The sequence below is a fragment of the Paenibacillus sp. Dod16 genome (genome assembly GCF_049893405.1).
GTDB lineage: Bacteria > Bacillota > Bacilli > Paenibacillales > Paenibacillaceae > Paenibacillus_AQ.
Window position 1 is genome coordinate 1 of sequence record NZ_JBNDYG010000006.1, and the last position, 57,671, is coordinate 57,671.

At 51.4% G+C, this 57,671-nt stretch carries 51 protein-coding genes, 3 pseudogenes and 1 riboswitch (1 of these 55 running past the window's edge); of the genes and pseudogenes, 43 read left to right on the forward strand and 11 right to left on the reverse strand.

Going from position 1 to position 57,671, the window contains the following annotated elements; genetic code table 11:
- The first annotated feature begins 668 nt into the window (after positions 1–668).
- Positions 669–1,515: pseudogene (locus tag ACPV3A_RS07090) on the forward strand (SDR family oxidoreductase).
- Positions 1,516–1,590: 75 nt separating this feature from the next.
- Here ACPV3A_RS07090 and asd read toward each other — a convergent pair.
- Positions 1,591–2,394 (reverse strand): archaetidylserine decarboxylase, encoded by an 804-nt coding sequence (gene asd / locus ACPV3A_RS07095; RefSeq protein WP_071222436.1) that lies wholly within the window; start codon positions 2,392–2,394, stop codon positions 1,591–1,593.
- Positions 2,395–2,558: 164 nt separating this feature from the next.
- A riboswitch (TPP riboswitch) is annotated at positions 2,559–2,671 on the forward strand.
- Positions 2,672–2,761: 90 nt separating this feature from the next.
- On the opposite strand from asd, the gene ACPV3A_RS07100 reads away from it, so the two are divergent.
- The 9 genes from ACPV3A_RS07100 (at position 2,762) to ACPV3A_RS07140 (ending at position 10,025) form a co-directional block, all read left to right on the forward strand.
- Positions 2,762–3,391 carry an ECF transporter S component gene (locus tag ACPV3A_RS07100; protein ID WP_071222437.1) on the forward strand — a complete coding sequence of 210 codons (630 nt, stop codon included), beginning with the start codon at positions 2,762–2,764 and terminating at the stop codon, positions 3,389–3,391.
- Positions 3,384–5,060 carry an ABC transporter ATP-binding protein gene (locus ACPV3A_RS07105; RefSeq protein WP_426198572.1) on the forward strand — a complete coding sequence of 559 codons (1,677 nt, stop codon included), beginning with the start codon at positions 3,384–3,386 and terminating at the stop codon, positions 5,058–5,060. Before ACPV3A_RS07100 ends, ACPV3A_RS07105 begins: the two co-directional genes overlap by 8 nt.
- The gene (locus ACPV3A_RS07110) at positions 5,057–5,863 is read left to right on the forward strand and encodes an energy-coupling factor transporter transmembrane component T family protein (protein ID WP_216530785.1); all 807 of its coding nucleotides are present in this window, start codon (positions 5,057–5,059) and stop codon (positions 5,861–5,863) included. The genes ACPV3A_RS07105 and ACPV3A_RS07110 overlap by 4 nt, the downstream gene beginning before the upstream one ends.
- A 192-nt stretch (positions 5,864–6,055) precedes the next feature.
- Positions 6,056–6,625 carry a TetR/AcrR family transcriptional regulator gene (locus tag ACPV3A_RS07115; RefSeq protein WP_194544511.1) on the forward strand — a complete coding sequence of 190 codons (570 nt, stop codon included), beginning with the start codon at positions 6,056–6,058 and terminating at the stop codon, positions 6,623–6,625.
- A 4-nt stretch (positions 6,626–6,629) separates the two neighbouring features.
- Complete coding sequence (locus tag ACPV3A_RS07120; protein ID WP_194544510.1) at positions 6,630–6,989, forward strand: DMT family transporter; 360 nt, start codon at positions 6,630–6,632, stop codon at positions 6,987–6,989.
- Positions 6,990–7,126: 137 nt separating this feature from the next.
- On the forward strand, positions 7,127–7,723 hold the full coding sequence (locus ACPV3A_RS07125) for a LysE family translocator (RefSeq protein WP_426198575.1): 597 nt from the start codon (positions 7,127–7,129) through the stop codon (positions 7,721–7,723).
- A 6-nt stretch (positions 7,724–7,729) separates the two neighbouring features.
- Positions 7,730–8,509 carry an AraC family transcriptional regulator gene (locus tag ACPV3A_RS07130; RefSeq protein ID WP_194544508.1) on the forward strand — a complete coding sequence of 260 codons (780 nt, stop codon included), beginning with the start codon at positions 7,730–7,732 and terminating at the stop codon, positions 8,507–8,509.
- 486 nt (positions 8,510–8,995) lie between these two features.
- Entirely contained in the window at positions 8,996–9,187 is a 192-nt protein-coding gene (locus ACPV3A_RS07135; RefSeq protein ID WP_426198578.1) for a hypothetical protein, read from the forward strand.
- 106 nt (positions 9,188–9,293) lie between these two features.
- Positions 9,294–10,025: a hypothetical protein gene (locus tag ACPV3A_RS07140; protein WP_194544507.1), complete on the forward strand. Its 732-nt coding sequence runs from the start codon at positions 9,294–9,296 to the stop codon at positions 10,023–10,025.
- A gap of 185 nt (positions 10,026–10,210) precedes the next feature.
- Here the strand turns inward: ACPV3A_RS07140 and ACPV3A_RS07145 are convergent, their stop codons facing one another.
- Positions 10,211–10,636 (reverse strand): ImmA/IrrE family metallo-endopeptidase, encoded by a 426-nt coding sequence (locus tag ACPV3A_RS07145; RefSeq protein ID WP_426198580.1) that lies wholly within the window; start codon positions 10,634–10,636, stop codon positions 10,211–10,213.
- A gap of 71 nt (positions 10,637–10,707) precedes the next feature.
- Positions 10,708–11,127 carry a transcriptional regulator gene (locus ACPV3A_RS07150; RefSeq protein WP_071222446.1) on the reverse strand — a complete coding sequence of 140 codons (420 nt, stop codon included), beginning with the start codon at positions 11,125–11,127 and terminating at the stop codon, positions 10,708–10,710.
- 298 nt (positions 11,128–11,425) lie between these two features.
- Between ACPV3A_RS07150 and ACPV3A_RS07155 the strand changes: the two genes are divergently transcribed.
- The 19 genes from ACPV3A_RS07155 to ACPV3A_RS07245 all read left to right on the forward strand — a co-directional run bounded on the left by ACPV3A_RS07155 (position 11,426) and on the right by ACPV3A_RS07245 (position 27,017).
- Entirely contained in the window at positions 11,426–11,902 is a 477-nt protein-coding gene (locus ACPV3A_RS07155) for an ArpU family phage packaging/lysis transcriptional regulator (RefSeq protein ID WP_426198582.1), read from the forward strand.
- A gap of 463 nt (positions 11,903–12,365) precedes the next feature.
- The gene (locus ACPV3A_RS07160; protein WP_426198584.1) at positions 12,366–13,205 is read left to right on the forward strand and encodes a hypothetical protein; all 840 of its coding nucleotides are present in this window, start codon (positions 12,366–12,368) and stop codon (positions 13,203–13,205) included.
- 10 nt (positions 13,206–13,215) lie between these two features.
- Positions 13,216–13,425: a hypothetical protein gene (locus ACPV3A_RS07165; RefSeq protein ID WP_426198586.1), complete on the forward strand. Its 210-nt coding sequence runs from the start codon at positions 13,216–13,218 to the stop codon at positions 13,423–13,425.
- Positions 13,426–13,427: 2 nt separating this feature from the next.
- Complete coding sequence (locus ACPV3A_RS07170; RefSeq protein ID WP_426198588.1) at positions 13,428–14,894, forward strand: phage tail sheath family protein; 1,467 nt, start codon at positions 13,428–13,430, stop codon at positions 14,892–14,894.
- A gap of 100 nt (positions 14,895–14,994) precedes the next feature.
- Positions 14,995–15,402 carry a phage tail tube protein gene (locus tag ACPV3A_RS07175; protein WP_006212545.1) on the forward strand — a complete coding sequence of 136 codons (408 nt, stop codon included), beginning with the start codon at positions 14,995–14,997 and terminating at the stop codon, positions 15,400–15,402.
- Positions 15,403–15,539: 137 nt separating this feature from the next.
- Complete coding sequence (locus ACPV3A_RS07180) at positions 15,540–15,974, forward strand: phage tail assembly chaperone (RefSeq protein WP_071222452.1); 435 nt, start codon at positions 15,540–15,542, stop codon at positions 15,972–15,974.
- Between the two features lie 23 nt (positions 15,975–15,997).
- Complete coding sequence (locus ACPV3A_RS07185; RefSeq protein WP_015737373.1) at positions 15,998–16,132, forward strand: hypothetical protein; 135 nt, start codon at positions 15,998–16,000, stop codon at positions 16,130–16,132.
- A gap of 17 nt (positions 16,133–16,149) precedes the next feature.
- On the forward strand, positions 16,150–17,928 hold the full coding sequence (locus ACPV3A_RS07190) for a hypothetical protein (RefSeq protein WP_426198591.1): 1,779 nt from the start codon (positions 16,150–16,152) through the stop codon (positions 17,926–17,928).
- A 66-nt stretch (positions 17,929–17,994) separates the two neighbouring features.
- Positions 17,995–18,639, forward strand: coding sequence for a LysM peptidoglycan-binding domain-containing protein (locus ACPV3A_RS07195; protein ID WP_426198593.1), 645 nt, complete (start codon positions 17,995–17,997; stop codon positions 18,637–18,639).
- Positions 18,636–19,613 carry an XkdQ/YqbQ family protein gene (locus ACPV3A_RS07200; RefSeq protein WP_426198595.1) on the forward strand — a complete coding sequence of 326 codons (978 nt, stop codon included), beginning with the start codon at positions 18,636–18,638 and terminating at the stop codon, positions 19,611–19,613. The genes ACPV3A_RS07195 and ACPV3A_RS07200 overlap by 4 nt, the downstream gene beginning before the upstream one ends.
- Positions 19,606–19,995, forward strand: a complete 390-nt coding sequence (locus ACPV3A_RS07205; RefSeq protein WP_426198597.1) for a hypothetical protein — start codon at positions 19,606–19,608, stop codon at positions 19,993–19,995. Before ACPV3A_RS07200 ends, ACPV3A_RS07205 begins: the two co-directional genes overlap by 8 nt.
- Positions 19,988–20,446, forward strand: coding sequence for a DUF2634 domain-containing protein (locus tag ACPV3A_RS07210; RefSeq protein WP_213643286.1), 459 nt, complete (start codon positions 19,988–19,990; stop codon positions 20,444–20,446). The genes ACPV3A_RS07205 and ACPV3A_RS07210 overlap by 8 nt, the downstream gene beginning before the upstream one ends.
- The gene (locus ACPV3A_RS07215) at positions 20,446–21,600 is read left to right on the forward strand and encodes a baseplate J/gp47 family protein (RefSeq protein ID WP_426198599.1); all 1,155 of its coding nucleotides are present in this window, start codon (positions 20,446–20,448) and stop codon (positions 21,598–21,600) included. Before ACPV3A_RS07210 ends, ACPV3A_RS07215 begins: the two co-directional genes overlap by 1 nt.
- Positions 21,601–21,607: 7 nt before the next feature.
- Complete coding sequence (locus ACPV3A_RS07220; protein WP_426198717.1) at positions 21,608–22,159, forward strand: YmfQ family protein; 552 nt, start codon at positions 21,608–21,610, stop codon at positions 22,157–22,159.
- Positions 22,160–24,754: a hypothetical protein gene (locus ACPV3A_RS07225; protein WP_426198601.1), complete on the forward strand. Its 2,595-nt coding sequence runs from the start codon at positions 22,160–22,162 to the stop codon at positions 24,752–24,754.
- Between the two features lie 12 nt (positions 24,755–24,766).
- Complete coding sequence (locus ACPV3A_RS07230; protein WP_426198603.1) at positions 24,767–25,348, forward strand: hypothetical protein; 582 nt, start codon at positions 24,767–24,769, stop codon at positions 25,346–25,348.
- 19 nt (positions 25,349–25,367) lie between these two features.
- Complete coding sequence (locus tag ACPV3A_RS07235) at positions 25,368–25,505, forward strand: XkdX family protein (protein ID WP_082834244.1); 138 nt, start codon at positions 25,368–25,370, stop codon at positions 25,503–25,505.
- A 287-nt stretch (positions 25,506–25,792) separates the two neighbouring features.
- Positions 25,793–26,245: a phage holin family protein gene (locus ACPV3A_RS07240; RefSeq protein WP_098748788.1), complete on the forward strand. Its 453-nt coding sequence runs from the start codon at positions 25,793–25,795 to the stop codon at positions 26,243–26,245.
- A complete protein-coding gene (locus ACPV3A_RS07245) occupies positions 26,232–27,017 on the forward strand; it encodes a glucosaminidase domain-containing protein (protein ID WP_426198605.1) in 786 nt (261 codons plus the stop codon). The genes ACPV3A_RS07240 and ACPV3A_RS07245 overlap by 14 nt, the downstream gene beginning before the upstream one ends.
- A 336-nt stretch (positions 27,018–27,353) precedes the next feature.
- Here ACPV3A_RS07245 and ACPV3A_RS07250 read toward each other — a convergent pair whose 3' ends face one another.
- Together ACPV3A_RS07250 and ACPV3A_RS07255 are read right to left on the reverse strand one after the other, a co-directional pair.
- On the reverse strand, positions 27,354–32,366 hold the full coding sequence (locus ACPV3A_RS07250) for a DUF7594 domain-containing protein (protein ID WP_426198607.1): 5,013 nt from the start codon (positions 32,364–32,366) through the stop codon (positions 27,354–27,356).
- 96 nt (positions 32,367–32,462) lie between these two features.
- The gene (locus ACPV3A_RS07255) at positions 32,463–33,782 is read right to left on the reverse strand and encodes a polysaccharide lyase family 7 protein (protein ID WP_426198609.1); all 1,320 of its coding nucleotides are present in this window, start codon (positions 33,780–33,782) and stop codon (positions 32,463–32,465) included.
- 426 nt (positions 33,783–34,208) lie between these two features.
- Here ACPV3A_RS07255 and ACPV3A_RS07260 point away from each other — a divergent pair, with 426 nt between their 5' ends.
- From ACPV3A_RS07260 to ACPV3A_RS07270, 3 genes are all read left to right on the forward strand, one after another.
- Positions 34,209–35,624, forward strand: a complete 1,416-nt coding sequence (locus tag ACPV3A_RS07260; protein ID WP_426198611.1) for a deoxyguanosinetriphosphate triphosphohydrolase family protein — start codon at positions 34,209–34,211, stop codon at positions 35,622–35,624.
- A gap of 110 nt (positions 35,625–35,734) precedes the next feature.
- Positions 35,735–36,862: an MsnO8 family LLM class oxidoreductase gene (locus ACPV3A_RS07265; protein ID WP_426198613.1), complete on the forward strand. Its 1,128-nt coding sequence runs from the start codon at positions 35,735–35,737 to the stop codon at positions 36,860–36,862.
- Between the two features lie 19 nt (positions 36,863–36,881).
- Positions 36,882–37,862: a methyltransferase domain-containing protein gene (locus ACPV3A_RS07270; protein WP_426198615.1), complete on the forward strand. Its 981-nt coding sequence runs from the start codon at positions 36,882–36,884 to the stop codon at positions 37,860–37,862.
- Positions 37,863–37,875: 13 nt separating this feature from the next.
- On the opposite strand, the gene ACPV3A_RS07275 is transcribed toward ACPV3A_RS07270, so the two are convergent.
- Together ACPV3A_RS07275 and ACPV3A_RS07280 are read right to left on the reverse strand one after the other, a co-directional pair.
- Positions 37,876–38,187, reverse strand: a complete 312-nt coding sequence (locus ACPV3A_RS07275) for an MGMT family protein (protein WP_220683944.1) — start codon at positions 38,185–38,187, stop codon at positions 37,876–37,878.
- Between the two features lie 176 nt (positions 38,188–38,363).
- Positions 38,364–39,317, reverse strand: a complete 954-nt coding sequence (locus ACPV3A_RS07280; RefSeq protein WP_339219725.1) for a D-2-hydroxyacid dehydrogenase — start codon at positions 39,315–39,317, stop codon at positions 38,364–38,366.
- Positions 39,318–39,619: 302 nt separating this feature from the next.
- Here ACPV3A_RS07280 and thpR point away from each other — a divergent pair, with 302 nt between their 5' ends.
- The 3 genes and pseudogenes from thpR to ACPV3A_RS07295 all read left to right on the forward strand — a co-directional run bounded on the left by thpR (position 39,620) and on the right by ACPV3A_RS07295 (position 41,838).
- Positions 39,620–40,201 carry an RNA 2',3'-cyclic phosphodiesterase gene (gene thpR, locus ACPV3A_RS07285; protein WP_194544473.1) on the forward strand — a complete coding sequence of 194 codons (582 nt, stop codon included), beginning with the start codon at positions 39,620–39,622 and terminating at the stop codon, positions 40,199–40,201.
- A gap of 97 nt (positions 40,202–40,298) precedes the next feature.
- Positions 40,299–41,112, forward strand: a pseudogene (locus ACPV3A_RS07290) (cell wall hydrolase).
- 42 nt (positions 41,113–41,154) lie between these two features.
- Positions 41,155–41,838 (forward strand): metal-dependent hydrolase, encoded by a 684-nt coding sequence (locus tag ACPV3A_RS07295; RefSeq protein ID WP_426198618.1) that lies wholly within the window; start codon positions 41,155–41,157, stop codon positions 41,836–41,838.
- 98 nt (positions 41,839–41,936) lie between these two features.
- On the opposite strand, the gene ACPV3A_RS07300 is transcribed toward ACPV3A_RS07295, so the two are convergent.
- Positions 41,937–43,112 carry an MGDG synthase family glycosyltransferase gene (locus tag ACPV3A_RS07300; RefSeq protein ID WP_426198620.1) on the reverse strand — a complete coding sequence of 392 codons (1,176 nt, stop codon included), beginning with the start codon at positions 43,110–43,112 and terminating at the stop codon, positions 41,937–41,939.
- Positions 43,113–43,443: 331 nt separating this feature from the next.
- Between ACPV3A_RS07300 and ACPV3A_RS07305 the strand changes: the two genes are divergently transcribed.
- From ACPV3A_RS07305 to ACPV3A_RS07320, 4 genes are all read left to right on the forward strand, one after another.
- The gene (locus tag ACPV3A_RS07305) at positions 43,444–44,025 is read left to right on the forward strand and encodes a TetR/AcrR family transcriptional regulator (RefSeq protein WP_071222484.1); all 582 of its coding nucleotides are present in this window, start codon (positions 43,444–43,446) and stop codon (positions 44,023–44,025) included.
- 199 nt (positions 44,026–44,224) lie between these two features.
- Positions 44,225–46,492 carry a YhgE/Pip family protein gene (locus ACPV3A_RS07310; protein WP_426198622.1) on the forward strand — a complete coding sequence of 756 codons (2,268 nt, stop codon included), beginning with the start codon at positions 44,225–44,227 and terminating at the stop codon, positions 46,490–46,492.
- Between the two features lie 848 nt (positions 46,493–47,340).
- Entirely contained in the window at positions 47,341–51,936 is a 4,596-nt protein-coding gene (gltB, locus tag ACPV3A_RS07315) for a glutamate synthase large subunit (RefSeq protein WP_426198624.1), read from the forward strand.
- 322 nt (positions 51,937–52,258) lie between these two features.
- The gene (locus ACPV3A_RS07320) at positions 52,259–52,405 is read left to right on the forward strand and encodes a hypothetical protein (RefSeq protein ID WP_426198626.1); all 147 of its coding nucleotides are present in this window, start codon (positions 52,259–52,261) and stop codon (positions 52,403–52,405) included.
- A 90-nt stretch (positions 52,406–52,495) separates the two neighbouring features.
- Here the strand turns inward: ACPV3A_RS07320 and ACPV3A_RS07325 are convergent, their stop codons facing one another.
- Complete coding sequence (locus ACPV3A_RS07325; protein WP_426198628.1) at positions 52,496–52,864, reverse strand: helix-turn-helix domain-containing protein; 369 nt, start codon at positions 52,862–52,864, stop codon at positions 52,496–52,498.
- Between the two features lie 259 nt (positions 52,865–53,123).
- Here ACPV3A_RS07325 and ACPV3A_RS07330 point away from each other — a divergent pair, with 259 nt between their 5' ends.
- Both ACPV3A_RS07330 and ACPV3A_RS07335 read left to right on the forward strand, forming a co-directional pair.
- A complete protein-coding gene (locus ACPV3A_RS07330; RefSeq protein ID WP_426198630.1) occupies positions 53,124–53,486 on the forward strand; it encodes a hypothetical protein in 363 nt (120 codons plus the stop codon).
- A gap of 407 nt (positions 53,487–53,893) precedes the next feature.
- Complete coding sequence (locus ACPV3A_RS07335; RefSeq protein ID WP_194544466.1) at positions 53,894–54,820, forward strand: LCP family protein; 927 nt, start codon at positions 53,894–53,896, stop codon at positions 54,818–54,820.
- A 111-nt stretch (positions 54,821–54,931) separates the two neighbouring features.
- On the opposite strand, the pseudogene ACPV3A_RS07340 reads toward ACPV3A_RS07335, so the two are convergent.
- Positions 54,932–55,123 (reverse strand): annotated as a pseudogene (locus ACPV3A_RS07340) (helix-turn-helix domain-containing protein); the annotation flags it as partial.
- A 583-nt stretch (positions 55,124–55,706) separates the two neighbouring features.
- Here ACPV3A_RS07340 and ACPV3A_RS07345 point away from each other — a divergent pair.
- Both ACPV3A_RS07345 and ACPV3A_RS07350 read left to right on the forward strand, forming a co-directional pair.
- Positions 55,707–56,624: an ABC transporter ATP-binding protein gene (locus ACPV3A_RS07345; RefSeq protein WP_426198632.1), complete on the forward strand. Its 918-nt coding sequence runs from the start codon at positions 55,707–55,709 to the stop codon at positions 56,622–56,624.
- Entirely contained in the window at positions 56,617–57,390 is a 774-nt protein-coding gene (locus ACPV3A_RS07350; protein WP_426198634.1) for an ABC transporter permease, read from the forward strand. Before ACPV3A_RS07345 ends, ACPV3A_RS07350 begins: the two co-directional genes overlap by 8 nt.
- A gap of 133 nt (positions 57,391–57,523) precedes the next feature.
- Here the strand turns inward: ACPV3A_RS07350 and ACPV3A_RS07355 are convergent, their stop codons facing one another.
- Positions 57,524–57,671, reverse strand: the 3' end of a protein-coding gene (locus ACPV3A_RS07355) for a bactofilin family protein (protein ID WP_071222492.1). 272 nt of this gene lie beyond the right edge of the window; only the last 148 of its 420 coding nucleotides appear in the window; the start codon falls outside the window, past its right edge — the gene reads right to left on this strand; the stop codon is at positions 57,524–57,526.

Sequence of the window (57,671 nt, forward strand, 5' to 3'; positions counted from 1 at the left end):
TTGTTGTAAATAACAAAAAGAAAAGGATAGAGATTCAGATTTTTTCTGAAACCTCTATCCATTTTTATTTAGCTAATAAAATGTTTAAAGAAAAGGATAGAGATTCAGATTTTTTCTGAAACCTCTATCCATTTTTATTTAGCTAATAAAATGTTTAACATTATATACAATCACTTATTATTGTTAGCTTTAATGAACTTCCCCCAACTTTCAATAAAATAAATGGCTCCCTTTTTTTGATATGTTTTGGGGTCCCCGCAAAGTATTTGGAATAAGCATCGGAGCATAGGCTCCACTTTGTGGGGCATTTTGTTTTTGGGGTCCCCGCAAAGTATTTGGAATAAGCAATCGGAGCATAGGCTCCACTTTGTGGGGCATTTTGTATTGGGGTCCCCGCAAAGTATTTGGAATAAGCATCGGAGCATAGGCTCCACTTTGTGTGGTTCTATTTTATGGATGCACATGGGAATAGGGAGTCTGTCTGATTACGTTGTAAAAGGGTGCATATACGGATAGGGACTCTGTTGGCATTGCGAAAATTTGTTATATTAGGGATATGTATAAAGCGCTAAACGCAGGGTTTTAAGAGACCGGACAGGCAGTTCGGATAACGGAAGGGTGACGGGTGTGACGGAGAGAGCGGCATTGGCGGAGCAAGCGGTGATCCGGTGGTAACGGCGGGAGCAGGAAAGGTTGCGCTGATCACGGGCGCGTCGAGCGGGTTCGGACTGCTCATCAGCTTGGAGTTGGCAAAAGCGGGCTATGACGTGGCAGCGGGTCTGCGCAGGCCGGAGGCGGCTGCAGAGCTGATGACCCGAGCCGAACAAGCAGACGTTGTCGAGCGCATTCACGTATTCCAGCTGGATATATGCTTGGAGGAACAAGTCAAGGCTGCTGCTTGGGAGTTAGAGCAGAAGTTCGGCCGATTGGACGTGCTGGTGAACAACGCCGGCGAAGCGGTAGGCGGCATGGTGGAGGAAGTACCGCTCAGCGTCTGGCGCAAGCAGTTGGAGACGAATTTATTCGGGACCGTATCGGTAACGCAGCATATGCTCCCGCTGCTGCGCAAGACCGGACGATCCAAAATCATTCTCATGAGCAGCATTAGCGGCGTGGTCGGCTTTTGGTCCCTATGCGGCATCCAAATTTGCGCTGGAGGGGTTTGGTGAGAGCCTGTCCATGGAGTTGATGCCCTTTGGCATCGATGTCGTACTGATCCAGCCCGGTGCCTATGGCACGCCGATCTGGAATAAAAGTTTTGGGGAGCTTACGGTAAAGGAAGGATCACCCTACAGCGGTCTGCTGAAGGGCGTGCTGGACTATTCCGAGCGGACAGCCAGGGGAAGCGGGGATCCGCAGGAGGTAGCCAGGCTTGTGGCAAACATTGCGTCCATGTCCAAACCGAGGTTCCGCTATACGCTGCCCCGAGGTACGCGGCTGACCGCATGGATCAAGGGCGTGCTGCCGGATCGGCTGTTTCAGCGGATCGTTTATCGGATGCTGGACAGGCGTTAATCATTCATGCAGCGAATGATTCATGGCCTTAACTTGTCATGCGATGCTTGGTGAAGCTTGGTAAGGTGAATGGCGTTACCCTTTTCTGGTTGGGGACGGGTGTAGCAAACCAAGCAGCTCTCCCATCTTCACCTTGGAGCCGGGTTCCAGGTCACCGCGCGGAGTAAACGTGCCGTTCTCTGTCAGAAGCACGACGGTAGAGCCGAATTCAAAGTACGCGAGTTCATCGCCGATCTCGTATTTCTTCACGTTCTCGTCAGCATAACGGATGCTGCTCACGTTCATGGCTCCGACCTTCACGACGGCAACTTCGCCGAACTCATGCGCAATATAGGTAATGAGGCGCTCATTACGGCTGAGCACGTGCCGGATATGGGTCATCGCAAAATCGTTCACGGGGTAAACGCGTCCCTTTAGATGCTCGCTTTCCGCCTGAACACCGGTTACCGGGGAATGAATGCGATGATAGTCGGTTGGGCTTAAATACAATACAAATGCATAACCGTTGATGTAGTTTTCCATTCTCGGTGATTTGGCGAGCAGCTCGCTCAGGGTATAATCCTGTCCCTTGACGCTCAGAATGGTGCCGGCATTAACGGCGCACATCGCCGAAATCGTGGCATCGACGGGGCTTACCATGGCATCGGCGGTGTCGTCTATGGCGCGCAGGCCTATTTTTAACCGGCGGGAAAAGAATTCGTTCAGTGAGCGGTATTCGTGGATTTCTTTCTCCGCTTCATGCGCCGGGATTTGATAAATTCGTATGAATGCAGGTATTAGATGACGGCTCAGCCGGCTGTGGGAACAATGCCCCATGATTCGGGACAGCCACTTGCGGGAGGACAGCTCAGTCATCAGACGCAGCAATTGTTTAGCCATGTCATTCTCCTTTGTGCATAGGTGTCAGCAATAAACGTTGGTGGAAAAGCCAATCACTCTGATATTGACATAGAATGAGCTGGAAATCAATAAATAGCCATTTTTGAAAAAAGGTTCTTGCTAATTGGAGAACGAATGTGTATTTTAAGATTAACATGAAACCGAATAGGGAATACGGGGGCTTGAGTGAATCAGGCTGAGATTGCAGCTGCTATCCGCTGTTGACCGTTAATCTGAACTGGGTAATGCCAGCGTAGAGAATATCCGACCCTGCCTACATAGGGCCTATTTTTCCGTCTGCGCGTTTTCCAGACGGTTTTTTGTTGTGTTTATACAAAAATAGAGGTGGAGAGGGGAATGTGTGGTTATGGGAACATCTATGCAAGAGAAGTTGGGGGTTCAGCCCCGAAAAGGGCTGCGGTTAAGCGATATTTTGGTGACGGTGTTGGTATCGCTGGTGCTTGGCGTCATTTATCACTTCTGGGGTTCGGTTTACAATCTGTTAAAACCGCTGTTCTTTGAAGCGGATGAGTTGTTATACGGAATGTGGTTCGCTGCAGCCACGCTTGCTTACTTGCTAATCCGTAAGCCGGGAGTGGCCATCATTGCGGAAGTGGCGGCTGCCCACGTGGAAGTGCTGTTTGGCAGCGGCTGGGGATTGACTCTGCTGCTGTATGGCCTCATTCAAGGACTTGGGGCAGAATTGGTATTCGCGGCGTTCCGTTATCGGAGCACCTCGGCGTGGACGCTGGCGATTGCCGGAGCAGGCGCAGCCATCGGATCGATGATCATGGACTTCTATTACAGCTATACCGATGACCTGCAGACGTGGATGTTCCTGGCCAAATACGGTATGCGGGTACTCAGCGGTGCCGTCATTGCAGGCCTGCTCATGCTCTTGCTGGCCAAAGCCTTGGACCGCACGGGCGTCACATCCCTGCTGCGTCCTGCGTCGAAGAAGGATTACGAAGCACTGGATGATCCGCGCCATGTCTAATGCCACGGTTAGCCTGGTTCCGGCTCAGTCCGCTGAGATGGTTTCGGAACCGGCCGTGTATGTGGAGGGATTGCGTCTGAAGTATCCGGGCGAGGAGCGACTGATGTTCAAAGACCTCTCCTTCTCGGCTGTCCGCGGGGAGAAGGTGCTGCTGCTCGGTCCGAGCGGCTGCGGCAAATCCACGCTGCTGCAGGTGCTTAGCGGGATGATTCCCCGCGCAACGGAGGTGCCGATGAAATGCGAGTCGCAGCTGGTTCCGCGCTCTTGGGGGTATGTATTCCAAGATCCGGATACCCAGTTCTGCATGCCGTACGTGGATGAAGAGCTGGCTTTCGTACTGGAAAATCTAAGTGTCCCCCGCCATGAGATGAAGGAGCGGATGCAAGCGGCGCTCCGCGAGGTGGGGCTTGATCTTGAGGAGCTTCATATGCCGATCGGGCATTTGTCCCAAGGCATGAAGCAAAGGTTAGCGCTGGCTTCGGCTCTGCTGCTGGAGCCGGAGGTGCTGTTCCTTGACGAGCCATCTGCCTTGCTCGACCCGGAAGGAAGGGAGCAAATCTGGTCGGCGGTGAAGGCCGTATCGGAAGGGCGAACACTGATCATCGTGGAGCACCGGATCGAAGAAATGGCCAGATACGTGGATCGTGTCGTGCTGTTCAGCCCGGATGGCGTGATTCTGGGCGAAGGTCCTCCGGCAGCGATATTCGCAGAATTCGAGCGGGAACTCCAAGCCTATGGAATCTGGTATCCCGGCGTATGGGAAGATTATGCGCAGACCCGGGCGGGCAGAGAGTTGTTTGCTCCGGTCGATGCGCTTGGCGATGAGCGGGGTAATCTCCTGCATGAGGCTGCTCCGCCGTATGCTCAACGTGGGGAGTCTGTCATTCAACTGGCGAATTTCAGGGGAATGAGATGGGATAAACCGGTCATCACTCTCCCTTCGGCCGAGGTGTTTCCGGGACAATTCATTGCGGTGGTAGGGCCGAACGGAGCAGGCAAAAGCTCGCTGCTGCTCAGTTTGATGGGGCTGCTTCGCGCCGAAGGGACCTATATGCTCTGCGGGGAAGAGGTCATTCAGGGCAAACGCAGGAAGGTGCGGAAGAAGAGAGAGCAGCAGCTGCGCCAAATCGGATTCGTGTTTCAGAATCCGGAGCTTCAATTCCTGACGGAGCGCATCGGCGATGAGGTGGTTTACTCGCTGCTGGTGGATCATGTGCCGCCGGAGGAAGCGAAGGCGCAGGCCGAGCGCTGTCTTGAACGTTTTGGATTGAATGGCTTGGAGGCCAGGCATCCGTACCAGCTGTCGACAGGCCAAAAGCGCCGCTTGAGCGTGGCTACGGCCATGGCAAGACAGCCGTCCGTCCTGCTTCTGGATGAGCCGACCTTCGGACAGGATGCGCGGAATACATTCGCGATTCTGGAGATGTGCGAGAAGCTGCGTCGTGCGGGAACCGCCATTCTCATGGTGACGCATGAAATGGAGATCGCGCAGCGGGTCGCCACACATATATGGGAAATACGGGAGGGACAGCTGACCTCGAGCATGCCCTCCCCGCGCTGGTCTGGCGGGATTGCATCCGGGCAGACGGCTAATGGAGTAAACGGCTCTGCAGGCCCTCAAGGTACCTTAGCCGCGGCCGATCATCGCCTCACGGGGGTGAACGCATGAACATATGGAATCCCGTGCGGATCACTTGGCTGCACCGGGCGAATCCGGTGGTGAAGCTGGGTCTGATCTGTGCGCTGTTTTTCATGACGGTGTTAACCCATGATCTTGATTTTGTTTTGTATCAGGCGTTCATCTTTATGGTCTGTCTCGTGGTGCTCAGCGGGGTGAAGCCGTGGAAAATGCTGTTGTTCTTCATTCCGTTTCTGCTTGCCTTCATATCGTCCGCCTCTTCCATGATGCTGTTCGGTAAGGGAGAGACGATCTGGTGGGAGTGGGGGTTGTTCCGGGTATCGGAAGAAAGCTTCTACCGGGGGCTGCATTTGGGCTTTAAGGGAATTGCCTTTGCCTCGGAGGGGCTGCTGCTCGTGACCACAACGTCCTCGGTGGATTTATTCTACAGCCTGATGCAGAAGCTGCGGCTGGCGCCCAAGTATGCTTACAGCTTCATGGCTTCAATCCGGCTGCTGCCAATGGTATGGGAGGAATATGTGATTCGCCGCCAAGCCTTGAAGGTACGAGGAGTCCGCCCGATTCGCGGGATTCGCGGCATGGTGAACCGCGCAGGATTGTATATAGTGCCGCTGCTGGCACAGAGCATCCGCCGGGCCCATCGGGTGGCCGCCGCGATGGAGGCCAAGCAATTCGACGGCGATCAGGCGAAGTCCCGAACGTATTATTACCCGTCGCGTTATTCACGCTATGATCTTCTGGTTATCGGATTGCTTGCAGTTGCGGCCGCTTTCGCTTATGCCGCATCCGGATATTTTCCATGGTTCGGCATTGGCGACGTGCGGTTTGATTAAAGGGTTGGTGAAAGCAAAAAGAGTCTGCTTACGTTACGTAAGCGGGCTTTTTTTGTTATGAGATTTAAAGTTAAGCTAACTTCTTCCCCGTTATATTTAAAAAATCATGTCTGGATTTCATGCTGATCGAGGCGTTATAATACTGATGGTACCAGAATAGTATTTATGGTACCAGAAGGGGAGTTAGTTCACTTGCGCGAGCGAATATTGAATGAAACGATCCGCTTAATTCAGCGGCAAGGATTTACGTTTACGGTCAGTGATCTGGCCCGCGTCCTTGCCATTAGTAAACGGACGATCTATGAGCACTTCTCATCCAAGGAAGAGATTGTTGAACATATCATTGACGGGATGATCCGGCACATCCAGCAGCGCGAACGTGAAATTGCGGCGGATGCGGGGCTTACCGTTCTGGAGAAGATACACCAGATTCTAATCTGTCTGCCCCAGGAGATGGAGCAGATGGATTTGGGGATGCTGCCGGATCTGAAGCGCACGCATTATGCGCAATGGGAGAAGCTGGACACCTTTTTCCGAGAGGAATGGGGCATTGTCACCGAGCTGATGGAGCGGGGCATGGCCGAGGGAAGCATCAAACGGATTCATATGCCGCTGTTCATCGATCTGTATCTCGGATCGCTCCATCAGATTTACGATTCGAGGGCGACGGTGAAGCATCAATTGCCGCTGGGGGAGCTGCTGCAGTCCGTTATGGACATCTTGCTGTTCGGGATTGCTGCAGAGAAACGGGAGGAGTCTTGAGATTATGCATTGGTTCTATTTAAGTTTGGCTATTCTGTTTGAAGTGGCGGGGACGCTGAACATGAAGCTGTCGGAGGGGTTCAGCAAACCGCTGCCCAGCGTGCTGCTGGTGGTATTCTATATTTGCAGCTTGAGCTTCCTGACGCTGAGCTTGAAGCAGATTGAAATATCCGTGGCTTACGCGATCTGGTCGGGGCTTGGCATTATGATCATTACCGTAATCGGTTATATGTTCTTTGCGGAGCAGATTAATGGTCTGAAAATGTTCTCGATCCTGCTGATCATCGCAGGGGTCGTTCTGCTGAATCTATCCGGCAGCGCGCATGCGCAGGAACAACCGAAGACGCACCAGTCCGGTCACTAAGGGCGATAGAAGAAACCGGAATCTGCGGGAAGAGCCGTATTCGTGCGGCTCTAGTTCCGCCGCAATAATGTACTATGCCCCGCTTCGCCTCCAGCTCTATAATGACAAAGGAAATTCCTTTGTTAGGAGCTATCATCATGAACCTGTCTTCTTTTTTTATTTACTGCTTTATCGTGGCTTTCTCGCCGGGGCCATCCAACATCGTCATTTTGTCTTCGGTTCAGCATTCCGGCATGAAGAAGACCTTGCGCTACATTGCCGGAGCCTCTATCGCTTTTTTCTTATTAATTGCTGCTTCCGTGGTATTGGGCCAGCTGCTCTCTACAGGCATGCCAATCGTACTGCCAATTTTGCGGATCGTAGGCTGCCTGTTCATGCTGTATCTCACGTATCAGGTGTATACCATGGACGTATCCAAGTCCGGCACGAATCAAACGGCGTCCTTCACGTCCGGCTTTCTGATGCAGTTTCTCAATCCGAAGGTGGTATTGTTTACGTTGACGGTCATTCCGAGCTACGTCATGCCGTATTATACGGCAGGTCCTGTCATCTCGGCGTTTGTTGTCGCGGTATCGTTAATCGGGCTGTCCGCGTATATGACCTGGGCCGTGTGCGGTAGCCTTTTTCAAGGAATTATGCAAAAATATCGGAGAACGACCAACACGATCCTGGCTTTGTTTCTGCTGTACTCGGCAATCGTCGTATCCGGCATACCGGAGCTCATAAAGGGGTGATGGAAGATGGAGCAGTTTATCTATAAAAAAGCGGTGGGCATTACGGCGCTGTCCGCGAGCCTGACGGATTTCAAATATAAAAAGCATTATCACGAGGAGTATGCCCTCGGCGTCACGCTGCGCGGCATTCAGAAGTACTCGCTGGACGGCAGTCAGCAGGCTTCTTACCAAAGCGGGGTTATGCTGTTCCATCCGGAGCAGAATCATGATGGCTGGTCCCAGGAACGAACGGGCATCGATTATGTGATGATCTATATTCATCCGGAGTTATTTCTGGAATTGATTCAGAAAAAGGATATCGTCCGGTTCCAATCCCCGATTGTATATCACGCCGGGCTGCGGAAGAGCATTCTGGATGTGACGAGGTCGATCTTCACGGGTCAGCCGGAGGCAAGAAGCAGCGAGCTGCTGCTGGGTCTGGCAGGGCATTTTAACGAGAGTATTCTGAACCCGGATAGCCGGAAGGACAGCGTGTTTACACGGAAGGCCAAAGAAATGATGCAGGATCATCTGGATCATGTTCTCCGTCTCGACGAATTAAGCGGGGAGTTCGGGATGTCGAAGTATCAATTCATTCGTTACTTCAAAGCAAATACGGGGCTGTCGCCTTATCAGTATTATCTGAACTGCAAAGTGGAGCGAGCCAAGCATCTGATCGAGGACAGCCGGGATGTATACCAGGCCGTTACCCAGTGCGGCTTCACGGATCTCGCCCACTTGAACCGGCATTTCAAGAATGTGTACGGCACGACAGCGTTTGATTATATGTCCCATCTGGATAAGTGAGGCGGCAGGTGCCGATCATTCGCGCGATTTTTCAAGCCAGGCTTGGCATTTGTGAATAAACTCCGTTATAATGTGTATAGAATGTAAAAGGGACCGTGCGCGAACACGATCCCGGCGTACAACGTACCGCTATAAGAGCGGTCGGCTATAGGAAATCTGATCAGAAATAGACCGTGATCCTGACCAAGGGCGGTCTATTTCTTTTAAGATTATAGAATTTATAAGTTTTCAGCGAAGCTGAACTCATTCGATAATCGCAAGAAAAACGTCCTCTAAACGCGGTCTGTCTTCTGTGAATGTACGTCGATAGACGTTTTTTCTTATGGAACGAAAGTATTAACACCACCACGAAATCATTAGCGTCAATGTTTGGTATACTTCCATGGCATCACCTCCCATCCGGGGAGATTAGCCGACCGCCCTTATTAGCCGATATATTGTACTTCCCAAATTATAGCATACAAGCCCTGTGTTCAGGGGCTTTTTATGGTTGGATCGAGAGAGGTTTTGAAGCTTCTGTTAGCTGTGATCATGGTTCCACCGCGACATTATTGCGGTTTTACGCGTGCCGAACCGTCATTCGGTCTTATCGAAGGGAAAGGTAAACCGTTGGTCATTCGGCTCTCTGGTGTGAATAGGCAGGATGTACTGTATCGCCACCGTTCGTTGAAACTGTGAGCAGGGAGCCGGGACCGGATTTTGAGATAGGGCCAAGGGATGTTAATCTGTATGTGGAATCATTAGAAACTACTTAGGCTTTAGCCGGATGGAAGGAATCATTCGAATGGAATATATCTATGAATCAGCCCAGCGCAGCTACGAGGATTTCGCCAGCGGCCGGGTTCTGTATAATGCGCAGGGAACGACTTCGTTCCCTGTCAGACTAGCCAGCGAGATTGCGCAGCGGTGCTTTCAACTATTGGAGAAAAAAGGGGTACAGGGGCCGTATACCTTGTTCGACCCCTGCTGCGGCGGGGCGTATCTGTTGACGGTGGTTGGGCTGCTGCACGGGCAGCGCATTCATCGCGTGATCGGCTCTGACATTAACGCAGAGGTGCTCGGAATAGCCGCGAAAAACCTGTCGCTGCTCCGCGAAGAGGGGCTGGAACTACGCACCGAACAGTTGAAAGAACTATTGGCGTTGTATCAGAAGCCGTCTCACCAGGATGCGCTGCAAAGCGCTGGCCGATTGAGGGAGCTGTTAAGGTCCTCGCGTGTGGAAGAGACGGCTTGTTTTCAAGCTGATATAACCCAACCGGAGGAAAGCTTGGCCTCCTGCAAGGGAACCCATATCGTCATGACCGATCTCCCTTATGGTGACCTGGTTAGCTGGGGCGGCGGAAGCGATGAGCCGGTGAAGGATTTCTTTAACGGCATTCATTCCATCCTGGATCCTGGCCGCTCCGTGGTTGCGGTCATATCCGACAAAGGGCAAAAATTAAAGCATGACCGGTTTCAAAGGATTCAGCATATAAAGGTGGGCAAACGACAGGTAGCCATCTTTGAACCGCTTTGAACGGAGTAAAACAACGGAATATAGAAGGAACCTGCTGCCGTCCTTAGCTGCTAACCTCTTATCCAAGGGAGGCGTCGGCTTCCATAGCAACCCGCTTTTGACGTCATGTCAAGAGCGGTTTTTTTTTGCTAAGGAGGGAGTTAGCCATCTGGAATCCTCCACTCAAATAAGGAACGTATGTTCGATTATGATCTAAAAAAATATAGCATTTCTTGTGGAATGCCAGCTCGTAGATAGAACTCGTGTAAGGACTCGCCCGGTCCGGGAGCCAAACCCGCCGTCAATAGGGCAATGGCAAAACGGTTCGCTTGCCGCTCCAGTTTGCCCGGACTGAAATAGGAATGCTCCTCCAGAAAAAAGCGGTTGATACCCTTATGGAGCCGGTCATGCCCGAGCTCATGCGCGCATACGAAGCGCTGCCATGGCGACGGCAGCTGATTGTGGATGACGATGAATCTCCGCCTCAGCTTACGGAAATACAGCCCTTTGGTCGTTTGGCCTAAATCGGCGAATCGAATATGTATGCCCAAGGAAGTCGCAATTTCAAAAGGGCAGTTGGTATGATGTTTTTTGATCAGCTGACGGATTAAGGGTTGTAAATGATCATCCATGCCGGTTCACCTGCAATATTGGGATTGGTTGAATCGTTGTAATCGGTATGTATCTCCTTATCCATGTAGATTTATTTCTTGCGTTTGTTCATTTGCTTGGCTTCCCAGAACAGTCCGGTCAGAACGTCCTTGATGCGCTGTTTGTCCTCCTCGTTCAGCGGGACGCCGTCAAACATGAGCTCACCGTCATCCTCAAGCATTTTCTTGAAATCCCGTTTATCCCTGGAGGTTGCCCAAGCGGGTGCCGAGATATTCTCGTGCTTGGCAGCATCCTGCTGCAGATAACCTGCTTTATTCATCAGCTCTTCATAGGGAACTTCCAGTGCCTCTGCCATTTTGCGAAGTGTTTGCGGCTTGGGGATGCCCCTCAGCCCATTCTCGATCCGGGAGATTTGCGAACCGCTGATATCGGCGGCTTGGGCCAGCTGATTGATGCTCCAGCCTTTGTTCTCCCTCATCTCTTTCAAGTATGATCCAAATATGTGATCCACGTTCCGGCCACTCCTCACCATAGTCCATCTGAAACATCTACTTATAGTATAAACACATCCCTCACCTTTGCCAACAGGTAAAATAAAAGAGAGTATTATTGCCAAAAGGCAAGAATATGAAAGGTACGCTCCAAATTCTCGTGAATAGTTCACCCTTTTGAAGGTTTACGCGGGTCTCCAAATAGTGGTATATTAATGAAAAATACGAACAAAATACGAACACTTGAGGTGAGACTAACTTCTGCCAAATGGCAAAGCAAACCTCGACAATGACAATCAAAAAGGGAGTGTTTTTCGAATGAATCCATTTTTACCGGAATTGGATCGCAGAAAGACCCAAAGTGCTGTTGAAGCGATATTCGAGAAATATCGTATCTATAAAACCATTACATTCGAAGTCAGGGAGGCGAGCTTCACTGCATCCTACACGGAACGATTTCATGGACCGACCAACGTCACCTCGGACCAAACGGCATCGGTTGCCATATATAATGTAGATATGCCTGCGGCCAGGAAGCAGTATTGCGAGATCATCGAGTCAATCGTGGAACGGCTTGGCGAGAGGGAACAGACTTTGATTCGGGAACGTTATATGAAGCAAGACGACGTATTCGATTATAAGGTGTACAACCATATCCTCGAACCGCCGGTCAGCAAGGATACGTATACCAAGATACGCACCCGGGCCTTCTATAAACTGGCGCTGGCTTTAGCAGACAGGGGGCTGCTGAAGCTGCAAGAGTTGGAGAAGGCCGCAAAGAGTAAAATGAACTGATAATGCCGAGATGGATAATTAAACCGAGCCTAAACCGGAGGCCCTCAATGAGGCCCTCCGGTTTTTTCTATTTCAAGATGAAGATACCGCACCATGAGGCAGAACCTAAAATGAAATGGGGAAAACAGCAATAAATACGAACATAAGTTCGTACTATTTTCCGCCGACATTCCACTTTAAGTTCCGCATTATCCGTCCCATAAGACGTCAGCGCATCCGATTTAGGGGTGTAAGATTGTATTATCGGAAATGAAGTTAAACAGAGCATACCGAACACACACAGTGTAGATGTGAGCCGGCCTTATGAAGGACCGGTTTTTTGCTGCGGCCTTAGGCTTCGATTGCTTCATTTTCGATTCTCTATATATGAAGGAAAGGAGGGGGCCGTGTTGCGCAAGCATGTGAGCGCCGCAAGAAGCTGGCTATCCCATAACCGACCGGAAGCCACCCGGCCATCTGCGGAATGAGAGGGGCGGTCAAGCAGGCCATCCTAGATATCGTTCCCGAGCTTGAAGGCCGAATATATGACGTACATCCGCCGGATGGGGTTAGCGAGCCTTTTTATGGCGTCATGACGCTGGGAGAGGACGTTTGGAAATCTTCATGGGCAGGATACCGGCAGGTGGTGCGGTTGAAGCTGTATGCGGATCGTTCCGAATTGCTTCCGTTGGATCGCTGGGTGGAACTTCTAATCCCGGGACTACATCGCAAGCGGGTGATCGGAGCCGATGGGAATGCATTCAAGCTTCATTATTTGGGTGTGCCGGAAGCCGACAAGTTCGATTCTGTTTCAGGCAAAATGATCCGGATCATGCGATTCGGCGTCTATGTGCCCCAGGCATCCGGGACCGGTTCCACCGGACAACCCGACGAGTGGCTGCATACATTGACAGCCTGGACAGGAGAAGTACTGGGCGATCCATGGCGCATCTATCATACGGCATGGCCGGCGGGACGGGATGATCACGCCGTATTATGGCGGATGACGGGCTGCGAGACCAAGATGGCGGGAGCTTCGATGTTCGAGATTCGCAAAACCTTTACCGGGCATATTGCCGCTCTTGATTCCGCGGACGAGCAGCTTACGGCTGCAAGGCTGGTGGAGGAGCTTGGTACCCAGGTCCAGCTGATGCTGGATTCACAGAATCGCCGCTATTTATCCGTTGCGGAGATTTCCTCCGATATGCAGGCCGATCCCATTCTGGACGGGCAGTTGAAGCTGACTCTGGCGCAGCGGAAGATGCGTTCACCGGAGGAAGCTGCATTGATCAGACGCATTAATGTTCATCCAATTTTAAAGTGAGGTGGTCACAATGGCTGGAAAAAAAACACTCAAGACAGAAGCTCGCAGTATCAGCGCTCCGCGATATGCGCTAGATGAACTCGAAACGCACGCCAAGGAACTGTTTGAGGTTCGGGCGGAAGTGCTCGCGGGTGCCATGTATGGGGCAGACGGAGAGCTGTTCACGGTAACCGAAGTCAAAGAAAGAATCCAACAATTTATGAAAGCGAAGGTGGACTAATCATGGCAGGTGGAACATGGGAAAGCACAAATAAACCGGTACTTCCAGGTTTGTATATGAATTTCAAGGCGGCCGCCGCGTCGTCTATCCAAGGCGGATCCCGCGGTACGGTTGTCGTACCCGTTAAAGCCAATTGGGGACCGGTGCGGGAGTTCGTGGAGATCGGCAGCGAGTCCGCGATTTCCGAGCTGTACTCAAGGGATAGCCAGGATGGAGCTACGGCTTACGAAACGCTCTATCTGGCCTTGCTTGGCGGGCCGAAGAAACTGCTGGCTTATCGCCTGGCAGATAACACCGCGGCAGCGGCTAGCGTAACGCTGCAAAATGCGGAAGCTACGCCTTCTGACGTGTTGAAGCTGCAGGCCAAATATCCGGGCAGTCGTGGCAACGGCTTCTCCGTAACCGTGCAGCCGTCGCTGATCGACCCGGCCGCACGCGAGCTTCGCCTCTATGAAGGCGCCAAACTGCTTGGCACTTATACAAGCCTGGACGGGACAGCAGCGTCGATTGCGGCGCAGATCAATGAAGACGATGAGAATCTCTGGGTAACGGCTACCGCACTAGAGGCGGCCGGCGTTCCTGCCGATGTGAACGGAGCTGTGTTGTCCGGAGGCAAGAGCGGCAACGGCGGACTGACGAATGCAGATTATATCGAAATGCAGGATGCGGTCGAAGGCCAGGAATTCAACGTACTTGCCCTGGACTATGCTGCGGATATGGCTCTGCTGCAGAGCTTTGCGGCCTGGGTGAAGCGTCTTCGTCAAGAAGGACGCGGCGTGATGGCCGTAATCGGCGGAAGCGCGGCGGACGATACCTCCAAGGATGCAGCCAAACTGGCGGCGGCCCGTTCGCTTGCATTGAACCATGAAGGGATTATCAATGTAGGTACGGGCGTGCGTCTGTCCGGCGTGAACTACAGTTCTGCCCAGACGGCTGCTTATGTGGCCGGGCTTATTGCCGGTCAACGCTTGAACCAATCCGCTACATACGCGGTAACTCCATTCGAGGATGTGACCCGCCGCTGGACGCGTTCCGAGCAGGAGCAGGCCGTACGTAATGGCGTGTTCGTGCTGTTTTACGACGGACGTCAGGTGAAGGCGCTGCGCGGCATCAACACGTTGGTGAATCCGGCGGAAGGCCAGAACAATGCCTGGAAAAAAATCCGTTCCATCCGCGTGATGGACGCGATCCATGCGGATTTGCAGCTGGCAGCGGAGCAGACCTACATCGGCAAGGTGAACAATACGGAGGAAGGCCGTCTGGCGCTGATCGGTGCCGTAAAGGAATATCTCGCTTCGTTGTCGCTGAGCAATGTCATCGAGCCGGACGGCTATGACGTCATTCTCGATCCAGCGTACTATGGCGATTCCGCCGTGAACACGCCGGAGGCGGATCAGGTCTTCCTGCAGTGGAACGTGAAGCTGACCGATGTGATGGAGCAGCTGTTCGGTACATTTTACGTGCAATAACTAGAACGCCGATCAGCGTAAGCGTATTTAAGATGAGACGGACTGCCCGAAGAGGGCTTTTTTTAAGAAAAAACTTAAAGAAATCGAGGAGGAATTTAACATGTTGGATGCTTCAAGAGTCATTATGGGGACATACGGCCAGGCGTATATTGACGGGGTTTGGCAGACGCACATCAACAAGCTGGAAGCCAGCGTGGAATTGGAGAAGCGCGAGCTGAAGCTGGTCGGCAACGACTGGACGGTACACAAAAACGGCAGCAAAAAAGGAACCGGCACGATGACTGGTTACAAGGTTACTTCCGATATGATCTCCCGCGGCTTCACCAAATTCGATATCATCTCCAAGCTGGATGATCCCGAATCCTATGGTCATGAGCGCGTTCGCCTGATCCGCTGCATGCCGGACAAAATCCAGCTGGCCAACTGGACAGCCGGTGAGGAAGTGCAGGAGGAAACTTCATTTACCTTCGAGGGGTACGAGCTGTTGGACCCGATTCAGGGGGATTAAGAGGTTTCTTGTTATCAAGGTCAAGTGCGGCCTAAAGCGGGGGTTCGCCCGGTAAGGAATGCCTGATTCGGGCGGGCGTCGCCCGCTGCAAATAGGAAGATGAGATCTATTATTTTATGAGTAAAGGAGATTTACGCATGAGCTTGCACGAGAATATGAGCGAAGAGCAAATTTTGGACAGTCTGTTTGAGGCAGCCGAGAAGCTGCCAGAGGAAACGGTACGCATTAAGCGTTTGGATATGAAGATGGTGCTGCAGGGTTTGACTTCGAGCAAGGTCGACAGCATCCGCGAGCGCTGTACCGTTCGCCGTACGATAAAGGGTGCGGTGGATGAGAAGGTGGATACGGAGACATTTAATGCATTGCTAATTTCCGAGGCCACGAGCAGTCTGTCGGTAAAGGGTTTGACGCTTAGCGGCTGGGGCGATCCGCGGATTACAAGCCGCTTGAAGCTGTCGGGCGGAGAGCAGGCAGTTCGCCGCATGCTGCTGGCCGGAGAGCTGGATGCCGTTGGCGATAAAGTGCTGGAGCTGTCCGGCTTCGGAGTTGAGATTGCTGATCTAAAAAACTGATCGGCTCCGGGGGAATGACGACGATGCTGTATCATCTGTGGGTCCGGCATCACCTTCGTCCCGGAGATTTTTGGCGGCTCCCGCGAGGCGAGCGCCTGCTGCTGCTCGCTTTCTCCCAGGAGGAGATCGAGGGCATGGCCGGTCAGAGTTTGAAGTGAACAGGAGGTGAAATGAAATGGCTGAAGGCATGAACTATCGTATGAATCTGGTCATCGATCCGAAAAACGTGATCAAGGCCAACCGCGAGCTGCGGGCGATGGAGCGTTATTTTGAGCGGATCCAGGGACGCGTCATGCGAATCGGACGTACCCGCATGGCACCTGAAATCGTGCTGAAGGACAGCGCCTCGAAGGGGCTGGACAACCTGCTCGCCAAAATGCGGCGGGTGAAGTCCCAAGTGATCCAGGCATCGGCAAATGTGAAGCTGAACGTGCAGAAGCAGATTGATACGAATCTAAATCTGAGCGTGCAGAAGCAGATCGAGGCGAGCGTTCAGGTGGATTTGCGGGCGGCCGGGCTTGATTTTTCTCCATTGACCGATGCGTTGACGGCGAATACGGAGGCAGTGGATAAGCTTACGGCTGCGCTTGGGTCGCTTCAGCTTGGAGGCGGTGGGAGCGGTAAAAAATCGGGTTTGGATACGGCTATAGGCATTTTAGGATTTGTAACCACCGCTGGCGCAACTATGCGAGCCGGGGGGCAACTGAAAGGTAAATTCAAAGGCGCTAAAGAGGCTGTCTCTGGGAATAAACCTGTCGAGAATAAGCCCGCCGAGGTCAACAAGGGTCGAATCGTTCGACCTGGACAAAGAGGCAAAAAAGCCAATCAAAATACGGCTGCTGCCGCCAAGACTGAACAAGTGGAGAAGCCTGTAACGAAGTGGGGCAAATTTCTTAACAGATCTGATAAAGTGGGTGACCTTGTAGAAACCGCTGGTACGCTTGCAAAAGGACCGCTGGAATTGCTCAAGGGTGCCATGGATATGACCAAGGGGATGTTTGGTGGCGGCGGTGCCAGCGGCATCGTTTCCGGAGGTGCGGCAAGCGCTGTTAAGACCGGTGCAGGATCAGATGCAGTAAAACAGGCAGCTGACGGTAGCGCTGGAGCAAGTGCGGTGAAAAATGCAGGCAAAAGCGGCCTAGGCTCCGGCTTGATGAAAGGGCTTGGCAAACGGATCCTCGGCCCATTGAGTTATATAGCCGATGCGACCGCAATTGCCTCAGCCAAGCCTGGGAAAGAACGAAACCAAGCTATAGGCTCTGCCGTCGGCGGAGGCATCGGAAGCACGATCGGCGGCATCGTCGGCTCCGTGATCCCGGTTGCAGGCACGATGATCGGCTCAACGCTCGGCGGCACCGTAGGAAGCTTTATAGGCGAGAAGGTGGGCGGTGCCATTACCGGTGTCAGCGAACAGTTTAAAGAAGGCAAGGAGAAGGTGTCGAAATGGTTCTCCAAGACGTTTTCCTTCGGGAAAAAAGACAAGGAAGCTGCTCAACCGAAGGATGTTCCAAAGGGACCACCCTCTAGTGCGGCTGCCCTTCCGGCTCCCATCATTCCGAAACCAGCGCCGAATGATTTCAGCAAGCCTCTGCTGCCGAATCCAGCATTGAACCCGACATACGGCCCGTATGTGCCACCTAGCCATTCTTCAAGCAGTGGATCTTTTGGTCCACCCGCGAGTGCAGCGCAAAACCAAGCTTTTGCAGGGAAGCCAACCTCCCCGCAATCTGTTCAGATCAGTCCGGAGCAGATGAGCACGATATCCGGCTTGCTGATGGACTTTAAAACGGAGACAACCGTGAATTACAATCTTCCTCCAGGCGCGGTGCAGGTAACGGTGCATGAGGAACACCCGATCGATGTGGAAGGATTGATTCTTCTGATCGGGCAGCGGCTGAGAGCCGAATTCAGCAAAGCGGCGCAGAACCGGAAACCGACTCCGATGGCCTATTGAAGATGATGGTTAACAGCAGGCATGAAGTCGGTCCGAAGGCATCCATATAGAAAGGAGGGGGCCAAGGTGGAGTTTCTTTTGAAGAACGGAAAAGGCATGACGTTCCTATTTCCAGTGAATCCCGAAGAGGTGACCATTTCACGCCAAAAGGGACTGGAAACGGCTACGATTCTCAACTATGGGGAATTTGATTTTCCGCAAGGCAATCGGATCAAGGAGATATCGTTCTCTTCATTTTTCCCACAAGAGTATGATGCAGCTTATTGCAAAGGAGAAGAGAAGGATCATATTAAACCGCAAACCGCGATGAATAAACTTAACGAGTTTTTGACGTATAAAACGCCCCTGCAATTCGTCATTACCGAGACGGCAGTGAACGTACCGGTGTACATCGCCTCCCATCAGTCCACGTTCCGAGGCGGGGAGATCGGGGATGTGTATTTTGACATCACGCTTCGGACATGGAGCGACATGAAGGTGGCCAAAACGGTTGGCAGCAGCGGGGCATCTGGAACGAATAAAAAGCCCCGGGCCGACATGAAGGAGAAGAACAAGACGTACATCGTGAAGTCAGGGGACTCACTCTCCAAAATCGCCAAGCTGGAGCTCGGGGACAGCTCGAAATGGAACCAGATCTACAAGCTGAATCAGAAAATGATCGGTAAAGATCCGAACGCCATCAAGCCTGGCCAAAAGCTGGTGCTGTCATGAGTTACAAGGTGATTTTGCAGGATCAATACGATTTATCTCCTTTGGTGGAAGCGATCAGTCTACGGGATTCGCTTGAGCAAGTCGCTTATCAGGGAACGGTCAATCTGGTCGTAACGCCGGATATGCCGCCAATCTCGCCGGGAATGGCGATCCGGATCAGCGGGATACCTTATGGTAAAAAGGATTATGTCCCCCTGCTGCACCCGGCTGTCGTGTGGGAAGTGGAAACCTCGAATAACGGGGTGAAGCGGATGACCCTTACATTGTACGATCGGACGGTATATCTGGACAAATCGGAGGATGAATATCTGTTCCCGGCAAAGCAGACGGCTACCCAGCGCTTCAAAAAGTACGCGGCGGACTGGAACCTGAAAATTGCGGTTTTGCCCGATACCGAGAAGCAGCTGGGGCGTTCCGTTTACCGGACCCAGTCGATCTACGCGAGCATGTTCGCTGATCTGCGGGAGACGGCCAAAGCCGGCGGCAAGCTGTATCATCCGCGGATGATTGCTTCAGGGCTTGAGCTGTATGAGTTAGGAACGAACAAAGAGGTATACATCCTGGAGGCTATCACGGATACTACACAATCGCGGACGTTGGAGGGTGCGGCAACTAAGGTCAAGGTGCTGGCGACAGCCGCAAGCGAGACCGGAAAAGAGGTTCCTTCCAAGGTGATGGCCATCGAGGAGAAGGATATCGCCAAATACGGACAACTCCAGGCTATTATTCAGGATGATGAGGTGAAGTCGCCTGCGGCAGCTCGCCAGCTGGCCCGGAGCAAACTGAGGGGGATTCGGGAGACCATCTCCCTCAATGCCCCCGATATCAATACAATCCGCGCCGGAGATGCGGTCATGCTGGGCTCGATGAAGCTGCTCGTGATTTCCGTCAGCCGGGAGCTGGGTAGTCCCGGAAGCATGATGCTGGAGCTGGGGAGTTATGACGATGTAAAAAGGAGGTTTTACCTTGAATAAAGACCCCTATGGACAATTGGCGTCCTCCTTATACGCCTCAATGAACAAGCAAACCCGTCAAGCCATGGGCGGCGTAGGGGCCGTGCTTGGCACGATAACTTCGACGGGACTCAAGCTGGATGATTTCAGGCATGAGCTTCAGGACTATATGGTAGCGGAGCTGCCGGGAATGCTCTCCCTGCCCCGTTATACGGCTAAGGGCACCGTGACTTTGGGGGGCCAACAGCAGGATATGACATTTGATGCCGAAGAGAACGAAGTTGAAGATACCCTTTTTGAATTGAGAAAAGGCTTGAAACCGGGGGACCGCGTGCTCGCCGTTCGGGTCAACAGCGGCAATGACGTGGTGGTCGTGTGTAAGGTGGTGAGCAGTGGTGGCTAATTTATTCCCGGAAGGCGATGACATGATCTGGACGGATACGACCGACCCGGAGGTACTGGAAGGGGACGGGGCTGTTTTTGGGCGGAGCTGGCGGTATGATTTTGAAGCCGGCGAGTTCGTAATGTCCCCGACCCGGAAGATTCCGGTTGCGGACGAGAAGGAAGCCTGGGTCATCTGGTGCGAAAAAGCGATCCGTACGCCGCGTTACCGCCATTTGATCTATACGCGAGATTACGGCAGCGAGTTGGAAGAACTGGTCGGCAAGGGCTATGACCGATCTCTGCAAGAGAGCGAGATTCAGCGCATGGTGACCGAGACACTGCTCGCGGACGCTCGGACGGAGAGCGTGGATCAGTTCCTTTTTGCCTGGGAAGGAGAAGCTTGCCGTTTCAGCTGCCGCATTACGAGTGTCCGGGATGAGACGGAAATTATAGAAAGCGTGGTGATCTGATGGCAGATTTGCCGTTGTATTTGTTGGATCAGACGGAAGAAAACATTATGAACCGCATGCTGAACAAAGTGCCTTCGGACGTCGACAAGTCGGAGGGCTCTTTTATTTGGGATGCGCAGGCGCCGGTCGCGTTTATGCTGTCCGAAGCAGCTTTGTGGGCACAGGAGCTGCTGCGTCGAGGCTTTGCAAGCACCGTGGCAAGCGATCATCCGGATATCCGTTCCGCCGAACTCGAGCTGAGGACGGCAGAGCATGGCATTACCCGGAGGGAAGCGGTCGCTTCATCCGGTAGCGTTCTGTTTACGGGGAAGCCGGGGACGACAGTGCCTGCCGGAACCTATGTCGCTACACCAGCCGATGAGGGCTCCGGGGAATCCTCAGTGGAGTATGTGACCACATCAGGCGTTACGCTGAGTGACTTGGGTACCGGCACGGCGCCGATTCGAGCCGTCATGCCGGGCAGTAGCGGCAATGTTCCTGCAGGCGTCATTCAGCTCATGATGACGTCGGTCAGCGGCGTAACATCGGTTACGAACCCGGAACCGACCCGGAGCGGGACGGATACCGAAAGCGATCAGTCGCTCCTGGAGCGTTTTTACGCGAAAGTCCGAAGTCAGGGAACGAGCGGCAACAAAGCGCAGTACATGCAGTGGGCCAATGAGATTGCCGGCGTTGGCGGCGTGGAAGTGGCGCCGTTGTGGAAAGGACCCGGTACCGTTGGACTGTATCTCATAGATACGGACAAGCGTGCGGCAAGCCAGGATATCGTGAATGCCGTTCAGCAGTACATTGACCCGTCCCAGGATGGACAGGGCGAAGGGGTTGCCCCGGCCGGTCCGGTTATCACGGTGATGCCTGCCGCGGAAGTGGCGATTGATATCTCCGTCAAAGTGCAGCGTACGCAGGAGCAGCCTTCGACGATGGAAGAAATCCGGAAGCTGATCGAGGACGGTGTCCGGACGTATTTACAGCAGATCGCTTTTAACCGGAAAGACCCTTTGGTGAGGTATACGCGGATTGCCGCCGTATTGCTGGATATTCCAATTATCGTCGACTACTCGGATTTGACGATTAACGGCCACACCGAGCAGCAAAATATCGAAATTGGCTCCGGTCAGGTAGCGGTGCTCGGGACGGTGAGCGTAAGTGAATAATGCCCGAATGAACAGCTTGCGCGGTCGCGAGCTGTTTTCTTATCTTCCGGCCTATTACGAGACCTCCCGCGTTATGCAATCCGACATGGATGCTAAGGGAAGCGAGTTGGACGCGCTCTACCAAGCGCTGAATTCTGCCGCAGACCAGTTCTTCGTCCGTACAGCCACCTGGGGCCTGGAGCGCTGGGAGATGGAGCTTGGCATTCCCACCGACCGAAACAAACCGATCGAGCAGCGGCGGGCGGTGCTGGAGTCCAAGCTGCGCGGAGCGGGAACCTTCTCGGGAGCGCTCGTGAAAAACGTGGCTGAAGCGTACGATCGGGGAGCTGTGGAGGTATCCTTCAAGCCAGGAGAATGGGGCTTTACCGTAAAGTATGTGGATACGCTAGGCATTCCGCCGAATTTAAGCGATCTAAAATCGGCCATCGAGGAGATTAAGCCTGCGCATCTGGCGGTTGATTATGCGCTACGTTATCTTACCATAGCCGAGGTTGAAGGCATGACCTTTGAGGAAATATCAGCAACGACACAAGACAGATTATTGGGAGGAGGAGCCTAAATGACGAATCCGGTTACACAGAATATCGGATTGAATAAAATTGATCGAACCTCGCCGTCTACGACATACTTTGATCTGGAGAAATATATTGATCAGAACGCGGATGCTGTAGATCGGTTCGCGGGTGAAACCAGCGAGGCCATCGACGCATTGGAAAAGCGTCTGGACACGGAGAAGCGAAGGGAAGTTGTGCTGCAACCGGGGCTTCAGATCGTGAACGTGGAGCGGAGCGCGCCTTTTAAGTTGAGTGGGATTAAAGGGCGGACGTTGGTGAATTTGTTGGGGCGGGATGGAGATTGTGAGAGTATCAGCGGATGGACGCATAACACGTCGACTATATCCATTGACGTAAGCAACAAAGTCTACGGTTCTAACAGTCTGAAAGTAACAGTTATAAGTGGAGGAAACGGTCAGGGGACTGGCTACCGACAAATAGCCCATCTTATAGACAGATCTAAATATTATGTTGCCGTCGTAGATGTAAAATCGGCAATGGGAGCAGAATCAAGATTGGTTTTGGAAATCTCTGGAAAAATCAACGTTGATGGAACGCCAGTCACGGATACAGAAAAGTTTACCCCTTCCTTTTTGGGAATAAAACCGTCTGATATTGAGGGGACAGGTAATCTCGTATTACATGGACTCATTAGAGGATCAGTGGGGGACGTATCCTACTTTGACGGATTCCGGATCTATGAAATTACACAATCAGAGTATAATAAACTCGGAGCAATGACAGCTGCTCAAGTAGCCGCCAAATATCCATACGTCGATAGCGTCCAACCTGTACGAAGTCCGTATGCGATCCGACACGGGGAGAATCTGTTACCGCCGTTTTATGAAGCGTCTTTTGCAGGTCCTCTGGCTGGTTTCCCGTATGTTGAATCTCCTTATGAAGGTAGAGTTAATGCTGCAGGTGTCAATGTTGGATTTCAATATTGGATTCCGTGTGTACCTAACACAGAGTATACATTAACGGTAGAAAATGACGGGCTCATAGCCTTACAGGATATGGACAAAGATAAAGTCCTTATCAACAATAACGGCGGATTTCTAAATGCTCAGCGTGCCTCTATCGTAACCGCAAATAATGCGGCATATTTGCATATCTTAATGTCTTCCGGGCCAAAAGGTGCAGGGACCTATACCTTTAAAAATCCTATGCTTACGATAGGCACCGAATTTAAACGGTTCAAACCACGCAATGATTCCATGCTCGCGCTGCAAACGGACTTATTCGCCGATCCGTCGACAGGTACGAATGCTGACGAAGTGTTCGAGAAGGACTGGAAGTATTTCAAGCTGACGAAGTGGGGGAAAGCTACTTTAACCGACAACTTTAATTATGTCGGAGTCAGTGGAGTGGGGGCTGGATGGAAACAGACTTACTTTGATTTACCTAGTAAAACAGCTGGACCGTATTCTGAAATAATCGTAAAACATGACGGCAAAATACTCCAATCGATTCAGATCACCGACGGCCCTGACATTGGTGCTATTGATTCAGGAAACGCAAAGCGTTGTTATATTTCCTTTTCCAACGCAGACACTGGATGGGGTGACAACTATACGCCGACAACTGACGAGATTAAGGCATATTTCATGGGCTGGAAAATGTACTTTGGCGGACAGGCTGATGTGAGCCAGCCATATAACGGTACGGGAAGCAAGGCATGGTGCCCTTTAGACTCAATGTATTCATCGGGTAGCTTAACATATGCCACACATTACACAAGTACCCTTCCGACGGCATCAACAACAACGTTATCATATTCCAGATACACACAATGGACGCCATACAAACTAATATACCAACTCGCAACGCCAACAATCGAACCTATCGTATCCGAAGGTATGCTGACGTTTAATGAGGGCGACAATCAGATCGAGGTAGGGTCGGGAATTGTGATTCGTGAAAGTGTGGTTCCTCAACGGACTGGTGATGCACATGTGATAAACGATATCAACTTGCCGGGTTCGATTCTGAATCACAAAGTAGAAAGGTTTCTGAACGTTTATAAAAACGGATACCGCGATCAGTGGGAGTATAGAAGTAATGTAGCTTACGGAAGCGAGCGGCGGGTAAAATATGACAGTCACGATATAACAGCCGCCTATTCCGTCACTTACCTGATGCTAGACAAGTCGCCTTTCGTTCCCTTCCCCGGATCGTATGCGGTGAACGAAAAGTCGATACTCCAAGAGTTGACAGACGCCGTTCATCAAAACGCAACCGTTGTATCAGTGCTGATGAATAAGAAGGCAGATAAAGACATACCGGGATGGATTACACCAACATTATTAAATGGCTGGAAGCGCTATAATTTGGAACTTCCTGTTAGATATAAAAAACAAAACGGAATAATTTATATTTCCGGTCGAGTTTCAGATGGGGCAGTCGGATATACAACGAAACATTCCATTTTCATTTTACCTGCAGGATTCAGACCAATCAAAACAATGTATACCACAGTTAATGATGCTTCATATAATTCAAGGTATGTTGCTATTAATCCAGATGGCTATGTAAACATAGAAACTGGCGGGAATATCAATATAAATCTTGATGGGATTTCATTTCCAGCCGAACAATAAAGGAGGTATCACATGAAAGCAGCACCCATAGTAAATATAGACGGCCTCTATTTAGAGGACACGTTAGTGGACGATACCTTTTCTGGTGTCGTCCCTTTTTATTCCAACATGCATCATGGAATATTAGATGTACTAACGACAACAGAAAACGTAACTCAACCAGAAGGCGAAGCACCCAACGATTCTGAATCCAACATCTCCGGCTACATCATCGGCATCCCGGTGCCTCCCGGCTTGTTCCGCCCATGTTTTGATCTTGCATCCTGGAATGCATACGAATCTGCCGTAAGCGCTGCTCAGAATTCTTATCACGAAGCTCTATCAGATTGGCAGGCACTTCCCAAAGAGCTGCGCGGCGACATGCCGGTTCGGGAGACACCGCTTCAACCAGCTCTTTGGATCGAAGGTCTAACCCCAGAAGAAATCGAGGAGCTAACCAAACCTCAACCTGAAGAACCCACTGAAGTCGATCGCATAGGCACTGAGATGGTTGCACGGGAACTCGAGGTTATAGAGTTGCGTCAGCAAAATGAGGCGCAGGGCGCTCAAATTGTAGGGCTTGAATTGCGGTTGTTGTCATTAGAAAATAGCTGATCGAAAGGAGCGGTAGACGATGTTCGAGAACGATTTTGAACGATTGAAGTACTACTATGAAAAGAAATGGGCACAGAAGTCTCAATTGAGGCAGTATGTTGCGTTTGGCGTAATCACCTCGGATGAATATGAAGTCATCACTGGCGAGGCATACTAAACGCTGCTTAGAATGGCCTTACATGAAAAGAAGCTTCAACGGAGAAGGCGGAATCATGCTGGAGAAGCGAAGCGGTCGCCTTTGTCCACGGATTTTAACCCTATCCATAAGTTCTCAGGAAAATCCGGGGGCAACAGCGATCGTAAGCATGATCCGCAGGCGAAGTGATGTACATGCTAAAAAGGTTTATCTCTTGCTTAAAGCAACTATGAATAACTTCAATCCAAGCCCTCGGCTCCCCGAGGGCTTTTTCACACCTTCAAAACCATATAAAAGGAGGAGCAATTATGTATGAGCACATCGGTCAGCTGTTTAAGATGCTGGTGGCGGGGACGGGGGCCGTGACAGGGTACGTCTGGGGCGGATGGTCGCTGCCGCTGCATCTGTTGTTGTGGTTCGTGGTGATCGATTGGTTGACCGGATGGGGCGCGGCCTGGATGAACGGCGAGCTGCGCAGCCGTATTGGTTATACTGGAATTGCACGCAAAATGACCATTTTTCTCATCATCGCCCTGATGCATCTGGTGGACCGGGTGCTGGGAGAGATGAATTATTTTCAGAATACGGTGATCTTCTTCTATCTCGCGAATGAGCTGCTGTCTATTATTGAGAACGTGGGAAGAATGGGGGTACCGATCCCCCAGTCCCTGCGTAATGTGGTACAGGTATTCCAGATCAAATCCGAAGAAGGGGATAAGCCAACCGCACGAAAGGAGGAAAAAAAGGATGAAACCCTCTGAATTTATAGCCAAGCTGGCACCTATAGCCACCCAGGATATGCGCCAGTACGGGGTGCCTGCTTCGCTTACGCTCGCTCAGGCAATTTTGGAATCCAATTGGGGAATGAGCGGTTTAACGCAAAAAGCGAACAATCTGTTTGGCATCAAAGGAACCGGTCCGGCGGGAAGCGTCACCATGCAGACAACCGAATACCGGGGGCAGACACCCTATACGACCAATGCCCAGTTTCGTAAGTATAACAGCTGGAGTGAATCGGTTGCCGATCATACCCGACTGATCCTAAACGGCACGCGAGATAAGCCACAGCGTTACCATGGCGTATTGTGGGCGGATTATAAAACGGCGGCGACGGAGATTTGGAGAGGGGGCTATGCCACAGACCCCAATTATCCGAAAAAACTCATCGCCTTAATGGAGCAGAATTTGCTCCATCAATATGATTTGCTTAATCCAGAGGAGGAGGAACGCATGAAAATTGAACAATTGACGGCCGAGCTGCAAAAAACACAAGAGCAGATGCAGCAGCTTAGCAAGCAATATGCTTCTGCTATGAAATTGTTAGAGGAGCAGAGCAATGCCATGAAGCAGTTGAACACAAGGCTCAAGGCCGTAGAGACGGAGAAACCAGCTAAAGTTCCAGCTTGGGCAGAACCGGCAGTACAAGCTGCACAGCAGGCAGAAGTATTGCATGATCCTGAGGGCAGTTTTGATTTTTATCGAATCATGACCGTGCTGCACCGTTTGGGGTTTTTCGATAGACCGAGTAAGTGAATCGAGAATATAACGTGCAAACTGCTCTCTCAGGTCACATCTATATAATGAAGCGTTATTTTGAACAATAAAGCTGCCCAACCGTAATAAGACGGTATGGGCAGCTTTTGTTGTATGGGTAGATATATATCAGTTAGTGTTTTACTAGCAGATTCGGTTATTCATTTCCCGGAATCGTTTGATATTAGTGAATTCGAACATTCCTTACCCTTCCGACGAATGTCATGCTTGATTGTTCGATGAATTCCTGTCCGTGCATTCACCTTAATAATAATTCACTACGTAAACGTAGAATAACATGCTCCTCCTCGTGAGTTCCTTAACATACAACTTAGCTCACTTCACCCTCACCGTCCCCATCGCCTGCGCTTGATTCCCCGCTTGGTCCGTCACAGTATAAGTCACGGTGTAGATTCGGCTTTGGCCACGCTCCGATTTCTCTGACCGCAGCCGGAAATGGGTATCATAGGTACCGAACTCGGCATCTTGTATATCCGGTCCCCGGTCGCCACCATCGCCTCGATTGTTTTTGCTTTCACTTTTACCGGTTTCCTTATCTCTCCCGTCCAAATTCTCCTGTATATCCCAGCTATGCCCCTTGCCGCCCGCACTCTCCACGGTAATAGAGGTAAGCACGACTGATGCAACGCCAGAGCCTACATCGCTAGATTCGAGGTCAGCGCGAATATCGACCATTTTGTGGTTCGGCGCCTTTAGTACGGAAGGCGAGAGCGTAACCGTAAGCACCGGGGCGATTTTATCGATGTTTGATACGGTGGCTGTTATGGTGTCTTCGTTGCCGTCCTCATCCACATATTCGAAGGTAAATGAACCATTCTCGGTAAATTTGTAAGTTGGAGATCCACCGTTATTGATGACGGTAATTGGACTATTCGAGACTAAGGCTGCAATAACATCTCCATTCGTCGTGGCTGTCGTGCTGTACTCCAAACCCACGGTGAGATCGATATACGTGACGTCAGGAGCCGCCGTAAAGTTCTCGCCTATGTTATCCAGCGTATTGCCGCTTAGCTTGATATTCTTACCTGCCTTAAGCTGAATCCCGTTGCTGTTCCCGGTGATGGTGTTGTTCAGAATCTGCACGTTCTCCGGGTCTCCGGCTCCGATGCCGCCCGCGTTGGTGTCCCCGTTGTCGTGCTCAAGCAGGATGCCCCAATAATGCTCGGCGGTGTTCTGGCGGATTGTGTTGCCCTTGATGATTGTGCCCGGCCCGTTCAAAATGTTGATACCGGAGGCGTCCGGAATGTCGACGGTATTCTCGATCCGGTTGTTCTCAATAATGGTATCCGGCGATCCCATCGATACGACGATGCCTTCCCGCGCATTGCGGATCGTGTTGTCGTGGATATAGTTTTGCGGGCCGGATTTGCTGTGATTGGTCGGTGCGGTTCCCCCGGTATTTCCGATGCCGATGCCGCCGCCATACGGCATGTCGGTGATCAGGTTATTGTGAATCTCGTTAAAATACTCCAGTTCCCCATGCAGATCAATCGCATCTAACCGGACTTGGTTGAATTCATTGCGCCGGATCACGTTGTTATGGGCCACATACTGTATGAGCGCGCCGTGACGCAGATAAGGCCCCTCGAAGGAAGAGTCCTCGACCAGATTCCACCTGGTATCATTAGCAAACCCATTGCGGTCGACCTTCGGCACGCCCTGAATGGATACGCCGTACCCGGCACCGCCCGGTCCAAGGTCCGTAGCATTTCGGAACGTGGTGTTTCGGACAACGATATCATGGCTGTTCTCGATGCGGACGCCCATGCGGCTGAATTTTTCGATCGTTACGCCGTCGATCGTGATGTTGTACGATGGCGTCTCGCCATAATTAGCGGCAATGATCATCATGTCCGGACCGCCGGCATCCGGGTTGTTGATTCTGTGATCGGTCGTATATTGACCTTCCCAAGCGGAAGTCAGCGTCAGGTTGGAGATGGTCAGATCATGCTGTTTGGCGGATCTCAGCATCGTGCTGTTCCGGACCTTGTTCAGCGAGGTCTTGAGGATCGCGCCGTTCTGGCTTTCCCCCCGTAAATTGACCTCCGATTTCAGTATCAGATTGGTCAGATCATCGGGAGTACTGTTTAAGTTGTACACGCCGTTCGGGAAAAACACCTCGTCTCCCGGGAGTGCTTCATCTATCGCTCGTTGAATTGCCGGTCGATCGTCCGAACCGTTATCCGACGGATCAGCCCCGTAGTCCACCACGTTCAACGTCCTTCCGGTAGCAACAAAAGCCTGATGCACCGGATGGTCGCTGCCGTCCGCATTTTTCATCCCTGGAGCGGTAAAAGGAACGGTACCCTCCGGCGGCTGCGGCACAAAATCCGGAATGATCGCCACGGGCGTATCCCCGTTAGCGAAAGGCGGATAGATATGGACCTCCGTCAGGCTCGTATAGGCACTGCCGTCCGAATTTCCGCGCCCGGTCAGCTTCACGTAACGTGCACTCGTGTCCGGAACGTTAAAAGGCTGCATCGCGGTGGTGGTTCCGCTGCTCGAACCGTTGAAAAGGGGAGACCAGGTCACGCCGTCATCTGAGATTTCGATATCGATCTCCGTAGCGCGAACGTCCCCTTTATAGAAGGCAATGCCCAGGTAACCGATGTCCCGGGCCTCGCCGAGATCGTACATGATCCACGGACCGTCGCCGGCGGCAGACCAGCGGGTGTACAAATTCTGGTCCAGGGTATTATCCTCGATGTTGCCGTCGCTGCCGCTTGCCGTGACGGAGGCCACAGGCCAAGGCGCTAAGGGAGCACTAAGCGTCGTAACTGATGACGTTAGCGGAACCGGACTGACGTTTCCGGCGGCATCCACGGCCTCGACCTTATAGCTGTACTCCGTGTGCGGAGACAGTCCTTCCGTTTCATAGCGGGTGATGTCGGAGCCCAACTCCGTTACTTTGACATCGTTTTGATAAACGTTATACTTCGCAACCAACTTGTTGTCTTCCGCCGAAGGCCATGCCAGGTGCACATAATCTTCGCCGATACTGCTGACGGACAGACGGCTTCCGTCCGGCCAGGACGGCGGCGTCGTATCCTGACTGGAATCCACCAACTCGCTTACGACCAACACAGGCCTTGGATTGCTGGAGCCGTTGGCTTCCTTGGTATAGATATTGACGCTGACACCGGTATGGGCCGCATCCGCAAGGAGAAAAGATACGCTGCCATTCGCAAGACGACTGCGGACATAGTCCGTCACATCGACGCTGTACACCTCCGGACGCCCGCTATTCTCGGCCTTTACCGTAAACGATCCAACATAAGCGGTCGGATCGAGGCTGTTCACGGGCGCATTGTTCCAGGTAAGATCGTTTTCGCTCCAAGCCGTGTCCTCGATTCCATAAAGGGAGAGTTCTAGATCCGTGTTGCTGGTGCCTTTTTTTGCAGCGACCTGAAATTCGTAGCGGTATTCCGGATCGCTCAGGGTGGAAGCATCGAATTTGAAATAGACAACTTTTTTGTTGGTTGTACCGGATGAAATGCTGAGAAGTCCGAAACTTGTGCCTGTAGCCGAGTTGATATTGGTATCAGGTTTGGAGCTGTCGATCAGGGCATCGTCTGTAGGGCCCAAACGGCCAACCTCAACGTGAACGCCCGGAGAGGGATCTGTAGGATCGGTCGGGTCCGTTGGATTGGTTGGATCTGTAGGATCCGTCGGATCTGTAGGATCCGTCGGATCAGGCGGCGTGTAGCCGTCCTTGTAGAGGATTGGCGTCGTTACCTCCAGATTCTTTACGTGCTGCTCCATAAAGGCCCAAGCTTCGGCATCCGCGATTGCCTTGGCTTCTCCGGTAAAACCGTGGCCCTGGCCGGGCACGATCTCAAAATCCACGACCGGCACTCCGGCATCGGTCAACTGATCGGCGAAGGTCACGCTGTCGGTATATGGGATGGTGGCGTCCGCGTCACCATGCCGAATCCAGAACGGCGGATCAACGGAAGAGGCGTACGTTCCGGGCATGGCAAGCCGTGCCTCAATCGGGACGGATAAGGCGTTATGCCCGCCGAGCAGCTTTGTGACCGAGCTGTAGCGGTCGGCAAAATCGGTCGTGAAATCGGCCGGTCCGTACCAATCCACTACGGCCTGCACCTTGGTGGAGTATTCCGGCCAGCCTCCTGCGCCTTCGATATCGGGCAGATGAACCGTATCTCCGGTATCCAGCGTAACCGTATCCTCCATGGTCAGGTCTCCGGTCGTTCCCAGCAGGGAAGCGAGATGCCCTCCCGCCGAAGTTCCCCAAACGCCGATACGACTCGGATCTATGTGGTACTGCTCGGCATGCGCGCGCAAATACCGGATAGCCAGCTTCACGTCTTGAATTTGGGCCGGGTAAGGCGCTTCTGGGGTTAGACGGTAGCTTAAGGATACGCCGATGTACCCGCGTTTAAGGACATAGTTGCAGATGCTTCCCAGGGCGTTTTTACGGTCGCCTTTATTCCAGCCTCCGCCGTGAATGTAAATCATGACCGGCATAGGCTCGGCTGGTGGCGTACTCGGAACGGCGATGGACGTATAGAGGTCCCGGTCGCCGGCTTTGCCGATCAAAACGTCCTCATAGAGGGTTACACCTTCTGGAGCAGGGTATGGGCCGGTTTCGGTCGGCGGGGGTTCAGGCACGGGATCGACCGCAGGCGGAATGCCTGGTATGGCCTGGCCCGACAGCGAGACGCTGTCGATGTACATATTCGCGTTCATCGGATCACCTACCCGGAACTGGATTCGCACGTTTGGATTGCTGCTTGCTTCCGGCGGCAGCGTCCAAGTCTTCAGCGTGTTGGATTCGCTGCGCGGCGCTTCGGGCGTTCCCGGGGCCAGTTTAAACTCCTCCAGCGTGCTCCAGGTCGCTCCGCCGTCACCGGACCACTCGGCCACAATACTTCCGCTGACATAGGATGAGGCTCTCGTATAATAGCTCAGCTTAATGTTGCCATACCCCGTCGTATTGACAGGCAGATAGACCGAGTCGGTTACATCGATCTTCATAAGGTTTGGCGTGGACGGCGCGCTGCTGGATACGGAGGTTTTGGCTTTGCTTCCGCCTTCTCCGGTCTGAACCCAGGGCAGGGGAACGACGACACCACCCGCGGTTCCGTAGCGCTCCGAATCAAAATTATCGGAGAAGAAGAGAATATCCGGCCCTTCTGGTTCCGGTAGGGGATCGGAATTCGATGCAAAAGATTCATCCGCAAGATCAACCCCTGCCGCAGGTTGTGCCGATACGGCCATAAGCTGCACTGGTGAAACCATGACGGTCATTACGATTAGAAGGCAGAGGATCAGGCATGAGATCCGGTTAAGTTGCTTTTTCAACATTTCATCCCTCGCTTTTCAATTTGTGATTGAAGCGTGTTTTAAAAAAACCGGAAGCATCCGTTTGACTGCTCCGGGATGGGATTAAGCTAGTGGATGTTAGGGGTGCATGTGGGTAAGGGAGAAGAAGGTGGCTTTGACATGATCGGATTGACCCGAGGTGGTATCCGATTTGTTTTGGTTGTAGACGCCGGCTTTGAAGTACAGATACTTATCGTTATAACCGCTAGGGAGGGTATGCGTCACGGTGGTGGCCGATCCGCCCTCAGGGGTTATTTTCACTGTCATAAGAAGCCCGGTCACCTTGATTTCATAGCTCCATTTCTGGCCAAGGGCAATGCCGTTTGCAGGATTTAGCTGGTTCGGTCCGCCGAGAATGTTCACCCAGGTGTTGTTGTTGTCCAGGTCATCGGTTCCAAAATAAACGGCACCCTTGCTGTCCGAAGGACGCTTGTGGTAATAGAGCCGTATCGGTTCGGTGCTTGGGCCATGGATTTGCCCGACCACGACGCGGCCGATTTTATCGGCTTCGTTCCCACTGACGGAGACATGATCCACGCGTAAGGTAGCATTCATCATTCCGTCCACGCCGCCTGCCTGGGATTTTATGGATGGGGAGGAGGTAGAGGTTACCCAATTATTGGCCCATGAGGAGGCGCTGTTCGTCGACGGATTCAGCATTTCACGAAGCTCGGAGCGGGTGTAGGTGCTGTTCGTGGTGGTCTCACCGATATTAGGCGATGTAAATACCATGCCGCCGGTGACGGGATCGGTATAGAACCAATCCGGATGCTCATACCCGCTGGCGAGTGCGCCGGCCGGAATCTCGGACGCGTCAGGCAGGGTGATTTTCCACTTGGTTAGGTCAAAGTTGCCCGAAGGGGGTTTAGCCGGGTCAAGGGTTCCGCCTCCTCCATCCGCAGTGCCTCCCCATATTTCGACCTCCGTATAACTGTTCCATTGGTTGGAAGTGTTGCCGTAGCCCACAATGCGTACATACCGGGCTTCCGCGACGGGGAGGGAGAAGGATTGCAGCTGGTTGTTTTGAGCGCTAGTGACAGCGTTCCGTGCTTGAAGCCAGTTGGAGCCATCAGATGAGGTTTGAATATCGAAGGTGAATGTACGCGAGTCTCCGTTGTAAAACGCGATCTTGACCAGCGAAACCGGTTTGACAGATCCTAGATCCAGCCTCAGCCAAGTGCCGTCGCCTTCGCCGGACCAGCGTGTGCTAAGACTGCCGTCCACCGCTTTCGTAGCATCGCAAGCACAGCGAGAGTCGTAGCTGCTTGCCGATGTGGAAGCCGAGTATTGGCTCTCTCCGGCAGCCAATCCGTGTCCTTCAAACAGAGGAGCAAACAGCATGGCTGCACTGAGTAGGCAAATCGTTATTTTTTTCGAAAAAGCATGCCTTCGTTTCACAGCAATCCCTCCCGTATAATGGTGCAACCCTTATGAAATATCATTTCCCTCCTTTCCGTTGCGCGCTTCAAGACAGGAATGACAGCGCTTACCTACCAACGTAGCAAGAATGTGCGCACAGGTCTTGTGTTAATCCTATAAGTGCTTGGCGTTTTTGCATAATGGAGGAATTATTGATGCTTCTGCCTCCTGAGGGTGCGAAATAGCGTAGTGGAGATTGCAAATCATCTTGTTAATGTTTTGCTCCATCCATCACCCTGACGGGAATATCGTGCTTAGCGGATAGCCAATGTGACAATTCGGGTATACAAGGAGGAACGGGTTTACTTGGAAATCATATTTTTCTTTCAGCTGCCGGATGGCATATAATCTAAAGAACGAACGATTTCGAATCGACCCTATACAGATAAAACAGGAGTGGGATAAATGACACTGAAGGAGCTTAGAGAGCATCGCCAATATCCGGAGCAAACGAAGTCGGATGCTTCGCGCGCGGTTTACGAGCGGGATTATTCGCGCCTGATCCATTCACCGACGTTCCGCCGACTGCAAGGAAAATCACAGGTATTCGGTGCCGGCACCGGCGATTATTACCGGACGCGCTTAACGCATTCGCTTGAGGTTGCGCAGATTGCGCGTGAAGCGGCGCGAAGCCTGACCCGCAATTACCCTGAAGTGATGCCGGAACAGGCGGAGAACGCCGGGCTGATGATAGACCCCGAGGTGGTGGAATGCGCGGCGATCGCGCATGATTTTGGGCATCCTCCATTCGGTCACAAGGGCGAAGAGGTGCTTCAGGGCATTTTGGAGAAGCATATCGACCGGAGAACCGAGAAGGAGCTGACAAGTCAGCCGGGAACGCCGACGCCGGAGCAGGCAGCTGAGGTACAGCAGGCGATGCGGCGCAAGTATGAGCATTTTGAAGGGAATGCGCACAATTTTCGGCTGATCATGTTTTTGGAGAAAAGAGAGAACGTCAACGGACTCAATCTGTCCGATGCGGTGCTGCTTGGCATCAATAAATATCCGTTCTCCGGGTTGGATAATCACAAGGGGATGTACCGGCATGAATGGGAATACATTTCCCATATCCGGAAGGAGTGGCAAATTCCCGGCACGCATCGAACGCTCGAAGCGCAGCTGATGGATCTTTGCGATGACATCGCCTATTCCGCGCATGATCTGGAAGATGGCATCAAAGCAGGGAAGATCGAGGTGCATGAACACTTTTTGCGGGACAGTCACTTGAACAAACTGATCGTGCAGAAGATCATGACGCTGGAAGACGAGGTATGGATGGGATGGACCAAGGAGCAGATCCAACCGAAAGTGGATTTGGTGCTGGATGAGTTTCTGAAAATTTGGAACGAGAAAATGCCGACCTGCGAGAATGACTATTCCCGTACCCGGCGGGAGGTCAAGGCCTACTGGGTCAGCCTGTTTGTAGGCAGCTTGGGCGTAATTACGAACGGGGATTGGAAAAAGGTGACGTTTGTCAAAGACGGCGTGGAAGACGAGGACATGCTGCGTACGGTCAGTGTCCTGAAGAGTTTTGCCTGGGTGACCATGATTCGCGACCTGCGGGTGCAGCGCCTGCAGAAGCGCAGCGAATGGATCATCAAGCGCTTGTGGGATGCTTTTCTCGATCCAGTTGCCTCCACGGCGATCATTCCTTCCGACTGGCTTCAGCGTTATGAAGCGGACCAGAAGCGGGCGCAGCCGATCTGGACATGGGAGCATATGGTGATTGATTATATCGCGGGCATGACGGACGCTTTTGCCGAGAAAATCTACAACGAGCTGTATGGCCTCAAGGTAGGCTCGATCTACGATTTGGATTAGCAGCGGCGAGCAGGTGTGTGGTTGCGTTGATAATGGATCAGCTACCACCTGCTAATGAGCATGCATTTTATTCTATAGGAAGTTGAAATGCTGACGGAAAGGGGGATTGCATGAATAACCAATTGAAGCTGAGCGTGCTTGATCTGGTTCCGCGTTTTGGAGAGAGTACGTTCGAAGAAGCCTTGCAGCAAGCGGTGATATTGGCTCAGAATGCGGAAGCATGGGGCTACGGGCGCTACTGGGCGGCGGAGCACCATGATCTGGAGCATCTGTCCTGTGCGTCGCCCGAGATTTTGCTATCCCATATCGGCGCTAGGACCGCGCGCATCCGGCTCGGCTCCGGGGCCGTGCTGCTGCCCCACTACAGCCCGCTGAAGGTTGCGGAGAATTTCCGCATGCTTGCAGCGCTGTATCCCGGACGCATCGATCTCGGGATTGGGCGGGCGCCGGGAGGTTCGGCGCATACGAGCATGGCGCTCAGCGGAAATTTCCTGGGTCACGTGGCGGATTTGCCGCAGCGGATTCGGGCATTAACCGAACTGCTGGAGGATCGGTATCGCTACGAAGACGTGCCAGTGGCTGCGAAGCCGGTGCCCGCAACCCCGCCCGTAATGTGGATGCTCGGCACGAATACGAAAAGTGCGGGTTATGCGGCTGAATTCAGCACGGGCTATGTATTCGGCCAGTTTATGAGCGATACGGACGGAGCGGAAGTTCTCCAATCTTACAGGGAAGCTTATCGGCCAAGCGCTTTTCTGCAAGAACCGCGCACAATGGTGGCGGTAAGCGTGGTATGTGCGGCGACGGAGGAACAGGCGCAGAAGCTTGCCGCGGAGATACCCCGACCAGGGCAGGGCAGCGTACCGACGGGTCGTAAGGAAACGGCCGATCATGATCAAAGCACAGTTTTGGCTGCGATCGGACAAGCAGAAATTGGTGGGAGCGGCGGCGATACACATTCCAGTGGCAGAACAGCAGCCACGATCCATGACGGGGATCCTCAAGGGAATTCAGCGTCAGAATCCGGAGATCCGGCCCCGTCTGGTCCCGATTCGTCAGGCCCATCCCAGCGGCTAATCATCGGCACGCCTGCAAGTGTGCGAAACAGACTGCAGCATATGGCAGAGCAGTATCGGTGTGACGAGTTCCTGATCGTCACGCCGGTAAGTGATTATAATTCACGGCTGGAATCCTATCGGCTGTTAATGGAGCAGCAGTCAACTGCTGCACATATATAATAGAAGAGAGACGAAATAAATGATGCATTCAAACGATTATGACATTACTTTTGGTCCATCCTTCATAAGCGATAAGTCCCCTTATCTGTACACGTATACCTGTCATGAAACGGAGCGTGAGCTGTGCTTGATGGAGCTGACGGAGCTGTTCGGTCATGAGCCTGACGGTGAGGATTGGCTGGAAAGCGAGCAATGGGTTGATCCGGATCGGAGCCCGTTCTTATCAGCCTGTATCGACGTCAGGATGACCGGAGAATCCATCGAAGAAATGGCTGAGCAAGCAGACCGCATTCATCTTAACAACGCAAGCTTCAAAGTCGTCTGTCTCAAGGCGGGAGATCGGTTCAGTTATGAACAATCACGCGGATATGAGCGGGTGGTAGGCCGCCAAATTACAGGAATTGCACAGATGAAAGCCCCGGATGTCACGCTCGGTATGATATCAACAGGCGGCATCTGGAGATTGGGACTTCTTCATGAACCTGAACGCGCATGGCTGAAGCATAAACAGAAGCCGCAGAATTATTCCACAGGCCTAAGCTCACGCATCGCGAGGGCACTGGTCAACCTGGCAGTTCCTCGATTAAGTGAAGTGACGCTCCTGGATCCCTGCTGCGGTATGGGGAATGTATTAATTGAGGCGTTCTCGATGGGAATCGCGGCTGAGGGGCGTGACATCAATCCGCTTGCCATTCGGGGAGCGAGGGTGAATCTGAGGCACTACGGTTATGATGACAACAAAGTTGCCATTCAGGATATGAATACATTGCAAGGGCATTATGATGCCGCGATCCTGGACCTGCCGTATAATCTGTGTTCTGTTTTCCCGGAGGAAGAGAAGCTGCAGATGCTGCAAAGCTTACGCCGGTTGTCAGATCGAGCTGTCATCGTCAGCACAGAGCCATTATACGAGTTGCTGATGAGCACGGGCTGGAAGGTCCTGCGTCATTGCACGACCCGCAAGGGGAGTTTTGTGAGGGATATCTGGTTGTGCGAATAATGGGGCTTGCTACCTATTCCCCAGGGTCATAACGATATTTCACTAAATCGATGATGCCTTTGGAATTGACGGTAACGCCTTCGCCTTGGAGGTACAGCTCCTGCATGAGTCTGGATTCATCGTCCTTGATGGCGATTTCTCCTTTTGCGTTGACGACCCGATGCCACGGCAGCTTGTGAATGTGACTGAGGGTGTGAAGTATTCTGACGACTTGCCGTGCGCCCCTTGGGCTGCCGGCCAGTCTGGCCACCTGTCCATACGTCATGACATATCCTTCCGGAATGCTCCGGATCACTTCAATTACACGTTCCGTATACGGCTGCATCGATTCTCTCTCCCATTGCGTATAAATGTAGTTAAAAAATAAAAAGGGGCGTCCCGAAAGGTATGGAAACCTTGGGACGTTCCTTTTGTTGTATGGATCTTGAGGTGTTTGTTGCAAGATCCTCGGCTCCTTTGTGAGCGGGATTAAAGCTGTACTTAAGAACTTGTTACCTGGTCTTAGTACGACTTGCTATAGTCGATTACATTTCGCGACAGGGGCTTACCGCTTACATAGTTCTGCAAATTCTCCAGGAAAATATCCACGGCACGCTCGCCGTAGCGATCCGTATCGCCCGCCATATGCGGTGTCATGATGACATTGTCCATGGACCACAGCGGATGGTCTGACGGAAGCGGCTCTTCTTCGAACACATCCAGTCCCGCACCCGCCAATGACCCGGCTTGAAGTGCCTGAATCATGTCATTCGTTACCACGGTCTGGCCGCGGCCTACGTTAACGAAGAAGGCAGAGTCCTTCATCGCCGAGAATCTTGCCTCATTGAACAGTCCACGGGTATCATCGGTTAGCGGAAGGATGTTCACGATATAATCGCCTTCCGCCAGCGCTTCATCAAGCTGATCGACCTTATACATCGCTTCCACATAAGGATCGGATTTGCCGGAATGACGGACACCGACGGTACGCATCCCGAACGCCTGGGCCACGCGCGCTGTATGACTGCCGATCTGGCCGACGCCGACGATGACGATGGTTTTGCCTGCCAATTCCGTGAACGTGCCGGACGTATCCCATTTGCTGTTCGATTGCTGTCGAATTGCTAGATGAAGGTTGCGCGTGAAGGCCAGAATCATCGCGAAAATATGCTCCGTGATCGGTACGCTATGTACGCCGCTGGCATTGGTAAGCTGAATACCCTTTTCTTCGAGCTCTTTGAGCGGCATTTTATCGACACCGGCTGACCATGCTTGAATCCATTTCAGTTTACTGTCTGCAGACAATACATCCTCCTGTACGGAGCGTGACCAGCCGATCATGATTTCGGCATCCTGAACGATGCTTGGCGTAAGCTCTTTCGCTTTCGTAACCAGCAGCTCGTAGTCGGGGGCGATATCCTTGATTTTCTGCTGTTGTTCCGAGGTTAAGTCGTGTATGGCAACGATTTTCGGCATGGTGCTACCTCCTAAGGAATGTGATATAAACCAGAATAAAAGCGTTAAACTCTTTGGGAACATATTATCAGAAATCATCACTTTGCGCATGGACGAACTGTCCCGATTGGAAAATTTGTACATGAATTTTTGTCCGGTTTATGGTAAATTGAAGCTTCATCATATTTTTAGGCGAATTTGATGTACCCCTCATACTATTTTCAGGTATTATTGCTCAAACTATAAACGAACCAAGAAAACATGGTGCTTATAGTGGCCTAGCGGCTGCTTAGGATAAAAGAGATTGGAAGGAAGTGTCTTAGTTGAGCCATTCGGCTGAGGGAGCTATGGATCGTTTATTTGTTGCCGTACATCTGCCTTCGGAGGTGTCGTCCCGGATTCAGGAATGGACGGAAACATTGGGGGAGCAAGTAACTTTTAAAAAGTGGGTTCATCCGCAGGATTACCACATTACCTTACAGTTTCTAGGCGATACGCCGTCAAATCGCATAGAGGAGATTACAGCGGCGCTGCAGGAAGTCGCTAAGGAGCATAAGCCCTTCAAGCTTGGCCTTTATGATGCCGGCGTGTTCGGGGCAAGCGCCTCGCCAAGAATTTTATGGGCGGGAATCGGCGGGGATTTGAATGCTCTGTCTCAGCTTCAGCAAGCGGTGGTATCGAAGATGGAGGCTTTCGGATTTGTGCCGGAGGAGCGACCGTTTCGTCCGCATATTACGGTTGGCCGGAAGTTTCAAGGAAACCAACAGTTTTCATTGGATGTTATCGGAACAGGACCCAAGCCCATCCAGTGGGAAGTGCAGCAGCTCGTTCTTTTTCGAACAAATTTGCATGCAACTCCAATGTACGAAACAGTAGGTGTGGCGCGGCTTTCGACCATTTTCTGAAACTGAAAATAGAATGTTCATAAAATTACCATGTTTTCAACGCCTAAAAATGTGGTTACATAGTGTAGGAATGTGCCGACATCATAGGAGGAAAAATATGGTTATGAAAGTGCTACGGCAAAATCGCTGGGTTGCGCTGCTCATCGGAGCGCTCTTTGTGAGTTTGTCTCTTATAAGTTTACTTGCCTGATCTATCCGTAAAAGACGCGAGTACCAAACAGGATAGGGAACCTGTCAATATTTTGTCTTCAATTGTTTTCCAAGAGTGGAATAAGCCGGGGAGCAAGAGTCATGCTTTTTCAAAGGCAAAAGGCATAGGTTTGGCTGAAAACGGATATTGGAACTCGCAACAAGCATTGAAGGCTGCAGATGAGAAAAAGAAACCATCGAAATCTCAGGCTGCGGACGGGAAACCGGCAAAACAAAAGGGGACGCATGTCGTCAAATCTCAGACTGAAAGCTTATCACCCCCCACAACTTTATTCTTCACAAGAACAAATACGTTAACCCAGGATCAGAAAGCCAAAGCGACCTGGACCTATGATTTGTCAGCTGAAGAACTGCTTCTGCTCCAGAAGATTGTCATGGCAGAGGCGGAAGGCGAACCGTACGAAGGCAAAGTAGCCGTTGCTAACGTTGTCTTAAACCGGCTGCGGTCCGCTAATTTTCCCGATACGATTACCGATGTCATCTATCAAAAGCACCAATTTAGTCCTGTAGCGAACGGGCGTCTTAAACGTGTCAAGCCGAACAAAGAGACGATTAAATCCGTGAATGCGGCACTTCATGGCCAAAAAGAGGTAAAGGACGATACGTACTTCTTCCTGTCTTTGAAGCTTGCTCAGGACCTGACGGTACATCATTCAAGAACATTTGTTAAAAAAATAGGAAATCACTCTTTTTACAAGTAGTGCCCATAAGGGTAAACTAGGATGTAGGAGGTGTGTTTAAGCATGAATATTACGTATTACGGCCATTCTAGCATTTTGGTGGAAGAGGGCGGAGTTCGTGTGATCATCGACCCGCTGCTATCAGGGAATCCAGGCTCCGGCATTGAGCCCAAGGACGTAAAGGTGGATGCGGTTGTGCTGACGCATGGGCACTCCGACCATTTTGGCGACTGCATCGAGATTGCGAAGCAGAATGATTGCCCGATTATCGCGGTCTATGAACTCGCCGTGTATTGCGGCAGCCTGGGTGCCAAATCCCATGGAATGAATATCGGCGGAAGCGCGCAATTCGATGGCTTTAAGGTGAAGTTTACCCCGGCCTTTCATTCTTCATCCATTTCGGTAGGAGACACCTGGATCTATGCAGGGCAGCCTGGTGGCGTCATTCTGACGATAGGCGGGAAAACATTCTATCATGCGGGCGATACGAGTTTGTTTGGCGATATGCGGCTGATCGGAGAGATGAACCAAATTGATGCAGCTGCGCTGCCGATTGGGGATTTATTGACGATGGGCCCACAGGACGCCCTGTTGGCCGCACAGTGGATTCGTGCGAAGCATGTAATCCCAGTCCATTATGACACGTTCCCGGGCATTAAACAGGATGCTGGGGCCTTCTGCGACGAACTAGCCAAAACAGGCATTCAGGGACATCCATTGAAGGCTGGAGAAACGCTGGAAATATAGATGGATTTTTCATATAAAAAGCTTCCCTGTCTCGAAGACAGGGAAGCTTTTTTAGGGTAATAGTTCAAAAGCGGGAATTATAGAGCATGCTATAGATATTAGGGCTGGTCCGCCAACAGTTTGACGGCTTCCTCACGATGATCGGGCATGCGCCCTTCGGTCAGCAATTCCATCACCTGGCTGGCGCAGTGGTCGGGCTCCAGATGCGGTATGCGCCGCCGGCCGGCTCCATTACGTTTCTTACTCACCTGATCATAATGATCGGACAGCAGGTTCAGCCATTTGTCGATCACGGAAGGAGAGTCCAAAATTTCCGCATAGCCTTCGCTGACAAAGAAATGGGAATTCACTTCTTCTTGTCCCGGGATAGGCTCATAGAACAGCATGGGAATTCCCTTGGCGGCTCCCTCTGTACACGTCATCCCGCCTGGCTTGGTAATGAGCAAATCCGACACTTCCATGAGGTTATGTATATCTTCGCGGTACCCGAGAACATGAATGTTGGGATGCTGAAAGATCGGGTCCTCGCGCATGCTGGCAACCAGCTTCTCGTTCTGTCCCATACAGAAGACCAGCTGGATATCATCGGCCCTGCTGGCCAGCTTGCTGAGCAGCTCCTTGTTGAATACGAGACCCCAACCGCCCCCCATAATCAGTACGGTTGGCATGTTTTTTAATTGAAGCTCGGCCTGAAGCGCTTCTCGATTGCCTCTTTCCCAGAACTTGGGATGCACCGGAATGCCGGTCACATGAACGAATTCGGGCTGAATGTCTCGCCGCAGCAGCATTTGTTTCACATGAGGCGTTGATACGAGATATTCATCCACTTCCGGATTGACCCAGGTGCCATGGGCATCATAGTCGGTAATCAGCGTATAGAGCGGAACCTCGAGTCCCTGACGCTTCAGGCGGGAGACCACGGCGTTAGGGAAGGGGTGGGTACATATGATAAGATCCGGTTTCAGCTGCTCGATGACCTGCTGAGCCTGCGCGTAGAATATACGGTGCAGCGCGAGCCGCGTCAAACGGTTTAGCGATTTCTTATATTGCGAACGGTACAGCATGCCGACAAGGCGCGGACGGGTGCTGACGGTTTTTCGATAAGCGGATAAGATTAACGGCCCCACGGTTGGATTCAAAAAATTGCCAAGCTCAATGACGCGGCAGTGGATGCCGGGATTCATCCGTTGTATACCTTCAGCCAGCGCATACGCTGCTTGCGTATGACCTGTGCCGAAACCCTCGGAAAAGAGGAGCACTCTTGTATATCGCATGGTTTCACCTACTTCTTTCTCCCTCTATCTTACAAAACAGGAATCATTTTTTGAAGAGCGGCGCGAAAAAAAAGAGTATGCATCATAAGTATACGCGCAAAAGGGAAAAGCATTTCAATTATTTTACGGCTGGGAGTTCGAGCGTACCCTTACATTAGACGTCATGATAAAATTTGAACCCTGCATTCAGAATATTAAAAAATTTAACGAAAAGATATTGCAATGGCTCCGATTATCTGGTAAAGTGATTTTTGACCGAATGACCGAAAAAGTATTTTGGTCAGTTTTGAAATGAAGGCCAATCTAAAAAGATCAAGAAGGAGGGGTAAGCATGTCAGCTGTGGACCGTCGGAAGCAGGTGCTGGATGCTGCCTCCAAGTCGTTTGCTTTGTTCGGATATAAAGCGACGACGATGGAACAGGTGGCGAAGATTGCAAATGTAGGGAAAGGTACGATCTACACGTTTTTCACGAATAAGGATGAGCTGTTTGACGAGATTTTGCTGTCGGCCATTATGGAGATGAAGCGTATTGCCGAGCGGGAGATCCGGAAGGACAGAGATTTCTTCGACAATCTGTATCGGGTGCTGGATGCGCTGCTTGAATTCCGAGGCGAGCATGAGCTGTTCATTAAGCTATCGCAAGAGGTACGGGATATTGGCACGCCGAAGGCGCATGAAGGGTTGACGAAGGTGGAGAACGGGATCGTCGGATATCTCGAGGGAATTGTGGAGCAGGCCATATCGATCGGTGAGCTGAAGCCGCTGGATGCTCAAGTGGTATCCTTCGTGATGCTGAAACTGTACGTTGCCCTCACGACGGACTTCAATCAGCTTCACAAGCCGCTGAGCAAGGAACAGATCAAGGAATATATGATGGTGTTCTTGGCTGACGGATTGAAGGCTACTTCATAAGAAGGATACAGGAACCTCCTTCGTGATGAGGAAGGCGGACTCTCTAGGCTTGAGGGATCGTCTTCCTTGCCAGGGATCGTTTTTTTTTGGCCTGAACTGACTGATTGAGGATATTGGTCATTCTGTACTGGAATGTGATCTGCCATGCTGCAGATTCATGTCGGCTGGTTATCTAGAGAAAAAAAGGAGAGAGACTGGGATGAAGTCATTATCTGTATTTGCAAAAGATCTTGGCGCTGCCGTTCGGAATAAAAAAATATTGATTCCGATCATCGCGGTGCTGTTCATACCGGTCATGTACAGCGGTATGTTCCTCGGGGCCTTCTGGGACCCGTACGGGAAGATGGAGGATTTGCCCGTTGCGGTCGTCAATAACGACCAGGGCGCTGTTTTTGAAGGAAAGACGCTGCACGCCGGCGAGGATTTGGTTGCCGAGCTGAAGAAGGGAAAAGATTTTAATTGGCAATTCGTTAATCGGCAGGAAGCGGAGCAGGGCATGCAGGATAACAAGTACTACATGACCATCAGCATCCCCGAGAATTTCTCCCAGCAGGCGACAACTTTAATGGATGAACATCCGCAGCCTGCGCAGATCGTATTTGAGCCGAATGAAGGCTACAACTTCCTGGCGGCCCAGATCGGCGGATCTGCGGTGAAGCAGATTCAGTCCAAGGTGTCCGCGAAAGTGACGGAAGCCTATACGGAAACCCTGTTCGATCAAGTAGCCAAAGTATCCGATGGCTTGAGCGAAGCGGGAGACGGTGCAACCAAAATATCCGAAGGTGCCGTGAAGCTGGATGACGGCGCCGTGAAGCTGAAGGAAAATTTGGCTAAACTCGTCAGCGGCACACAGGAGCTTCAGAATGGAATCGCGCCTTTGACCAAAGGCGTGCAGGAGCTGAATAACGGTGCAGGCAAGTTGAACGCAGGAGCCGGTACCCTCGCTTCCGGCTTGGATCAGCTTAAAGCGGGTCACAGCAAGCTGCAAGCAGGAGCTGAGGAAGCAAGCAAGGGCGGTGCCAAGCTGCAAGCTGGGATTGAATCTGCCGCAGCCGGCAGTACCACTCTGAATGAAGGCCTGCAAGCCAACCAAGCAGGGGCTTCCCAGCTTGCGGCAGGCGCGAAAAGCGCTCATGAAGGCAGCAGCAGCCTGAAAGCCGGGCTTAATCAATCGCTGGAGGCTACGGCTTCCTTGGAGCAAGGCGCTAAGGCCGTTGCAGACGGATTGAAGAAGCTGGCTGAAAGCAATCCGGAGCTGGCGCAAAGTCCGGAGGTTCAGCAGCTGCTGGCTGCGAGCCAATCCGTTGCCACCGGCACAAGCGGGCTGAATGCCGGCCAGAAACAGCTCGCACAAGGCGCAGCCGAGCTGAATCAAGGCACGCTGCAGCTGCAGGAAGGCGCCGGCAAGCTGAGCGCGGGAGCGAGTCAGCTGGCTGAAGGCGGCAAACAGCTCGCAGCTGGCGGTCAAGAGCTGCTGGCTGGTGCCAAACAGCTGAGCGCCGGCCAAAGCCAATTGGCTGACGGCATGAAGCTGTTCGGCACGAAGCTGAGCGAAGCGGCAGCTGGCGGCAAACAGCTCGCAAGCGGAGCAGCCACCCTTTCGCAAGGGACGCAGCAGCTTGCAGGAGGAGCCGGCAAGCTCGGAATTGGCGTTACAACGCTTGCCGACGGCTCGAAAAAGCTGGATTCCGGAGCCGGTGAGCTGGTAAACGGGATGAATGAATTGAAGGAAGGCAGCGGAGAGCTTGCAGGCAAGCTGAACGAGGCTGCCGACAAGACAGGCGATATCAAAACAACCGACGAAACGGTCACCATGTTTGCCGGACCGGTACAGGTTGAAGAGCACAAGGTGAACGAAGTGCCGAACTACGGTACGGGATTCGCGCCCTACTTCCTGTCGCTCGGTTTGTTTGTCGGAGCCTTGCTCTGTACGATTATCCTGCCGATCCGCGAAGCATCGGTACCGAACGCATCGGGTTGGAACCGGTTTGTCAGCCGTACGCTTTCCTTTGCCGGTATGGGATTGATTCAAGCGCTGCTGGCATCGGTCGTTATGCTGTACGGATTGAAGCTTGAGGTGCAGAGCGTTCCACTCTTCTATCTCTTCTCCATCATCACGAGTTTATCGTTCATGTTCCTGGTGCAAATGTTTGTAACCTGGCTGGATCAGCCTGGACGCTTCGTCGTCATCGTTATCCTGATCCTCCAATTGACTACAAGCGCAGGCACGTTCCCGGTAGAGCTGATTCCGAACTGGATGAAGGCATTGAATCCGCTGCTGCCGATGACTTACAGCGTAAAAGGCTACAAGGACGTCATATCCACAGGAAGTTTCGACGGCATGTGGGCGAATGTGGGTGTACTGGCCGGATTCGGTCTCGTATTCCTGGCTCTGACCGCCGTGTACTTCCTGGCTACCCGAAACAACAAGAAAGCAGCAGACACCGATACAGCGTTGACTGCATAAGCAAGATATCTATTATATGAAGGAAGAGGATTTCCCCGAAGGTCGAGCAGATCTCGGGGAAGTCTTTTTTTTGATGCTCGGGTATAGTGTGGCCATGAAGAACTGACCTTGGAGCTGCATCATCTTAGATTGGATCATGGTGATGATGATCACTTGCCTCTCCCGTTGGAGAGAAGTTGAAGGGAAAAGACCAGCGGATGGTTTTGAAAATGAGATAAGGTGAACAAAAACGCCTGTTCGGAATGTTTTATTTGCATGTTTTTTTGCACTATTCTACATAAGTTTTAACTGTGTGTTGTGATAACTCTCATAAAAACAATTCTTATCAAATTCATAAAAACTTTGAATTGCCTGCACTGTATGACGGTGATAAAATATATAGAACTAATAAATCTTACGTGTCAGGTAAATGTTACCCCTTGCCGCTTTTGCACAATACTGCATCACCTCATGACAGTGTGTCCGCTGCAGGAGAGGATTGATGTCCAACCTTTAATAGGTTGTTCAAAAAGTCCGCTTTTGATAAGAGAACTAATCGAGGCAAATTCAAGGTTGAGCGACCGCGATTCAGAAGTAGGTTTTCTTGCGATATAGGATTTCATCAACTCCGTTGATAACTTATAAATCCTATATCTAACACGAAATGAATCAGGAAGCCACTCGGCATCGAATCTTGAATTCAGCCGGGCCTTCCGGTGCTCACGTACCAAAAACGTGCGCTCCACTCCTCAGTCCCTAGCTTCATCCAATCTTCTCGGTGCTGAAAACCGACCTTTTTGAACACGCACTTTATGTTTTCTGTTATTGATCAGCAGCATTTTATTCTATACAAAGAAAGGTTGCATCTTATGAAACATACTGATTTTCCCCAGAAACAGGGCCTCTATGATCCGCAGTTTGAAAAAGATGCTTGCGGTATGGGTTTTGTTGCCCATATCAAAGGTAAGCCATCCCATGAAATCGTTAGCAGCGCGCTGACCATGCTTGCCAATATGGAGCATCGCGGCGGACAGGGCAGCGAGCCGAACTCCGGTGACGGCGCTGGGATTATGCTGCAAATTCCTCACTCCTTCTTCTCCGCCGAAGCAGCGAAGCTGGGCTTTGAGCTTCCGGAAGCCGGGCATTATGGTGCCGGCATGCTGTTCCTATCCCATGACCCTGCCGTCCGTTCGGCCCATGAGGATCAGTTGGCTTCGATTATTGCTGAAGAAGGCCAGACCCTCCTTGGATTCCGCGATGTCCCGACGCATGATGAAATGCTGGGTAAATCGGCAAAAGCGGCAAAGCCGTACGTCCGCCAAGTGTTCATCGGACGAAGCTCCGACATTCAGGATGATCTCTCGTTTGAGCGCAAGCTGTATGTCATCCGCCGCCGCGCCGAGCTGGCTATCCGTTACAGCGGCAAGCCCGAAGGCGACAGCTTCTATGTATCCAGCCTGTCCTGCCGGAAGATCGTATACAAAGGCATGTTAACGACGGAGCAGGTAGGGGAATTTTACCTGGATCTGCAGCAAGAGGGATTGGAATCCGCTATTGCGCTGATTCACTCCCGTTTCAGTACGAACACGTTCCCAAGCTGGGAACGCGCGCATCCGTACCGCTTCATGATTCACAACGGCGAGATCAACACGCTGCGCGGGAATGTAAACTGGATGCACGCCCGTCAATCGCTGTTCGAGCATGAACTGTTCGGAAGCGATCTCGAGAAGGTTAAACCTGTCATCAACCCGGACGGATCCGATACCGGGATGTTCGATAATACATTTGAATTCCTGTATCTCAGCGGTCGTTCCCTGCCGCATGTGGCCATGATGATGGTCCCTGAGCCGTGGAGCAACCATGAGAGCATGGACAAGACCAAAAAAGCATTCTATGAATACCACAGCACGCTGATGGAGCCATGGGACGGCCCGGCTGCGATGGCGTTCACGGACGGCGTTCAGATCGGGGCTACCCTGGACCGGAACGGACTGCGTCCATCCCGTTATTATGTAACAAAGGATGATCTGATCATTCTGTCCTCCGAAGCGGGCGTTCTGGATATCCCGCCGGAAAATGTACTGTACAAGGACCGGTTGCGTCCTGGCCGGATGCTGCTCGTTGACACGAAGGAAGGCCGGATCATCTCTGACGAAGAAGTCAAAGCTAGCATCGCCGCGGAACTTCCCTACTCTGAATGGCTGGATGAGCATCTGGTAGAGCTTCATGATCTCCCTGACGCGCCGGAACTGCCGGATCCCAAGCATGAAAATGTACGTCAGCTGCAGCAAGCCTTCGGTTACACGTATGAGGAGCTGCGCAAAGTCATTGAGCCGATGGCGATCACGGGTGCGGAAGCTGTCGCATCCATGGGATACGATGCACCGCTTGCGGTGTTGTCCGACCGTCCGCAGCGGCTGTTCAACTACTTCAAGCAGATGTTCGCCCAGGTGACGAACCCGCCGATTGATGCGATTCGTGAAGAACTGGTCACTTCAACGGCAACAACGATCGGTCCGGAGCGCAATCTGCTGAAGCCCGAGCCCGAGAGCTGCCGTCACATCCGTCTGGATTCGCCGGTGCTATCGAATGAAGATTTTGCGAAGCTGCGCCACGTTCGCCGTCCCGGCTTCAAGTCCATGACCATTCCGATATTCTTCCCGGCAGCGGAAGGAGCAGAAGGGCTTCGTCAAGCGATCAAAACCCTCTGCGAGGCAGCGGACCGGGTTATTGCCAAGGGCCATAACATCTTGATTTTGTCGGACCGCGGGGTGGATAAAGACAATGCAGCGATTCCATCGCTGCTTGCCGTATCGTCACTCCACCATCATCTGATCCGCCAGGGAACCCGGACCAAGGTGGCGATCCTGCTTGAATCCGGTGAGCCTCGCGAAGTACATCATTACGCCCTGCTGCTCGGATACGGCGTGAGCGCGGTCAACCCGTATCTGGCGTTCGAAACATTGGATGACATGATTGCGGAAGGCATGCTTCGCGGGATCTCGCATGAGAAAGCCGTGAAGAATTACATTAAAGCGGCAAGCAAGAGCGTCGTTAAAGTTTTATCGAAAATGGGGATTTCCACGATCCAATCATATCGCGGAGCCCAAATCTTTGAGGCTGTCGGCCTCAAAGAAGATTTCGTAGAAAGCTATTTCACACGGACGCCGTCCCGGATCGGGGGGATCGGTCTTGAAGAAGTGGCTAAGGAAACCCTGGCTCATCACGAGCGTGCCTTTACTGATAAGGACGGGAACGATAAAGCGCTGGATTCAGCGGGCGAATATCAATGGAGAGCTGACGGGGAAGAGCATTTGTTCAACCCGAGAACCATCCATTTGCTGCAGCAGGCTGTCCGCACCAATGACTACGCAACCTACAAGAAATACGCAGAGCTTGTGAAAGGTGAGAATGAGCAGCATCTTACGCTGCGCTCACTGCTCGAAATTAAGCCGGTCGGCGAGCCGGTACCACTGGATGAGGTTGAATCCGTAGAATCCATCATGCGCCGATTCAAGACCGGCGCGATGTCATTCGGCTCGATCAGCAAGGAAGCGCATGAGAGCCTTGCGATCGGGATGAACCGCATCGGAGGCAAGAGCAATACGGGTGAAGGCGGAGAGGATCCGGCCCGTTTCATCCCGGATGCTAACGGCGATTCCCGCCGCAGCGCCATCAAGCAGGTGGCTTCGGGACGTTTCGGCGTAACCTCCAACTACCTGGTGAACGCAGACGAAATCCAGATTAAGATGGCGCAGGGCGCGAAGCCGGGCGAGGGCGGACAGCTCCCGGGCCGTAAAGTGTATCCTTGGGTAGCCGAGGTTCGCGGTTCGACACCGGGTGTTGGCCTGATCTCGCCGCCGCCGCATCATGATATCTACTCCATTGAGGATTTGGCAGAGCTTATTTACGACCTGAAGAACTCCAATCCGCGTGCGGATATCAACGTGAAGCTCGTATCCGAGGTGGGTGTGGGCACGATCGCTGCAGGTGTTGCGAAGGGCCGCGCGGATATCATTCTGGTCAGCGGTTACGATGGCGGTACGGGGGCTTCGCCGCAAGGCTCGATCCGTCATGCCGGTATGCCTTGGGAGCTTGGCCTTGCCGAAACCCATCAGACGCTCATCATGAACAATCTGCGTGACCGCGTCGTGCTCGAGACGGATGGCAAAATGCTGAACGGGCGCGACTTGGTGGTAGCGGCTCTGCTTGGAGCCGAAGAGTATGGGTTCTCTACGGCACCATTGGTTGCCATCGGGTGCATCATGATGCGTGTCTGTCAAATGGACACCTGCCCGGTTGGCGTAGCGACTCAGAATCCGGAGCTGCGTAAGAACTTTACAGGAGATCCGGAGCATGTTGCCAACTTTATGCGCTTTGTCGCTCAAGACATGCGCGAGCTGATGGCAGAGCTGGGCTTCCGCACCATTAATGAGATGATTGGACGTACCGACTGCCTGGATGCCGTCAAAGCGGATCATCACTGGAAGAAGAAAGGCGTGGATATCTCCGCATTGCTGTATACGCCGGAGCTTCCGGAAGGCAGCACTCGCTATCGCAGTCAAAGACAGAATCATGGCCTGGAAGAAACGCTGGATATGCGTTCGCTGCTTGGCAGCGCTGCGCCTGCATTGGAATCGGGAGCGGCGGTGGAAGGCACCTTCCCAATCACAAACGTGGATCGTGCAGTGGGTACGATTCTGGGCAGTGAAGTCACGCGCAAATACGGCGCTGCCGGACTGCCGGAAGACACGATTCGTTTTAACTTCGTGGGGTCCGCAGGCCAGAGCTTTGGTGCCTTTGTGCCGAAAGGGATGACGCTGACGGTTGAAGGGGATGCGAATGACTATATCGGTAAAGGTCTTTCCGGCGGCAAACTGATCGTGAAGCCGTCACCGAAAGCAACCTTCAATGCCGAGGAGAATATTATTGCGGGTAATACCGCGTTTTATGGTGCTACAGGTGGGGAAGCCTACGTAAGAGGCATTGCCGGCGAGCGCTTTGCCGTTCGTAACTCGGGTGCGAGCATTGTGGTTGAAGGCGTCGGCGATCATGGCTGTGAATACATGACCGGCGGCCGGGTAGTCGTTCTCGGTGAAACCGGACGGAACTTCGCAGCCGGTATGTCCGGTGGGGTGGCCTACGTCTATGATCCTGAAGGAACTTTTGTGGATCACTGCAATCTGGAGATGGTACTCCTTGAGCGCGTAGAGGAAACAGCAGAAGCGGAAGCACTCCATCATCTTATCCGGCAGCATGAGCAGTACACGGGCAGTGTGCCTGCACAGCAAATACTAGGGGATTGGGATCAGGCGCTGAGCCGCTTTGTCCGTATCATTCCGAAGGATTACAAACGCATGCTGCTGCATATCGAGAAGGCTCAAGACCAAGGGCTGGCAGGTGAAGCTGCGCTTCTCGCCGCATTTGAAGCAAATATGAAAGAGTTGGCTCGTACAGGGAACTAACATCTGATGAGAGATCAGCTGAAACCACATTGTGTTCTTTAATGAATGCAATGTGGTTTTTTTCCATATGTAAATAAGTTACGATGGTATTGTTTTTAGAAATTATGCTTTTCAACAAAATATTCCAAAAGAAAATTCGACAAAATTAGAACCGGAAGCATAGGACAAAGGCTCCATAAGACGACAGCATCATGTGGATTCGTTCGTTATAATATTGGTAAGTAAGTTGTTTAGTAGGTTGTTGCTATATACATGGTAATTTCAACAAGTATTGGCAGCTGGGATGGAGAGGAAATTATAGATAAGCGAGGTAGTTGTGGAAATGAGTGTGGACAAGGAGAGAGGCTCCGGAAGCACCGAGCAGCGGCTTGACCAGCAGAAAACGAACATCGACATCAATAAGCTCATGACTCAATTGGGAATCCATCCTGATAAATGGCTGCAATGGGAGGAATTAAGAAAAGATTAAATATGATCTTATGAAAGCAAAAAAATCCCCGGCATGTAGTGATGAACGTATCCTACACGGCGGGGATTTTGTAGTTCTTAGGCTTGAGCATTATTTCATGGCTCGTTCCATGCGAACAAATGCAATAAATCGCCTGGCTTCATCTTCGGTTAGCTTACGACCGTCCACCGTAAGGTTAAAACGTTCCAATAAATCCTCATCGGATAGTTCAAGTCCGTCCACAAACGATCGAACCTCCGCATCAAGCACCGTTTTTTCCTGTGTCGTTCTCCCGATCAGATAATCTATGGATACGTCAAACAGATCTGCCAGGCGGGTCAATGTTTCGAAATCCGGCTTGCGCCGATTTTTTTCATAATGGGATAGTGCAGCACGTGTAATACCGACAGAGGTAGCGAGTTCTTCCTGAGTCCAACCATGCTGTTCACGTAATTCTGATATTCGTTCTCCGTAGTTCACGCATTGATCCCCCTTTCGAATGGCTTTGTATCTATAGAAGCTAGTTGGATAGATCTATAAGACGAAATTGCCGATTTATTATAAACATAAAAAGACTACTTTTTATTGACTAGATACAATGTGTATCGTATTATAAACATTAATGAGATACATATTGTATCTGCAATGTAAAGGTTTGGGTACAGTTAGTATCATTTTATCCAGTGCAGAAATGTCCCATACCAAAAAAATATAATAAGGAGCGGATGGGTTACCTCCAATGTTACGAGAACGGCAACACCAAATTACGGTAAGGATTAAAGTCATGCAGATCGGGCAATTAACCATTCATGGGAAAAGTCATTCCGTTACTCCGCTAGAACTGCTGCCCAGTGGTCTTGTATTCCTATGCCCTTGGGAAATACCGATTCATTCTAATATTATATTGGGTTACGAAATTGACGATAATGTGGATCATATTCTGCTTTCGGGCCACATTGAATCAAGGGGGCTCTTTTATGGACGCCAATTGTATCATACTGAATTCCATACAGACGGCGATAAAAAGACCCGTATCGTGGGTATGTTGAACCGAATGATGTACAGTCACAGCGAGTCGAATATAATGAGTCTCTATAACTGAAACGTAATTCATGGATAGCCTGCAGCGAACAGGGAATCCCGATGCATCATTATCATGGTTTATTGCTATTCTACTATATTTACGTTGCTTGGTCATTAGTTCTTTTACCTTAAATCCGCATGCATGATGAGGGATAGGTTTTAGAATATCGTTGTTTTTCTCCTATTAATAATGAGACTTCATTGTATAATTTCATATGTAGATTTGTATCTAATCTCGAATCGGAGTTGTATATTTAGTTCATTGTAATCATGAAACATCCTCGATACATCTTTCTGCTGGTTTCCCTTCTCCTAATCTATCTTTGTTCAAGATGATTTCACTGTATTTATGTATTCTTTAAGTCGTGATTCAACATCGACCTTTAACGGGACAGTATAAGGTCAACGCAATGGAGGCATCACTGGATGAAAATGACAAGGAAATGGGTCCTGTGGCTGCTGGCTATTCTTATACTGCTGCCTTCAGCTTACCTTCTGTATACGTATCAATCCATTAAGTCGACAGCAGTTCGGATTTACGAAGAGCGGGAGCCTTCGCCTGTAGTTCCAACATTCGTACATGACCGGACGACTATTCAGGTAGGAGAGAAAAACATGAAGGACGCTGATCCATTTACTGTTCTGGTTTTGGGTGTAGACCAAAGGCCCTATGATCGTGGACGATCCGACGTCATGATATTAATGGCAGTAAACCCTGCAAAGGGGTCAGTACTTATTTTTAATATTCCACGTGATACCAGGACTGATATCGTAGGACATGGAACGGTGGATAAAATTAACCATGCCTATGCCTTTGGGGGCGTTGAGATGTCGATCAGCAGCGTGGAGAATTTTTTGCAATTCCCTATCGATTACTACATTAAAGTGGACATGGAGGGCTTCTCCAGCATTGTAGATTCATTGGGTGGAGTTACCGTGGATAACCATATGCGGTTCGAATATGCAGGCTATGACTTTGATCAGGGGAAGTTGAACTTAAACGGTGAGGAAGCATTGGCATTCTCGCGTATGCGGTTTGAAGATCCTAAAGGGGATTTAGGCAGGAATGCAAGGCAGCGGGAGGTTCTGAAGGGGATCTTAAATAAGTTGATAAGGATTTCGACGGTCTTTAAACTGGAATCACTTCTGGATAACATTGGGAACAGCGTCAAAACGGATATTTCGTTTGAAGAGATGAAGATGTTTGTAACAGAGTACCGTCAAAAACTGAAAAAGGTTGAGCAGGTTGAAATCGCAGGCCATGGACAAAAAATGAATGGAATTTGGTATTATATCGTCGGTGATCAAGAACGAGAAAAGATAACGTCTACGTTACAAGCGTATATGGAATGACTCGTAACACAAAACCCCCTTTTTGAGTAGAGGGGGTTTTTGTGTGTGGAGTAGAATATCGAAGTTTTAGGTTGTTTTGATTATTTTTGAGTGGGGGGATTGAACAGACTATCTTCCAATGATTTGATCAATCGTGGTTTGAAATACGTCCGCTAATCTTGTTAGCGTTTCCAAGTTTGGTTCTCTGCGATCTTTCTCATAATGTGATAAAGAAGCCCGACTGATACCAATACGTTCGGATAGCTCTTCCTGGGTCCAACCTTTTTGCTCCCGCAATTTTGCAATGCGAGATCCATATGACATTCACAATCACCTCTCTACAGGTTCCATTAATTTAGAGGAAACCTATATCATATAAAATATCTAATATGATACAAAATGTATCTTAAATTCCATCGATCGTCAATACATATTGTATCATTAATTAAAAATTTAGAAAAAAATGTATCTTTATCTTTCCGATTATCATGGTTATCCCAGGTCCTGTAGTCTCATCATAGTATGCTTGATTTAGGTTTGACAAAGAGTAACAATTTATATAGAATTTTTGTAGTGGATACATTTTGTATCATACTGTGCATAGATATAGATGCATCTATCCCGAAAGAGGAGATGACGGGATGAAAGAAGTGATGATGTATTGCGTCAGTTGCTGTCGGATGCTTCCTATTGCACAAAGCCACAGCTTGTATAAAACCGGATTCTATAAGCATAATGTTCCGGCGGGAGTCTGCAAGTCGTGTCAATCGGCTTTGTTGGTGCATCGCGAGTAGACGGCTCCATTAACAGCAATATAGGGGTCATGCATTCAACAATTTTGTCCTTTGCTCTAGTATTGTATAATTGTGGAGATTGCATGATACAAGGGCAAAGGAGAATAGATTACATGAAGCAGGAACCGCTGGTAAGACTGCTCGGGGTTACGAAGAAAATCTCGTCCAAGGTTTTGGTGGATAATGTGACTTTAGATATTCCATCTGGACAAATCTTCGGGTTTCTTGGACCGAACGGGGCTGGCAAGACAACGACCATTCGGATGATGGTCGGGCTGATGTCTATTACTCAAGGGGATATTACCATCGGGGGTTACAGCATACGGAACAATTATGAGCAGGCAGCCGCCCAGATTGGCGCGATTGTCGAGAACCCGGAGATGTATAAATTTTTGTCTGGTTATAACAACCTGAAGCATTATGCGCGCATGATGCAGGGCATTACCAAGGAGCGTATCGAAGAGGTAGTGGAACTCGTAGGGCTAGGGAATCGGATTCATGAGAAAGTGCAGACCTATTCGCTGGGGATGCGTCAACGACTCGGCGTGGCGCAGGCACTGCTGCACCGGCCGAAGCTTCTGATCCTGGACGAGCCTACGAATGGCTTGGACCCGCAGGGCATTCGGGAGCTGCGAGATTATTTGCGCAGATTGACGCAGGAGGAAGGGACGACCGTATTTGTCTCCAGTCATTTGCTGTCCGAGATGGAGCTGATGTGTGATACCGTTGGCATTATACGTCACGGCAAGCTGATTGATATCCGGCGGCTGCGGACGGCTGAGGGAGAGCGTGTGTTTGAAGAGACGGCATTTACCGTCAATGACGCGGAAGCAGCGGCGGCGCTGCTCCAAGAATTTCAAGCGTCGGCCCGCGATCACCGAATCATTGTCCGCGGTGACGAGAATATGATTGCGGATATCAACGCGACATTGGTCGGAGCCGGCATACGGGTCTATGCCATACAGCCGGTGACCCGGTCCCTTGAGGATCAATTCTTGGAAATGACGGGAGGGGGATTCGTTGTTGAATAACTTTACCCGTCTTGTAGCCAATGAGAATATGAAAATTTACTATCGCGTACGGACATGGGTCATGCTGGCGATTCTTCTCTTGTTTAATGTGGCCATGCCTGCCATGCTGTACTATACGAATGCGCCAATGGATGTCTGGACCGTATTCACATGGACGGAGAGTTTCACTATCTACCTGAGTACGATCTTCACGGTGATCATCGCAGCGGATATCGTGGCAGGGGAGTTTGCCGGAGGGACCATCAAATTGCTGCTGATTCGGCCGTGGAGCCGAGGGAAGATTCTGTTGTCCAAATTCACCGCTCTGCTTCTATTCGGTCTGCTCTGTGCAGGAATCACGGCTGTGGTAGGGATCGCTATGTCGCTGCTGTTATTCTCCGGAAATACCGGATGGTCGGGCGGATTCGAGGGATCTTCGATGAACAATTCGCTGCTTCTCCTGCTGACCGATACGACCCAGGCGCTGGTCATCTCGCTGATTGCGTTTATGCTTTCTACGGTGTTTCGTTCTGGCGGTTTGGCGATTGGCTTATCGCTGCTGGTTCTGTTCACCAAGGATATTTTCGGCTTTATCTTTAATCCGGAGCGGTTTGCATGGGCGAAGTACTTACTCTTTCTCCACACCGACCTGAGCGGTTACATTCAGTCGCCGGTCGGACCGGGGGGAGTTGGGCTCGGTTTCTCCATCACGATTCTGGTTGTTTATAGCCTGTTGTTCATGCTCATCTCTTGGTTGGCCTTTACGAGGAGAGACGTTGCAGCTTAATTTATGAATAAGAAAAGAGCTCCTTCTGCCCGTGTGAACATGGATGGGAAGGGGCTCTTTGATTATGCCGGCTGAAAGAACTAGCCGCTCTATATAAAACTGCCGGGTTCGAGTGGTCGTCCATACGCTTAGGTTAACCTGCTTCCGAACGCTGAAGCGGCAGTGTGGTGTCCGTTGACTCCGCAGCATCTTGATTGGAGGTTGGATGGTCCATCCGGCTTGCTCCATTCAGGAGTCCGCCTTCCATAACGATCAGGGAAGCGGCGTAAACATCCCCGTAC

Bases quoted from the DNA above. Each gene is read 5' to 3' on its own strand.
- ACPV3A_RS07320 (WP_426198626.1), top strand. From the start codon at position 52,259: ATGAGTGTGGACAAGGAGAGAGGCTCCGGAAGCACCGAGCAGCGGCTT.
- ACPV3A_RS07120 (WP_194544510.1), top strand. From the start codon at position 6,630: ATGCATTGGTTCTATTTAAGTTTGGCTATTCTGTTTGAAGTGGCGGGG.
- ACPV3A_RS07330 (WP_426198630.1), top strand. From the start codon at position 53,124: ATGTTACGAGAACGGCAACACCAAATTACGGTAAGGATTAAAGTCATG.
- ACPV3A_RS07130 (WP_194544508.1), top strand. From the start codon at position 7,730: ATGGAGCAGTTTATCTATAAAAAAGCGGTGGGCATTACGGCGCTGTCC.
- ACPV3A_RS07220 (WP_426198717.1), top strand. From the start codon at position 21,608: ATGAACAGCTTGCGCGGTCGCGAGCTGTTTTCTTATCTTCCGGCCTAT.
- ACPV3A_RS07240 (WP_098748788.1), top strand. From the start codon at position 25,793: ATGTATGAGCACATCGGTCAGCTGTTTAAGATGCTGGTGGCGGGGACG.
- ACPV3A_RS07200 (WP_426198595.1), top strand. From the start codon at position 18,636: ATGAGTTACAAGGTGATTTTGCAGGATCAATACGATTTATCTCCTTTG.
- ACPV3A_RS07335 (WP_194544466.1), top strand. From the start codon at position 53,894: ATGAAAATGACAAGGAAATGGGTCCTGTGGCTGCTGGCTATTCTTATA.
- ACPV3A_RS07300 (WP_426198620.1), bottom strand. From the start codon at position 43,112: ATGCGATATACAAGAGTGCTCCTCTTTTCCGAGGGTTTCGGCACAGGT.
- ACPV3A_RS07140 (WP_194544507.1), top strand. From the start codon at position 9,294: ATGGAATATATCTATGAATCAGCCCAGCGCAGCTACGAGGATTTCGCC.
- ACPV3A_RS07215 (WP_426198599.1), top strand. From the start codon at position 20,446: ATGGCAGATTTGCCGTTGTATTTGTTGGATCAGACGGAAGAAAACATT.
- ACPV3A_RS07175 (WP_006212545.1), top strand. From the start codon at position 14,995: ATGTTGGATGCTTCAAGAGTCATTATGGGGACATACGGCCAGGCGTAT.
- ACPV3A_RS07225 (WP_426198601.1), top strand. From the start codon at position 22,160: ATGACGAATCCGGTTACACAGAATATCGGATTGAATAAAATTGATCGA.
- ACPV3A_RS07105 (WP_426198572.1), top strand. From the start codon at position 3,384: ATGTCTAATGCCACGGTTAGCCTGGTTCCGGCTCAGTCCGCTGAGATG.
- ACPV3A_RS07245 (WP_426198605.1), top strand. From the start codon at position 26,232: ATGAAACCCTCTGAATTTATAGCCAAGCTGGCACCTATAGCCACCCAG.
- ACPV3A_RS07180 (WP_071222452.1), top strand. From the start codon at position 15,540: ATGAGCTTGCACGAGAATATGAGCGAAGAGCAAATTTTGGACAGTCTG.
- ACPV3A_RS07345 (WP_426198632.1), top strand. From the start codon at position 55,707: ATGAAGCAGGAACCGCTGGTAAGACTGCTCGGGGTTACGAAGAAAATC.
- ACPV3A_RS07160 (WP_426198584.1), top strand. From the start codon at position 12,366: ATGAGAGGGGCGGTCAAGCAGGCCATCCTAGATATCGTTCCCGAGCTT.
- ACPV3A_RS07280 (WP_339219725.1), bottom strand. From the start codon at position 39,317: ATGCCGAAAATCGTTGCCATACACGACTTAACCTCGGAACAACAGCAG.
- ACPV3A_RS07190 (WP_426198591.1), top strand. From the start codon at position 16,150: ATGGCTGAAGGCATGAACTATCGTATGAATCTGGTCATCGATCCGAAA.
- ACPV3A_RS07125 (WP_426198575.1), top strand. From the start codon at position 7,127: ATGAACCTGTCTTCTTTTTTTATTTACTGCTTTATCGTGGCTTTCTCG.
- ACPV3A_RS07100 (WP_071222437.1), top strand. From the start codon at position 2,762: ATGGGAACATCTATGCAAGAGAAGTTGGGGGTTCAGCCCCGAAAAGGG.
- ACPV3A_RS07260 (WP_426198611.1), top strand. From the start codon at position 34,209: ATGACACTGAAGGAGCTTAGAGAGCATCGCCAATATCCGGAGCAAACG.
- ACPV3A_RS07275 (WP_220683944.1), bottom strand. From the start codon at position 38,187: ATGCAGCCGTATACGGAACGTGTAATTGAAGTGATCCGGAGCATTCCG.
- ACPV3A_RS07270 (WP_426198615.1), top strand. From the start codon at position 36,882: ATGATGCATTCAAACGATTATGACATTACTTTTGGTCCATCCTTCATA.
- ACPV3A_RS07250 (WP_426198607.1), bottom strand. From the start codon at position 32,366: ATGTTGAAAAAGCAACTTAACCGGATCTCATGCCTGATCCTCTGCCTT.
- ACPV3A_RS07235 (WP_082834244.1), top strand. From the start codon at position 25,368: ATGTTCGAGAACGATTTTGAACGATTGAAGTACTACTATGAAAAGAAA.
- ACPV3A_RS07170 (WP_426198588.1), top strand. From the start codon at position 13,428: ATGGCAGGTGGAACATGGGAAAGCACAAATAAACCGGTACTTCCAGGT.
- ACPV3A_RS07135 (WP_426198578.1), top strand. From the start codon at position 8,996: ATGGTTGGATCGAGAGAGGTTTTGAAGCTTCTGTTAGCTGTGATCATG.
- gltB (WP_426198624.1), top strand. From the start codon at position 47,341: ATGAAACATACTGATTTTCCCCAGAAACAGGGCCTCTATGATCCGCAG.
- ACPV3A_RS07145 (WP_426198580.1), bottom strand. From the start codon at position 10,636: ATGGATGATCATTTACAACCCTTAATCCGTCAGCTGATCAAAAAACAT.
- ACPV3A_RS07265 (WP_426198613.1), top strand. From the start codon at position 35,735: ATGAATAACCAATTGAAGCTGAGCGTGCTTGATCTGGTTCCGCGTTTT.
- asd (WP_071222436.1), bottom strand. From the start codon at position 2,394: ATGGCTAAACAATTGCTGCGTCTGATGACTGAGCTGTCCTCCCGCAAG.
- ACPV3A_RS07310 (WP_426198622.1), top strand. From the start codon at position 44,225: ATGAAGTCATTATCTGTATTTGCAAAAGATCTTGGCGCTGCCGTTCGG.
- ACPV3A_RS07110 (WP_216530785.1), top strand. From the start codon at position 5,057: ATGAACATATGGAATCCCGTGCGGATCACTTGGCTGCACCGGGCGAAT.
- ACPV3A_RS07305 (WP_071222484.1), top strand. From the start codon at position 43,444: ATGTCAGCTGTGGACCGTCGGAAGCAGGTGCTGGATGCTGCCTCCAAG.
- ACPV3A_RS07165 (WP_426198586.1), top strand. From the start codon at position 13,216: ATGGCTGGAAAAAAAACACTCAAGACAGAAGCTCGCAGTATCAGCGCT.
- ACPV3A_RS07185 (WP_015737373.1), top strand. From the start codon at position 15,998: ATGCTGTATCATCTGTGGGTCCGGCATCACCTTCGTCCCGGAGATTTT.
- ACPV3A_RS07230 (WP_426198603.1), top strand. From the start codon at position 24,767: ATGAAAGCAGCACCCATAGTAAATATAGACGGCCTCTATTTAGAGGAC.
- ACPV3A_RS07295 (WP_426198618.1), top strand. From the start codon at position 41,155: ATGAATATTACGTATTACGGCCATTCTAGCATTTTGGTGGAAGAGGGC.
- ACPV3A_RS07155 (WP_426198582.1), top strand. From the start codon at position 11,426: ATGAATCCATTTTTACCGGAATTGGATCGCAGAAAGACCCAAAGTGCT.